This is a genomic window from uncultured Brachyspira sp., assembly GCF_944388875.1.
In the GTDB taxonomy this organism is placed as follows: Bacteria; Spirochaetota; Brachyspiria; order Brachyspirales; family Brachyspiraceae; genus Brachyspira.
In genome coordinates, this window is record NZ_CALXKQ010000022.1 from 1 (window position 1) to 45,228 (window position 45,228).

Here is a 45,228-nt window from a genome sequence, read left to right on the forward strand (position 1 = left end):
ATTAATAATGAAGAGGATTTGACAGAAGAAGATAAAGCTATGTATGAAGGCTATTTGGATAAAGTAGATAGCCATTCAGAAGAAGATTTGTCCGAAGAAGAAAAAGCAATGTATCATAGCTACTTGAATGGAGAAGAAACTTCAAATGAAGAATTATCAGAACCGGCTGCAGAGGACAATGAAGAGGAATTAGATAAAACAGAAGAATCATCTTCAGAAGAAAATGATGAATTACAATCAGGTAAAGAAGAAGAAAGTAAAGAAGAGCCTTCCGAATTAAAAGAAGAAGTTACAGATATTGAAGAGCCGTCAGAAGAGATAATTAATAATGAAGAGGATTTAACAGAAGAAGATAAAGCTATGTATGAAGGCTATTTAGATAAAGTAGATAGCCATTCGGAAGAAGATTTATCCGAAGAAGAAAAAGCAATGTATCATAGCTACTTGAATGGAGAAGAAACTTCAAATGAGGAAGTATCAAAACCAGTTGAAGATGACAATGAAGAGGAAGAAAGCGTTTCTGATTATGATAATGAAGTGAGTGAGCAGGAATTAGAAGACCTTGTATATATTAATAATGTTCATATTGATGAAATAAAAGACAGTGATTTAAGTGCATTAGAAAATATAATGAGCGGTAATAATGGAAACGAAGATGATGGAATAGAACTTATGCATATATCTAATAATGATAAAGTAATTGAAAATAATAACGATGAAAATAATAACACTAAAACTAAATCCCTAGAATCTTTTGATTCAATGGATGAACTTTTAAATAAGGAGACTAATATGTCTGAAGAAAGAGAACTAGATACTACTATTGAGAAAGAAGGTTTAGACAATAATACAGAAGTTGATGAAGAGTTCACTTTGGGAGATGATAATGAACCTATATTAATTGAGAAAGAGGAACATGAGGCTTCTAATGATGATGAAGAAGATTTTGATGGGGAAATTACTCAATCGGATTTGGATTATGCTATAAAGTTATTTGAGTCAGAAGAAGAAAGTGGTAGTGTAAATGAATATAGCTCAAAACCTGATGTTTTATTATCAGAAAATGAAATAAATAAATTTAAGAAATTGTTTGGATATTTCAAAAATATAGTAGAGAAAATGTCGCCTGAAGATTTAAATGATTTCTCTAAAACAGAGTTTTATGATATGTATTCATCTTTATTTAGAAAATTTGGAGAATAAAATAAAAAAGGGGCTTAAAAAAGCCCCTTTTTTTTATTATTTAATTAGTTTTTATCTTTTAATAATACTAAATCTTCTCCCTCTAATTCTTTAATTCTTACAGATACATATTGATCCTGAGGAACATTTAGTGCAAGCCCCACATAATTAGCAGATACAGGCAGTTCTCTGCCGAATCTATCAACTAATACTAATAAAGACACCTTTTTAGGTCTTCCATATTCAAATAAGGCATTCAAAGCAGCCCTTATAGTCCTTCCAGTATAAAGTACATCATCAACAAGTAATACAGTTTTTCCTGTTATATCAAAAGGTATATCAGTTTCTTTAATTTCAGGGAATTCAGAAAGTGAAGATAAATCGTCCCTATAAAGATTTATATCTATTGCCCCTATAGGGATGTCTATATTAATTTTTTCCTGTAAAAGTTTTTTTAATCTTATAGCTAAAAAATCTCCTCTTCTTCTTATACCTACAATTGTAAGTTTTTCAACATCCTCTTTTTCTATGATTTCAGCAGCCAATCTAGGAAGTACTTTTTGATATTCTTCAGCCTTTAATAAAACTCTCATTTTGATTTCTCCTTGTAAATGAAATACATTATGAATTATAACGATTAAAAGTAAAAAAATCAACATAATTATTTTTTTACTTTTGTATAAAAAATATGTTAAGTGTTTTTTCAGTTTACCGATATTATATATAAGGACAGTAAAAAAAGTTAAAGTTAACATAAGAGTTGATAATTTTATTTTACTGTTATATAATTAAAAATAAACATATTAATTTTAATTTAAGAGAGGAAATTATATGGCAGACGAAGAAAACTTAGACTTGGAAGAAGGCGAAGAAGAGGGGGAACAAACTGAAGCTGCGCCAAAGAAAAAATTTGGTTTAAGCCCTATGATTGTCAAAATACTTATGGGAGTTGCTGCCATTTTAGTTGTGGCTTTAATATCTGGGCTTATAGCATTTTTTGTTTCAAAGAGTGTAGGAAGAGCTGCAGGAGTTCAAGGCGGGGTAGTTGATGATATGGTAAAACAGCCACCTCCAACATATTTTGCAGTTACTCCAGAGTTCAATGTAAATACAGCTGATATGGATGTAGCAAGATATGTAAGAGTAAGTATTATATTGACTTATACTACTAATGTTAAACAGCTTGCGGTGGAACTTCCTGAGAGAGTTTACATGATAAGAGATAGAATCACTACAATACTTAGTTCTTATACTTATGATCAGTTGAGAACTAATGAGGGCAGAGAACAGTTGAAAGCTGATATTAAACGTGAAATTAATAGTATGCTTAGAAATGGTCAAATAGATGGTATATTATTTGATAACTTCTTATTAAGCTAATGTTAAAATTGGAAAAAAATTATAAGAGAAGGATACTCGTATGACAGAAGTATTGTCACAAAGCGAAATAGATGCGTTACTAAGTGCTATATCATCTGGTGAAAGTTTAGATAATATTGATACTAAACGTGTAGAAGTAGAACATAGAAAGATAAAGATATATGACTTTAAACGTCCTGATAAGTTTTCAAAAGACCAAATAAGAACACTGCAAATGATGCATGAAAACTTCGCACGTGTAACTACGACTTCATTATCAGCACAATTAAGAACTTTAGTAGGTATTCACGTAGCAAGCGTAGATCAGCTTACTTATGAAGAGTTTATAAGAAGTGTCAGCAATCCTTCTACTTTGGCTATTGTTAGTATGGACCCTTTGAAAGGAAGTTCTATATTAGAGATTGACCCGTCTATCACTTTTACTATAATTGATAGATTATTCGGAGGACCTGGTGAGAGTCCTAAGAATTTAAATAGGGAGCTTACGGATATTGAGTTATCAGTTATGGAAGGTATTATAGTAAGAATACTTGGTAACTTGAGAGAGGCTTGGTCGCAGGTAATAGACTTAAGACCGCGTTTGGGTTCTATAGAAACTAATCCGCAATTTGCTCAGATGGTTAGCCCTAATGATATGGTTGTGCTTATTACTTTGGAAACTAAGGTAGCCGATGTTGAAGGTATGATGAATTTTTGTATACCTTATATTACTATTGAGCCTATACTGTCTAAATTCTCAGCTCAATATTGGTATGCATCTATTAGAAGAGGAAGCAGTAGTGAGAATTTGAAAATTATTAAAGAAAAATTACAAAATATATTCGTTGAAACTTCAGCGGAACTTGGATCTATGCAATTGCCGCTATCAGACATTCTCAATCTTCAGAAAGGCGATGTTGTTAAGTTTACTGATACTAAGATTACAGATCCTGTCATATTTAAGATAGGAAATAGAAAGAAATTTTTATGTCGTCCTGGTATATCAGGTAGCAGAATGGCTGTACAGCTTACAGGTGTTATGGATGGTGAGGCTGATATAACCGAAGATGATTTATTAAAAGAGGAGGATTAAGGTTATGATGAGTGATGGTGCATTATCTCAAGATGAAATAGAAGCTTTGCTAAAAGGTGCTGATGATGCTTTTGGTGGCGGCACAGATGCTGCAGCTGGAAACAGCGGTGGAAATAATGTAGATAAACAACTTTTTAATGAAGCTGCTAAATTGATAGCTGAAAATCAAGCTTTTTCACTTTCTTCTATTTCTACAAAAACTGCGTCTATTACTAATATTACGACTACAGTTGGAGATGTGAATAACTTGCATCAAATGCTATCAGGTAAGATGATAGAGGCTAAAGTTGGATATACAGGCTCTATTAATGGAAATGTTTATTACTTCATGGGAGAGAATGAGGCTTTAGCAGTTGCTTCTCTTATGATGGGACAAAAAGAGGCTGCTTTAAATGATATGGTAGCCCAAGTATTGAAAGAAGCTTTTTCTCAAATGGTTGGAGTTTCTGACAGTGCTTTGTCTTCAAGATTTGGAGGAAGTTTTACTAATTCGCCTATTGAAACTTCTATATTAGAAGATGCTTTTGGTATTAATATACCAGGACCTTTGGCTATAGTAAGCGGTAATTTATCTATTGAAGGAGAGATTGACAATGCTCCTTATGTATTTGCTCTAGAATTGCCGTTATTACAAAGTCTTTTAAGTTCAGCTTCTAATAATGCTGCTTCATCTTCAGCTCCTGCTTCTTCTGGCGGAAATGCTGGAGGAGGTGCTGCAAACAGTAATCCTATGGCTGGACTTGTTGATAATCAGGCATTTGATTCAGGTCCTCAATTGGGTGTACAGCATGCTGAGTTTAATTCTTTGATGCCTGCTTCTGATGTTCAGGGTACTGGCAATATAGGTCTTCTCATGGATGTAACCATGAATATGACTGTAGAACTTGGTAGAGCTACTATGACTATTAGAGATATATTAGGACTTGGAGAAGGTTCTATTATAGAGCTTCAAAAGTTGGCTGGTGAGCCTGTGGATTTGCTTGTTAATGGTAAGTTAATAGCTAAGGGTGAGGTTGTAGTAATAGATGAAAACTTCGGTGTACGTGTTACTGATATTATTAACCCTATGGACAGACTTACTAATAAACCTAGATAAGTTAAAGTAATTACCAATATAAAATTAAGCGGAGAGTTATATTCTCCGCTTTTTTATTTTTAAAATATTGAAATTATCCAATAAAAATATATAATTGCATATATAAAAGCATTAAAAGTTTTGTACCTTTGCAAAATGTATGTTTTTACTAAATAATGAGAAGTGAAATAATGAGTGATAAAAAACAAGAAAATGAACCTAAAGTAAATACTTCATCTTCAGGCAACATTAGTTTGCTTATGGATGTTTCAATTAATGTTACGGTAGAGCTTGGGAGAGCACGTCTAAGTATACGCGAAATATTAGAGCTTGGGGAAGGATCTATAATAGAACTTCAAAAGTCTGCAGGGGAACCTGTGGATTTGCTTGTTAATGGAAAATTAATAGCAAGGGGTGAAGTTGTGGTAATAGATGAATGTTTTGGAGTACGTATTACTGATATTGTCAATTCTAATATATTAGAAAATGTTTCTCAATCTGATACATCAGATGCTAATAAAGATAAATAATTTATAGCTTTTAAATATAATTATTTAGGGTAATTAAGCAGCAAATATTTTATATATTCTAATTAATTTAATTAAATACATTTACGATAATATAATTATGAATAATAAAAACCGTTTTATAATTTTTTCAGTAGTTATTATAGTTTTGATAATCGTATCATTTTCATCACTCATAGTTACAGCCAATACTAGAGTTTCGGAAAATATAACTAGAGATAGTGAATTAAATCAGAATAATACGCAAAATAATAAAATTAATACTTCTGGTTTAGAAAATAGAAAAATAAGAATACTTATAGATCCAGGGCATAATGCTGCCACTAAAGGAGCATTAGGTTTATTGGGATATGAATATTATATGACATTAAGAGTTGCCAGAGAATTAGGTAAAATACTTTCTGAAGATGATAGATTTGAGTATTTTTTAAGCAGAGATGGTGCTTATTACAGCAGACCGATTAAAGAGTATATGACTAATAATTATGAAAAACTTTTAGGCATATATAATACTAAGGTAGAAGATCAGTACCGAACAGGCAAGTTAACTAGATATCAGACATTGGAATTATATGCTATAAGACATTATGCTATAGATAATAATTTTGATTTGGTTCTTAGTCTTCATTTTGATTATATGCCTTATATAAGTAAAAGAAGAAAAACTTCAGGCTTTCATATTATAGTTAGTCCTTATAATAGAGAATTTGCTGCTTCTATGCAGATTGCTCATAAAGTATCTAAGAGAATGCAGGAAGAATATGGTGTTTCTCCAGTCATAGGACATGATCCTGTACTTCCTGATTCGGTATGGAAATTTTATGATAAGGATGAATTGATAAAAGATGCTATATCATTAAGAGGATTAATTGTGATAGGCGATGCTTTTGAACATTCTTATAACAAAGAAGAAATGAAAAAGGATGTACCTTCTATTATGATAGAATCTGCCTTTATACATGAAGCTAAATTTGCAAGCACAAAGGCAATAAAAGAATTAGCTAATCAAATATACAAGGCTTTAGTCGATATCTATACTGCGTCTTGATAAATATTTTATATCTGTTAAAATAGTTCATAAATATATAGGTAAGAATTATTTTATGTCTGAAATTTATAAAATAAAAAAGAAGAAAAATAAGAATAAAAAATATATTAATAAGGGTGAATCTTCATTTTCTTTGTTTTTAAAAAAAATAGGTAAATTTTTAACGCATAAGATTTACTTTATGTTTATACCTCATTCCAAAAAGAAAACAAGAACCCTTTCAATTCCTATATATTCTTTAATTATTATACTTCTTATAGTTTCAGCAGCTTTGCTTTCCACTTTTTCATTTTTAACAAAGAATACAGTGATGGCAAGCAAAACAGAGATATTAAGCGGAAGTTATCAGGATAAATTAAGAGAAATAAATTCATTCGAGGACATATTCAATTCTGTAGTAACAAATGATTATTATAGAGAAGATATGTCTAATATGGCAAAAAAACTGAATATAGAAAATGCCAATATTGATTTTAGAACTAATTATGCTGATAATATTCTTCTTTTAAATTCAAGGTCTGAGGAATTAGAAAAGATAAAAGGATATTTGGATGAACTTAGGGCTAATATAACTTCTAAAAATAATTCATTAGAGCCTATACCGTCCATACTGCCTATAGATTCAAGATATGCAGTTATATCAAGACCATATCAGGCAGGTTCTGTTATATCAAAAGGTGTAGGATTCGAAACCATTGCAGGCACATTAATAAGAGCAACAGCATCTGGAACAGTTAATGATATATCTTATGATAAAAATACTGGATTTACTATTACAATTTATCATAGATTTGGTATTATAACTAGGTATAAAGGACTTGCTACATCTTTGGTTTCTGAGAGGATGGATGTAAAAAAGGGTGAGATTTTAGGTAATGCTAAAACTGGTGAATTTGAATATGAATTAAGGTTAGCAACAGAATATGTTAATCCTTTAATATTTACTACTTTAGATTATGAAGATAACTGAAAATAAAAAACTTCAAAATGGAATAAAATATGCAGCACTTGGAGCTGAATTTGGAAGTATGGTATTGGGTTTAGCTTTTGTAGGACATTATGCAGATAAACATTTTAACAGCAGACCTTTATTTACTATAATAGGCATATTTGTTGGTTTTGTTTCTGGTATTTACAGGCTATATAAAATATCCAAGAGTTTTGATAAGATCAATAAGGAATAAGGATTGAATAAAAGGAATTATGTATGGAAGCTATAATAATTAGTTTATTGGATACTGATTTATATAAATTTACTATGCAGCAATGTGCTTTGAGGCAATTTTCCAATGTTTGGGTTCGTTATGTATTTAAAAGCAGAAATATATTAGAATGGACTGAGGAAATGCATAATGAGCTTATAATTCAAATAAAACATTTCTGCAATTTAACTTTCAAAAAAGAAGAACTTGATTATTTATCTTCATTGAGATTTATAAAAAGAGATTTTATAGAATTTTTGAAGCTGTACAGACCTTTAGAAGAGCATGTAAAGGCATTATTTGATAATGATAAATTAACGGTAGAAATAGAAGGTCCTTGGTATCAGACTATTCTTTGGGAGATACCTATGCTTGCTATGATTAGTGAGATTTATTATAAATATACTGTTTGTAAAGATGACGGAGGGACAGCTGCTTATAAACAGGCGGAGATAAATTTAAATACTAAATTAAAAGATACTCTAATTCCAATACATAATAATGATAATGGTTTTAAATTCTCTGAATTTGGAACAAGAAGAAGATTTTCTTTTAAATGGCAGGATAAGGTTATTGACATTCTAAAAAGAAGTCTGCCTTCTTCATGTTTGGTAGGTACCAGCAATGTATATTTTGCTTATAAATATAATTTGCTTGCTGTAGGAACTAATGCACATGAATATTATCAGGTTGGGCAGGCACTTGATAAGGTAAGGCTTGCTGAGAGTCAGAAATTTATGCTTCAGTCTTGGGTAAATGAATACAGAGGAGATTTAGGCATAGCATTATCTGATACATTAGGTACTGATAAATTCTTAAAAGATTTTGATTTATATTTTGCTAAACTTTATGACGGCATAAGACATGATTCAGGAGATCCTATTGCTTGGGGATATAAGGTTATAGAGCATTATAAGAAATTAAGAATAAGCCCTAAAACTAAAACACTTCTTTTCAGCGATAGTTTAAACTTTGAAAAAGCATACAGAATATATAAAGAGTTCAAAGATGAAACTAATGTTACATTCGGTATAGGTACTTTTATTATGAATGATTTTGAGCCTATTGCTAAACCTCTTAATATCGTTATGAAACTTCAAAGTGTGAATGGAAAGCCTGTTGCTAAATTATCAGATGATGATGGTAAAACTATATGCGAAGATGAAGAGTTTTTGCATTATCTAAGAATAGTAGCTAATGAATAGTAAAATTGTAAAATAGTATTTGCATTAGAAACGAATATATAATACAATATAGGATAAAATAAATAATGATTAAAAGGAATGAATATATGTTTAAAGGCACTACAATTTGTGCTGTAAGCAGAAATGGAGTTACAGCTATAGCAGGGGATGGTCAGGTTACATTGGGTGAAACTGTGATGAAGCCTAATGCGGTTAAACTTAGAAAATTGTATGGTGGTAAAGTTGTATCTGGTTTTGCTGGGTCTACTGCTGATGCTTTTACATTATTTGAAAAATTTGAAAAGAGACTTCAGGAGTTTTCAGGTGATTTAACCAGAGCTGCAGTTGAACTTGCACGCGAATGGAGAACTGATAAGATGCTTAGGAATTTGCAGGCACTTATTATAGTGGCAAGCAAAGATAAAATGCTTTTACTTTCTGGAAACGGCGATGTTATAGAAAGTGAGAATAATATATTAGCTATAGGAAGCGGCGGACAGTACGCTAAAGCTGCTGCTATGGCTTTAACTGAGAATACAGACTTATCGGCTCAAGATATAGCAAGAAAATCACTTGAAATAGCTTCTAAAATATGTATATATACTAACAGTAATATTTCTTTGGAGGTACTTGAATAAATATGTCATTTGATGCGAAATTAGAGAGCGAACTTACACCTAGAAAAATAGTAGAAGCTCTGGATCAATATATAATAGGTCAGACAGAGGCTAAGCGTTCAGTTGCTATAGCTTTAAGAAATAGATATAGAAGGCGTCATTTACCTGAAGATTTAAAAGATGAGGTTGCACCAAAAAATATAATACTTATAGGACCTACTGGCGTGGGAAAAACTGAAATAGCTAGAAGGCTTGCTAAATTGGTTAATGCTCCTTTTATTAAGGTTGAGGCTACTAAATATACAGAAGTAGGTTATGTGGGCAGAGATGTTGAGAGTATGGTTAGAGATTTAGTTAATGTTGCTATATTTGATTTGAAAACTGCCATGATGAAAGAAGTTGAAAAAGAGGCTACTGATATAGCTTTGGATAAATTGGCAAAACTGCTTCTTCCATCTGTAAAAAAAGAGGATGCTGAAAATCTATCAGAAGAAGAAATAGAAAAAAAGAAAAATGCTAAGGAACAGATAAAGAAACGCATAGCTAATGGTGATTTTGATGAAAGTTATGTTGAAATAAAGATAACTGGCGGTCAAAATAGAATGTTTGGAATAATACCTGGTATGGGATTTGAAGAAAGCGATATGATTCAGTCTATGGTTGGAAGTATCATGCCGCCTAACAAAAAACATAAGCGTCTTAGAGTAAAAGAAGCTAAAAAATATCTTATAAATGAGGCTTCTGAGTCTTTAATAGATATGGAAAAAATTACAGCAGATGCTTTGAGCTTAACTGAGAATATGGGTATAATATTTTTGGATGAAATAGATAAAATAGCAAGCGGAAATAAAACAGATAGTGCTGATGTTGCACGTCATGGTGTACAGAGGGATTTGCTTCCTATAGTTGAAGGAACTACAGTTAATACTAGATATGGTCCTATAAAAACCGATCATATATTGTTTATTGCTGCTGGTGCTTTTCATATTAATAAACCTTCTGATTTGATACCTGAACTTCAGGGAAGATTTCCTATAAGAGTAGAATTAAAGGCTTTATCTAAAGATGATTTCAAGGATATACTTGTTAATCCTAAAAATGCTATAACTAAGCAGTATCAGGAGCTTTTAAAAACGGAAGGTGTAACTATAGAGTTTGAAGAGGCTGCTTTGGAAGCTATAGCTGATATGGCTTATAATATTAATACTAATGTTGAAAATATAGGAGCTAGAAGGCTTTATACTATAATGGAGAAGGTTTTTGAGGAAATTTCTTTTAGTGCAGATGAACATAAGGGTGAATTTATTAAAATAAATGCCGATAATATAAAAGATGCGATGAAAGATATCGAAGATAATAGAGATATAAGTAGGTATATATTATAATAGTGTTCTTTTGTATATATAGATTTTTTATAAATTTTTTATAAAATTTAAATTATAAATAAAAAAATTAAGGGGACTGACATGGATAATAACAATAATAATAATGATCAACAAGAAACAGCCGTTTTTATTAAGTGGGTGCCTTTATATGAAACTAGACATAAGCTTATAGACAGCCAGCATAAGGAGTTGGTGAATATTGTTAATGAGCTTTACACTGCAACAGTAGATAATAGTGCTAATACTAATGAAGCATTTATTAAAGCTATTAAAAAGTGTATAGACTATACTCAATATCACTTTAAAACAGAAGAAAAAATAATGGATCTTATTAATTATTCTGATGCTGAGAATCATAAGGCTATGCATAAAAGTTTTTATTTGGAAATAGTTGACCAAATTAGGAAATATGAAGAAGGGCAGCCTTTTGTTGCAAATAAATTTATTAAGTTTTTGAAAGATTGGCTATTGGAACATATAGGATTCCAAGATAAAAAATTTGTAAATGAAATTAAAGAAGCTTTAAAGAAAAAAGAAGGTCATTAATTCATTTTTTTATTTTATTTTATAAACATCTGAAGTTTATAATTTTTATTTAAAAGTGTAGTGTATAAAATATTGTAGGAAATTTAGTTGTGTCTAAAAAGAATTCGTATACTGTAGGTGTAATTATATTAAGTATTGTTAGTGCAGTACTTTTGTCTTTGGCTTTTCCGCCGCTCAATTTGTTTCCTATATCTTTTATAGCACTTGTTCCCTTAAATATTATAATTTATAAGTCTGATAAACTGAGATATTATGTAATATCTGCCTCTATTTTTGTATTGGCATTTTTTGGATATCTATTATTATGGGTTACTTCATTTATGCTGAAGGAAACTGAGGCTATAGTTTCTTTTTTAACTTTATTTACTATACTTTTTTTAATTACATTTCTATTTTACTTTCCAGCAATGCTGATAAGCGGTTTTATTTCTAAGAGAATGCCTCAATTTAGATTTTTGGCTGTAGCTGTTGTTTTTACATTTATGGAGTATATGAGGAATGTAGGGTATTTAGGTTTTCCATGGGGAATTATAGGATATTCTCAATGGAACTTTTCTCTATTTATACAGTCTGCTGATATATTCGGTGTATTAGGCATCAGTTTTTTTATATATTTCAGCAATGCAGTTATAGCACATTATTTATTAATATATGCTGAAAAGCCAAATTATAAAAGACCATATATACCTGCTTTAGTTTTAATGGGTTCATTTTTACTTATTATCATATACGGAGCTATCAAAATAAATGTAGAAGAATCTAAAAGAACTTTGCAGCCTAAAACAAAAATGGCTCTAATACAAAAATCATTTGACCCTAATATATATTGGAATAGTATATATACAGGAGAACCTTATAGGAAAGGCTCTAAAGGTATACAAGGTTTTGCAGAGAAATTTTTATTAAAACCAGAAAAATTTAAAAGTGAAGAAAAACCAGACGGTGTAACTCAAAACGGAACTATATCAGTTAAAAGAATAGCTGAGCTTGCAAGAGATGCTTCTCTATCAAAACCTTCATTAATAGTATATCCTGAATCTGTTACTTTAGATTCTTATGGCTTTTATTTATCTGAATATAAAGAAAGTTTTGATTATGGTTTTGCATCAAATTCCATGTATCCAGGAGTTTTTAATACTTATATACTATATGATATGATTAGATATACGCAGACTTATCATTTTCTTGGAACAACTATCATAAAAGAAAATACTAATGAAGATGCATATAATCCGTACAGATATTATAACGGCATAGAGTTTATAAATGACAGAGGAAATGTTATAGGAGAATACTCAAAGATAAAACTTGTACCGGGCGGAGAATCATATCCTTTTCAAGATAATGAATTTTTACTTAATACTTTCCCATTTAAAAATATTATTAATTTTATGTATTCTCAATTTGATAAAGCAGGTGCTAACAGATGGGATAGGGGAAGAAGTTTAACCGTATTTAATCATCCTAACGGATATACTTTTTCAGGTGTTATATGTTTTGAGAGTGCTTTTGGAAATTTTGTTAGAAAATTTGTTTATAATGGGGCTCAGACTTTAGCTGTAATTACGGAAGATGCTTGGTCTTACAGTGATGAATCTCTGCTTCAGCATTTTTATATGTCGGTATTTAGAGCTATTGAAAATAGAAGGGATATTGTACATAACGGTAATTCAGGTGTTACTGGACATATATCAAGTACTGGTAAAATAATTTCAACACTTCCTTTTTGGAAGCCTGATTATATGATAGCGAATGTTGCTTTAAATAATGATATAACAATATATACTAGATTCGGAGAATGGTTTGTATGTCTTTGTTTTATATGTATATGTGTTTTGGTATTCTTTTCTGCTGCTAAGACTTTATCTGAATTGAAAGAGATTATTAAAAAAAGACTGTTTAATAAAGAAAGTAAAGAGGAAACAGTTCCGCCTTCAGGTAAAAAAGTCGATGATTATATTAATAATGATACTTTTGATGATATTCCTAGTTTAGATGATATAGAAGATGCCGTATCAAAAAATGAAACTGTTGAAGAAAGTATTGATTATAATCAGAAAAAGGATATTGAACAGCCTAAGAAAGAAACTATTAAAAGACCTAATGATGCTAAAAAAATAGATGTATTTTCAGAAAGCAGTATGAATATTGATTATGGCAAAGAATTTTCCGATATAATTGAGGATTCTAATAAGGATTATAATATATTTGATGATAATAAGTTTACATCTGATATTTACTCTGCTTTAAGTACTATTATAGAGGAGAATGAAGAAAATATTAGTAAAGAAAATAAAAAAAATAATAGTACTAAAAAATAACGGTAAGGATATTTATGTTAGGCTCTATTAAGGTACTTATAGCTGAAGATTCTAAAACATCCGCAGATATGCTTAATAATATTCTATCAAGTCATTATAAAATAGATGTTGTCGGTATAGTGAATAATGGTATAGATGCCTATAGAACTATAATTTCAGCTAAGCCTGATTTTATAGTTATGGAAATAGATTTGCCTTTAATGGGCGGAATAGAATTATTAAAATTAATTAAGAAAGAAAATATAGAAATAAATATTTTAGTAATGACTTCTTTTTCCAAAAATAAAGATTTATCATCTAGGGCTTTAGATTTAGGGGCATTAGATGTAATTTATAAGCCGAAAGTTATATCAGCCGATTTTTTTGTTGAAGCTGTTCTAAATAGAATAGTTGAAATATCGCTAAGTAAAATTAAAAATTTAGAGATGGATTTTGAATTAAATTATAATAATTTAGAATCAAATAATAATATAGAAACACCAAATAATTCAAAAGAAATAATATATGCTTCTAAAGATTCATATCTTGCTAAATTTGATGATAATGTAAGGATATTTCCTTCAGATCAAAAAGAGATAGCTAAGGCAATAAGCAAAGTAGCAAAATTAGGTTTTGAACATCCTAGATTAGTTGCGATAGGAATATCTACAGGAGGTCCTAGAGCTCTTAGGATTATGCTTCCTAGTATTCCTAAAAATTTTCCGCTTCCTATACTTATATCACAGCATATACCTAAAGATTTTTCTTCATCTCTTATATCCAGTTTGCAGGATATATCAGAAATAAAAATAAAGGAGGCTGTTTCTGATGAAGAGATAATGCCTTCTGTAGTTTATATTTCACCAGGTGATAAAAATATGGGGGTATATTCTGATTCATCTGGCAGGGTAAAAATAAAACTGTATACTGATTATGAAAATAAATTTATTTATACTCCGTCTGTAGATTATTTGTTTGAAACAATTAATGATGTATTAGTTAATAAGGCTATAGCTATAGTTATGACTGGTATGGGAAATGACGGAACGGAAGGTATGAAATTATTATACAATAATAAAAATTTAACTATTGCCCAAAATAAAGAAACATGCACTGTTTACGGTATGCCTAGAAGCGTTATAGAAAATCATGCAGTTCATTTGGTTTTATCGCTTTATGATATGGCAGAATTTTTAGTACAATATGTGAGGTCTGTGGAATAAATGAAAAAAATATTTATTTTAATTATTATTTTATTTGCTATTTCTTGTAAAAAAGAATATAGTGCTGATGGGGAATATAGTGCTTATGAATATGAGGCTTATATTTCTAAGTTAATTGCTAATAGAGATACTTTGGAGTTTACTTCTAATTTTGTTCTTAGCTTGGATGAAAATATTGTTAATACATTAAATGAAATGAATTTAATATATGAGCTTACTCCTGCAAATATTATAGAGTCCATAAGAAATAGGGGAGCTTTATATCAAAGAATTTTTTCTGATAATGATGATTCCCTTTGTAATTATCTTCCTAAAGACGGCGGATATTATGATGTTAATGTAACTTACAGAAAATATAAGGATATTATAATATCTCAGATTGAATATCCTTCTTTTAATAAAATATCCGAAAATTCTATGGAGTTAGTTGCTGTTTATTTAAATGATAAGTGGAATCTTATTACTATTAATTTTTTAAATATTTAATTAAAAAATAAGGAATCTTAATGAAAAGACTATTTATTATATTTATTATTGCATCGCTTTTTTTTGTATCATGTTTAGAGGATGCTGATACTTTAAGAAAAAAATCATTATTCGGATTTTATGATGATATGAAGCTTCAATTAATTGATGACAATATTAATTGGATAGAAAAAAATTCTAATATTGATAATATAGAAAATATAAAAGATATATTAATAACTAATAAAGATTCTATAAAAAATTTAATATCCTCTTCAAATGCTGAATATTCGGTTACTATAAATTATACAATAGGAAATAATACAAGCCCTTATACTGGGTACTATATAATTAGAAATACAGAGTTTTCTCCTACTTATTATTATATAAGATTGGTTAATGAATCATCAAGCAAATGGAGAATAGAGTCTATAGATAAACTTCCTTTGAATTGATATTACTAAAATTTATATATTGCATTAATTTTTTTAAAGTGTAATATTTAAAAAAAATAAAATATTTACTTTAAGGAAAAATTATGCCCATAATAAAATCTCCATGCAAAATTAATCTTTCTCTTGATATCACTTCAAAAAGAGAAGACGGATACCATTTGATAGAATCTCTTTTTCACACTGTTAATTTGTATGATATAATAGATATAGAAAAGTCAAATGAATACAGCATAAGCACAAGCGGAGAGTTTGCATTAAAAGATAATGAAGAAGAAAATATTATAACAAAGATATTTAATCATTTTAAAAATAATATGGGGCTTAATGATAATTATTCTATTCATATAGAAAAAAATATTCCAACAGGAGCAGGACTTGGTGGAGGCTCTTCTGATGCTGCAAGTATTATTAAATTTTTTTTAAGCGAATTAAATATTGAAGCAAATGATAGTTTAATAGAAGCTTTTTCTAAATTTGGTGCTGATATTCCTTTTTTTATAAGAGGAGGATGTGCTTGGGTTTCAGGTATAGGCGAGAAAATCAAGAATTATGATTTTACTTTGCCTTATAATATTATACTGCTTTATCCTAATATTCATGTTTCTACGAAATTGGCGTATTCAAAATTTAATAAAGATGATTTTAATAAGTCTGATATTTTTGCTTTAAAAAATATGCTTGATAATAGAGATTATAATTTTGAGAATATAGTTTCTCATACATATAATATATTTGAAAAAAATGTTTTTAATATAGAAAAAAAAATAGAAGAGATAAAAAAAGAAATGGAGAATATAATAAAAAGAAAAGTATCTATGAGCGGATCTGGTTCTTCTCTTTTTGCTTTATATAAAAATGATGATGAAAAAATAGAAGATGATTTTAATAAATTAGAGGCTATTTTTAAGAAAAATATTTATAAATTAAATTTAATTTAGTGTTTCTATTTAATCTTTTTTATGATATAATCTAAAAAATATTTAAAGAAATAAAAAATTTTATGATAAAAAGAATAATAATAGCTTTAATATTTATATACGCATCCGTTTCCTATGGACTTACTTCTGCAAAGCATTCTTTATCTGTTTTAAATACCTCTAGTACAAGATCAAGAGGAATGATGGGAGCATCTTTTTTAATAGGTAATGACTCATCATCTATATTTTTGAACTCTTCTTCCTTGATGGGTGTTTTAAGGGACAGCATAAATTTAAATTATACCTTAACACCTGATTTGCAAAATGAATATATATTCAATGCTTCTTATGCTCATATAGGCTCTTCTTATGCTGTAGGGATTGGTTTTGCTGGGGAAGTAAATAAAATATATTCTTATGATAATTTAGGTGCTAGAAAAAATGACATATATAACGGTTTGTATTTGATAAATGTCGGTGCTGCTTATGCTATTACTGATAATTCATTTATTGGAGGGAATATTAAGGCTGTTGTTAATAATAGTGAAAAAGATAATAATTTTGGAATGTTTTTAGATTTATCATATATGCAGTCTCTTTTTACTCCTAATTTTAAACTTGGAGTAGGTATTAGAAATTTTGGATTTTATGATAATGTATTTGGCAAAATAGATACAGATGTTGTAGCTTCTTTGGCATATACTAAAAGTGATTCTAGTTTTAATGTATCAGTTCAGTATGCTATATCTGTGCCTTCGGTGAGCCATGAAATATCTGTTGGTCTTGAAGCTATGATAGTAGATTTTAATAAATTAGGATTATTTGACAGTAAATCTGCATGGTATGATGATTTGCCTGAAAGTATACTTGATGCTCCTAGTGCTATTCAAAAGAGATTATCAACTAAACTTCCTAGCGGTATTTTGGCGAGGGTTGGAGTAGGAAATAAAGGGGCTTCTTTGGGTTTATCTATTTATGTGAATTTATTCAGACTTGATTATGCTATTGTTTTTGATAATTTTAGCAAGGATAATATTTCGCATGATATAGGTTTGAGTTTTATGTTTTAAAGATTAATTATTATGGCTATTTGTAAACAAAAAATATCTAATACAGAAAATTGCGACAGGGAAGAGTATAAAGATGGTTTATGTATTATACATCATAATAGCAATGATAAGCCAGACGGACTTTTTAGGCGTATCATAAGAGATGATTTTTACAGAGGATTTTATAATTTTTCCTATATGATTAGCTATGATGGTTTTGATTTTGATGGTTTGAAAGTTGAGAGGGATATAAATTTAATATTTAGAAACTCTTTGTTTTTTGGTCCTTTTCAAATAAAAAACTTCGATTTAAAAGCATCATTAGATTTTACAGATTCCAATTTTGATTCAGGCATATTTATAACTATGTCTAATGTCCATAAAGAAATTATTTTAAAAAATTCAAAGATAAATATAGATTTTAATTTTTCATTATCCGATTTTTTTTCTATAGATATAGATAATATAACAGCAGACTGCAATTATAGTATGTCTAATTCTAATGTGCATGATAAGCTCAAATTTAATCATATTCATTTTAAGAATAATTTTAGTATGCTTAATTCCAGTTTTTACTCAGATGCAAGTTTTGAAAATATTATTATAGAAGGGGATGCGGATTTTAGAAATATAATGTTTTATAAATCATTAAAATTTGAGAATGTTCAGATAAAGGGTAAAACTATACCTTTTGAAATAGCAGATAATAAAAATATAGAATTAAAAAATGTTGTTATCAATGGCGTATTAATAGAAGATAATCAGAAAGAAAAAAAGGAAGAAGAAAAGAAAAAATCCAATTTAGAAAAAATAAAAGAGGCTAAAGATAAAATGTATAAAGAAACCATTTTAAAAAATAAGAAATAATGTATTTTATAATAAATCTCTTTTATCTTTCAATTCATCTTTTTCTCTTATATCCTTTAATATATCTTTAATTTTGGAATCTTTATTATTAGGATAAATTAAAAGTACTCCATTTGAATGAACTATAGTAAGATCATCAACTCCATCTATAGCAATAAATGTATTCTTCTCATCATTAATTATGATATTATTATTTGCCTCTTTAGCGTATACATTTCCTACAATTACATTATTATTATCATCTTTATCATGTATTCTTCCAAGTGCAGAAAAAGCTCCCAAATCATCCCAAAAGAAATTAGATTTTATGCATATAATATTATACAGTTTTTCCATTACGGATGAGTCGAAAGATATTTTTTCTATTTCTTTAAACAATTTTGTAATCTCATCTTCATTCTTATTGTTTTTTAATGCTTCAAAAGTTTTAAGTACTTTTTTGTATGTATCTGGCATAAATATTTTGATGCTGTTTATTATATTATCAACGTCCCAAATAAACATACCGCTGTTCCATAGATAATTTCCGTCTTCTAAAAATTGGCATGCCTTTTCTAAATTTGGTTTTTCTAGGAATTTTTCAACATTGTATTTATCATCTTTTATATTATTTTTTAATTTTATATATCCGTATCCAGTTTCTGCTCTATTAGGAGTAATTCCTACTATTACGATGTTTTTTGTATTTTTTGTTATTTCTATAGCATCCTCTATATTTTTGATAAACATTTCCTCATCTTTTATGATAGGATCTGCAGGAAGTATTACAATTATAGAATCTCCTCCTATTTTTTCTTTTATAGTTAAAACTCCCAAGGCAATTGCTGCTGTAGTATCTCTGCCTATAGGCTCATATATTATATTTTCTTTTTTGAAGTTTGGTATATATTTGGAAAAAGATTCCTTGTATCTTTTTCCAGTAATTATAAATATATGTTCTTCACCTGTAATTTTTAAAGCTCTGTCTATCGTTTGTTCTATTAATGACTTATTTTCTATAATGTTTAAAAACTGTTTAGGCTTATTTTCTCTGCTTAAAGGCCATAATCTTTCACCTATACCTCCAGCCATTATTAGTACAGCTATATTCATTTTATTATTTCCTTTAATACTATTATATAATTATAATATATATTATATTTCAAAAATTGATAAAAAACAATAAATATATTATTTTATAGATGATATTTTTTATTTTTATAATACTTATTTCTTATAAAAAAACAATACTATTTCACTAAAATTATTATTTACATTTCATACATTAATAAAAAAAAATCTTTTTTTTTGTAAAAAATGTAGTTCTTATATAAACTTAAGTAATTTTTGTTGTATTAAGATAAAGTATTATTCAATATTTTTATTTGACAAAATTATAATTATGTATTAATCTTTATATACAATGGGGACAAGTTAATTTTTTTTACCAAAATTTTTATTTTGAGGAGTATTATGAATAATAGTGAGCAACTAATATACGATGACGACGATTTATTGTCGCCAATAGATGCCGCGAAAATAATAGGCGTCTCAAGAACAACAGTAAATTATTGGGTCAGGCATTATGGGTTAAAGGCGGATGTTACTCCGGGCAAGAGATATAAGATACGTTATGCCGATTTAAAAGCCTTTCTAGCCTTTAATAAGAAGGAAAAGAGGATAAAGTTAAAGAGGAAACGTTCTAAGTACAGGCTTGCTATTATTGAACCCATGGAAATAACCAGAAAAAATTACGTTGATTGGCTTAGTAATGATTATGATATCGTATGCATATCTAATTTATTAAGCCCGCTTAAAGAGCTAAAAAAAAATTCTCCAGACATAATACTAATGGATATTAATTTATCAGAAGACAAAGATTATTTTTATCTATTAGATGAAATCAAAAAAGAAATTTCTCTAAGAACCGCACTTATCATTATTATAACCAAAAAATACAATGAAGACGATGTTGTTAATGGGCTTGAAAAAGGAGCATGTGATTATGTTAAAAAGCCTGTTGGACAAAATGAGCTAAAAGCTAGAATAAAAAATGCTATTAGATTTTATGTTGATATATAAACTTACAGCATGCTTACAGGGTCTATATCTATTTCTATGTAATTACCTTTTTGAGCTATGAAGTTATCACTTAACTTGCTAAAAAATCCTTTTAATAGAGTATGAGAAGGAGTTTTTATGAGTATGTTCCATCTATAGTATTTATTTAATTTACTTATAGTACATGGTACAGCACCTAATATTAGAATTTTATCAGAGTGTTCATAAACGGACACTCTTAATATATCAGCTATAATATTGGCGTCATTTTCAACATACTTTTCATTTGTTCCCCTTATTACTAATCTCACAAGTCTTGAAAAAGGTGGATAATTAAGAGGAGATTTTCTCTTTTCTATCTCATTATTATAGAAAGAAATATAATCATGGTTTTTAGCACATTCTATACTATAATGATTTGGGGAATATGTTTGTATATATACTATTCCCTTTTTTTCTCCTCTTCCGCTTCTTCCTGCAACTTGGGTAATAAGATTAAAAGTTCTTTCAGCACTTCTAAAATCTGGTATATGAAGCGACATATCGGCAAATAATACTCCGACTAATGTAACATTGGGAAAATCAAGTCCTTTTGCTATCATTTGAGTTCCTATAAGTATATCTATTTCACCATCAGAAAATCTTTTAAATATCTTTTCGTAGTTTTTTGTTCCTCCTACTGTATCTTGATCCATTCTTTCTATTACAGCATTTGGAAAGAGTATATTTAAATTTTCTTCTACTTTTTCAGTTCCGCTTCCTATACGCTCAAAATGTCCTATTTTGCATTCATCGCATAATTCTTCTAAAAATTGAGTATATCCGCAGTAATGACACATAACAACATTTTTCTTTTTATGATATGTTAAAGAAACAGAACAATTAGGGCATTCTAATACCTTTCCGCAATGAGAACAGCTTACTATAGGAGCATATCCTTTACGATTTAGAAAAAGTATAATCTGTTCTTTTTTTTCAAGCTTTTTATTTATTTCTTCTACTAATTTTTGAGTCATCATAGGAAAAACATCTGATTTTTTCTCATGCTTTAAATCTAATATTTTAACTTCAGGCATATTTACAGATGCTGCCCTTTTATTTAAAGTTAAAAGTTCTATTTTACCAGTATTTGCATGATAGAAACTCTCTATTGAAGGGGTAGCACTTCCTAAAAGTAAAGTAGCATTTTCATGTTTTTTTCTGTAGAAAGCAACCTGCCTAGCATGGTATCTTGGAGTTTCTCCAGCTTTATAGCTAGTTTCATGTTCTTCATCTATAACTATTATTCCTAAATTAGGAGTAGGTGAGAATATAGCACTTCTTGCTCCTATTACTATTTTTATCTCGTCCTTTTTTATCATCTGCCAATATCTGTATTTAGCATTAGGTGAAAGTTTGCTGTGAAGTACAGCTATCTTTCCTTCAAATCTTTCGGCAAATCTTTTTATAGTTTGCGGAGTGAGAGATATTTCTGGAAGTATTACTATTGCTTGTTTTCCAATATCCACAACTTTTTTAATAGCCTGCAGATAAACTTCTGTCTTACCGCTTCCTGTTACCCCATGCAAAAGAAATGCCTTTTTATTATCTGATTCTATATTTTCTATTATTTTTTTTAATACATTTTCCTGTTCATCATTGAGTTTTAAATATGGTTTTTGTTTTGCTGGAATTGGCGGAGCTTTCTTTTCTTTTTTAGCAGGAGTTCCTACTGGAAGGGCTGCAAATAATGCTTCTCCGAAAGATGAATGATAATAGCTGCTCATCCATTTAGCTAATTGAAATTCTTTATTAGAACATATAGGTTCAAGGTCTATTCTAGCTTTAATAGGATGTATTTGATAATTACCATCTGCAAAATCAGTTTCTTCTATAACTATACCCTTGTTATTTTTTCCGCGTATCGGGGCAATAACTCTACATCCTACCAAGCTGTCATTAATCTCGTCTGGTTTTTTATATGTAAGTATTCTATCTATAGGTAGGTTAAAAACAACTTTAACATACATTACATTTTTTCACGACGTTTTTTATCTTCATATTTAGCCATGCAACTTACACATCTTAAAGTCTGAGGTATGGCGGTTAATCTCTCTTCACTAATCTCTTCTTTACAATCTATACATTTACCATATGTGCCGTCTTCTATTCTTTTAAGAGCATTATTAAGCATTTCTAATTTATCCTTTTCTTTTTGAGAAAAATTAACTAAATTCTGCTTTTCATAAGCCTGAAATGCCATATCTGCCATATCTCCATGAGAATCCTCTTTTAGAGATTCATAAGTTTCATTACCGCTTAATAATTCATCTAAAGTCTTTTTCTTTTCTTCTAATAATAAATCTTTAAATTTTTTTAATTTCTTAGCAGTCATATAATAAACCTTTTAATAAATTCATAAATATCCAAGATAAAAACTTAACGTTTGGAGAATTGGAAGCGTTTTCTAGCACCAGATCTTCCGTATTTCTTACGTTCAACAACACGTGAATCTCTAGTAAGAAAACCATTTCTCTTTAATGTAGTTCTAAAATCCTGACTTTCTCCTACTAATGCTTTAGCTATGCCATGTCTAACAGCATCTGCCTGAGCAGAAACTCCGCCTCCATGTACATTAGCAAATACATCATATTTACCGAAATTTCCTGTTACTTTTAAAGCATCTTCTACTACTTTAAGAAGTGCTGCTCTATTGCAGAAATATTCAGCATAATTTTTTCCATTTATTATAATCTTGCCGCTGCCTAAAGTGATGCGTACTCTAGCATTAGCTGTTTTTCTTTTACCAGTAAAAATAGTTAATTGTTTAGCTGCCATTTTTATCTCCTAATTATATATTTACTACAGTAGGTTTATTAGCTTCATGCGGATGCTCGCTTCCAGCATACACTTTTAATTTTTTAAGATGAAGTCTGCCTAATGGATTATGAGAAAGCATACCTTTTACAGCTATTTTTACCATTCTTTCAGGGTTTCTCTCTAATAATTCTCCATAACTAACAGCTTTTATACCGCCTGGATAACCTGTATGTCTATAGTGAATCTTTCCTTTCTTTTTATTTCCTGTTAATACTATGTCTTTAGCATTTATAACTATAACATAATCTCCATTATCCAAATTATATGCATAGTCAACTTTATGTTTGCCTTTAAGCATATAAGCTGCTCTGCTTGCTACTCTTCCTAATGACTTACCTTTGGCATCTATTATAAGCCAATTTTGTTTAATATCTTTTTGTGATAGAACGTAAGTACTATTTTTTGTTTTTAATGTCTTTTTATCCATCATACACACCTTGATTTAACTTTTAAAAAATTTGGTAGTTTTATAAAATCCTAAAATGTAACGGTGCGTTATTATAACATAAAAACATTGTAAAGTCAAATTTTATAGTTTTAATTATCATAATAAATATATTTTTTATCCCTGCAATTTTTACAATTTTATATATTCATTTTTTTATATTTTTTATTATCTCAATTATATCATTGAAACCAATTATATTTATTATTTTAATAATTCTATTTAAATCATTTTTATCTATTTGTTTCAATAAATCAAAGTATTTCTTTTCTTTTATAAGATTATTTACATAAGCTATTTTAGAAATGTCTTTAATTTTCAATATTTTTATAATTTCTATTAATCTGTCTTTTCCAATTATATTTATGATATTTAGTATTGTTTTTATATTATTTTTTTCTGACATAGTTATATATAATATTATTAATTTTAGCATATTATAACATAATATATATTTTTTTTCAATACTATTTAAAATATTTTTACAATCTACTACTTTAAAGGCATATTATCCAAAAGTCTTGTAGAGCCGCAGTAGCATGATATTAATATAATAGAGTTTTTTGTAGCTGTTTCAACACTGATTAAACTATCCTTATCTACTATATCAATATATTCTAATTTAAGCATTTTATGAGGACGAAGATTATTCTTTATTATATCCATTAAATATGATGATTTTCTGCTGGCTTTTTTGAATTCTTCTCTCGCTTCTTTCAATAGTTCGTATATTATAACAGCTTCTTCCTTTTCTCTTTCGCTTAATAAAGCATTTGTACTGCTTAAAGCAAGCATATTATCATCTCTTACTATTGGGATGGTTTTTAATGCTATATTATAATTTAAGTCCTTTATCATTTTACCTATTATAAATACTTTCTGATAATCATGTTCTGTAAAATATACATGTGTTGGAGAGATTATATTAAAAAGTTTAGCGGTTATTGTAACAACTCCCTTGTAATATAGCGGTCTTGTAATGCCATAAGACTTGCTGTAAATATTATCCATATTTATATAAGTACCATAATCATCAGGTATCATATCTTCAACAGAAGGCATAAATAATATATCTGCTCCTAATTCAATTAGCATTTTCTTGTCTTCATCTATATTCTGAGGATATTTTTCTATATCTTCTACTTTAGTAAATTGAAGAGGATTAAGAAATATACTTACTATAACTACACTGCATTCTTTTTTTGCTTTTTTTATTAATTTGGCATGTCCTTCATGCAAAGCCCCCATTGTAGGTATTAAAGCAATGGAAGTATTTTTATTATTATTAACAAATTTAGCTATACTTTTAGCAGTTTTTAATATATTAAGAGCCATATATTAATCCATTTTCTTATCCATTTTGTCCTGATTTGTAGCAGGCTCGTAGAAATATAAAGCTAATATTGTTTGTATTGGAAACATTATAACAGCTTCTGCAAACATGCTTATTCTTCTCACAAAAAATATTATGTCTTTCTTTAATATGAATACATTTAATATATAAAGAATTTTTGTAGCTGCAAATACTAAAAATATCAATATAATTATAAAGTATGGAACAGTATTTGGTGCAGGAAGCAAAGCTATATATTTAGGTGTTTCATTATTGTTTGCATTTACTATAAATAGATAAATTCCAAATAAATATATAAATGCAAAAATAGCATCTAATACTACAGTAACTATAGAGGCATTTTTATATGAAATTTCAGGATATAGCAAAGTACCGCATGAACGGCATTGTTTAGCATATTTATCATTTACAGTTTTGCAGGATTTACATTTAATAGTTTTAGCCATAGTTTTTTAAAAGCTCCTTAAATTTTATCAACTTCAATATTACAAATAATCATATTTATAAATACTAAAATTGTCAACTGATATTATCAATAAAATAATTTAGTATTTATATTTTATTTCGTTAATATAATTAGGGGATATTTATGTATAAAAAATGGGAAATATTTGAAATAGAATGTTATAATTATCTAAATAGAAATTATAAAAATATAGAATTTAAGTATCATGGTAGGTCAAATTCTACTGTTTCAGATATAGAAGTAATCGATAGAAAATTTTTTATTGAAGTAAAATTAAAAGAATCTCAATGCGGACAGTTTGTAGTTTTTGAAAATGAAAATGGTTTTGAGTACTCATCCAAAAATAAAACTTTTACAAATCAGTATTCAGATTATATAATAGAGTATATGAATAGAAATTTTGATGCATTTCATAATGTTGGAACTATAGGTGTTAATATTGCTATAGATAAAAAAATATTTGCATCTTGGATAATAGATTATTATAAAACTAAAAATACAAAATATTTTATTACTAAAGGAGATAATTATATTATTATTCCATTAGAAAAAATAGATGAATATTTTGATATAAAAGCATCCTATAGGGTAAAGAAAAGCGGTTCTTCAGATCCTTCAAATACAAATATAGGAGAAATAATATATTTTTTAGAAAATTACAATATTGAATTTCAATTGGAGATTAATGATAAAAAACTTTATATTATTACTGTAAATGATATTGAAAGTAAAATAAAGATTAATAATTATACATATCAGTTTAACAAAATATCTGAATATAAATATAATGTTAGAAGATTATCTAATACAAGTAATGCTAATGTTATATTTTCTATCAAACTTATAAAAAATCATCAGGAAGAAAAAGATTTGAGTTTATTTTTAGAAGATATTGGCATATGATATTTTTTCTGCTATTTCTATGGCGATATACTGAAGTACATCTATAACAACAGAATTACCAAATTGTTTATATGCTTGATTTTTATTATCTATTATTTTAAATGAATCAGGATATCCCATTATTCTTGCACATTCTCTTGGCATAAGTTTTCTGTATTTACCATTAATTAGATATCCTCCTGTCTTTGAAAATACGCCTCCTCCATCAGCAGATAATGTAATAGCTACTCCCTTCGTGCTGTATATTCTTTCTCCTTGTCCGCCTTTATTTACTATTCCTAAGCGAATAGATTTATTACTGTATTTATTATCTTTTAAATAATTCATAATAATATCATTTCTATTAATATAGATATCATTGGGTACCTGATTTTCTTCTAATAAAAAATCTTCTAAATGATTTATTAACTCTATAGGTTTAGGAAAATTAAATTTTTTTATGTTTAAATCTTTTCTAAAACATACTATATACACTCTTTCCCGTTTTTGAGGTATGCCATAATCTGAAGCATTAAGAATTTTATAGTAAAAATCATAATCAAGTTCATTCATAATTTTTTTTATTGTATTTAATGTTTTTCCATTATCATGATTTACTATATTTTTTACATTTTCCATAAATACTACTTTTGTCTTTTGATATTTTAAAATTCTAGCTATATCAAAAAATAAATTTCCTCTATTATCATTAAATCCTTTTTGTTTTCCGCTAATCGAAAATGCCTGACAAGGAAAACCAGCACATAATATATCATGATTTGGTATTGATTTTTCATCGACTTTAGTAATGTCATCATCAGGTAATTCTCCAAAATTATTATAGTATGCTTCTTTTGCAAATTTATCTATTTCATTAGAATAAACGCACTTTGCTCCTAATGATTCTAAAGCTATTCTAAATCCTCCTATTCCAGCAAATAAGTCTATGAATGTTTTATTTTCTAAAAGTTTATTTTCTATATTTATCATATCTGATCATTATAATTTATTTGTATAAAAGTTCAATTATTTAATAATTAAATAAAAAGAAGTTAATAGAAAATTCTATTAACTTCTTTTTTATCAAATATATGTTTAAATACGGACTATAATTTATTCTCTAGTAACAGTTATAGTAGTACCGCCGTCTTCAAAGTCTGAAGGACTGTCTTTAGGAAGTTTAATTAATCTCAAGTCAAACATAGTTAGGAACATACATGGAAGTAATACCAATGTTAATAATGTGGCAAAAAGCAAACCATAAGCCAAAGCCATACATATAGGAATAATTATATCCGCTCTTCCTCCTATACCATAAGCAGTAGGCAAAAGTCCCACAACAGTAGTAACCGTAGTTAAAAATACAGGACGTAAACGCTGCTTACATCCGTCCACTATAGCTTGGGTTACACCTTTTTTAGGATCACCTTTAACTCCCCTTTCTATTATGTTGTTGATTACATCTACCAATATAATACCATTATTTACTACTACACCAGCCAAACCGATTATTCCTACAACACCCATAAATGATAAAGGCATTCTATGTAAAGCAAATCCTAAAAATACTCCTATCATACCAAAAGGAATAATAGTAAGTATCATTATAGGCTGTATAAATCTATTTAACTGTAATAAAAGCACTACATATACGAATATTAATGCCATAGCAAAACTGAATATCAATTGTCCCAAAGCCTCCATAGTTTCCTCAGCCTCACCGCCGAAGTATAATCTCAAGCCTTTATATTTAGTACCGAAGTCTTTGAAATGTTCAGATACTGTAAGCATTACATTTCTGGAAGTATTTTGTCCTGGTACTAAATCGGCAGTTACGCTTATGCTTCTTTGTCCGTTATAATGCCTTAAAGCGGAAAGCCCGTTTGTTAATTCCAAGTCGGCTATATTATGCAAATATATAAGCCTTCTGGAAGAGTTTGGAATAAGAAGATTAGTTAAATATTGAGAATCATAAGTATATTTTTCATCAAATTGTACTCTAAAGTCCAGTCTGTTTTCAAGCTCCTGTATGTAAGTAGCCTCCGTTCCATAGTATGCAGTTCTAGCCTCATAACCTACAGTTTCAACGTCTATACCAAGTTCCGCTATCTTATCATAATCAAGCATTATTCTAAGCTCATCCTTACCAGGTTTATCATCGTCATCTATATTGATAACTCCGGGTACAGTTGCTAAAAACGTTTTTATTTCTTCAACCGCCTGCCTTGCTAAATCAGTATCGTTGCCTATAACCTTAATGTCAACTGGATCACCTGGGTCAACAGTACCTTTAGTGTTCATAGTAAATACAGGAACAGTATCTCTTATATCAGTTTTATCCATCTCCTGATTTATCAAATTTACAAGTTCGTCAGCTGTTCTATCTCTTTCAGCTGCAGGCACTAAATAAACCATTATACCAGCCAAATTACCTTTCTCTTCAGATACCATTTCCTGATCTACCTGAGAACCTACAAGAGTATACAATGCTATCAGCTCTTCTGGTTTAACAACGCTTGCAACAACGTCTTCTATTCTAGCTATCTGCTCGGTAGTATATTCTTTTGTACTTCCTATTTCAGTTTCTATATTGATAACTATAGTGTCTGCACTGGTATCGTATATAAGAACGAAGTTTTTAAAACTGTTCTGAGCCAAGAAGAAAGAACCTATGAGCATAAGTATAAAAAACAATATTACAATATATCTTACTTTCAAACATTTTTCCAAGAAAAATCCATAAGGCACTTTCATCTTGTCGAATAATTTATCCTTATCGAAGTCAAGAGGATTTTTCCACTTGCTTTTCTTCTTAGGCTTATAATTTTTATATTTATCCTCTTTATCCTGCAATTGATTTGGAAGAATAAGTATAGCCTGAAACAAACTCACAATTAACGTAAATATTACTATTTTAGGAAATAAGTTAATGATTTTTCCCATCATTCCGCTTATAGTAAGAAGAGGAAAGAAAGCAGCAACTGTGGTTAAAGTAGAAGCCACCATCGGCATTACTACATCGCTTACGGCAAGTCTCGTAGCTTCAAGCCCTTTATATCCAGCCTGCTTAAAGTTAAATATATTTTCAGATACAACTATAGAGTTATCTACTATCATGCCAAGTACGGTGATTACTGCTGCAAGAGACATAGTGTTGAAAGTGATGTTTGTTGCTTTCATAAATATGAAACATGCAAACATGGTAAATATCATACCTAAACTTGTAAACATAGCAGATTTGAAATCCAAAAATATTATCAAACAGATAAATATTATTAAAAATCCTTGTATGAGGTTGGAAGACACTATTGCTATAAGAGAGTTAATGGTTCTTGAATTGTCTCCCATAACAGATACCTGAACATTTTCTGGTATAATAGCTGCGTTTTCTTCCAAGTATTTATTAACTTCGGCTATAGTTTTTATAATATCTGCATTCTCATTTTTTACTATATCCAAAGAGTATCCCGGAGCCTTATTTACTCTCATATGTGTGGTTTTTTCCTCAAATCCTTCATTTACTCTGCCTATATCTTTAACAAGCACTCTCTGTCCATTGAAAGTAGATCTTATTACTGTACTTTCAGCTTCCATAGGATTTTGGAATTCTCCATAAGTTACAACTGACTTTTCCCTATTTTCTTCTTCCATATCTCCTCCAGTAGCTCTTACATTTCTAACTGCAAGAGCATTAACTACATCGGATAAAGCTATGTAATTGCTCTGCATCTTTAGAGGATCCACATATATTTGTATTTCAGGATCTGTTCTTCCCTCTACTCTCACTTCTGCAACACCAGGAAGTCTTATGATATCGTCTTCAAGTCTTTGGCTTATGTCAAATAATTCTCTTTCATTTCCTTCCATACCCTCTTTAAAATGCACTCCTAAAGTATATATGGACATTTTATTAGGGTTTAAATCGTAAGTTGTAACCTCTTCAACATCTGTAGACAAATCGGGAACGTTTTGCATCTCTCTAAATATTTCGTCTTTTACAGGCTGCCTATTAGGTAAAGATTGATCTAACTCTACCAATATAATACCTAAGTTTTCAATAATCGTAGTTTCATACTTATCTATACCTGATATTCCCTGCAGCTGTTCTTCTATAGGTATAACTGCATTCTGTTCCACGTCCAAAATCGAAGCTCCCGGATATGTTACTGCTATAAGCATCATATCCAAATCTGTGGAAGGAAAAGCTTCTCTATTTAGGTTAAAGTAATAATATCCGCCTACAAATAATACCGCAAGTACGATTACATTTACAAGCATAGTTTTTTTGGCAAAAAATACTATAATTTTTTCCATATATTGCTAAATCTCCTATTTTTCTATTTTTATACTAAATTAAAAATTTAAAAGATTTTGTTATTTGTAGGTTAATTAATTAAAATTGATTAACCTACAAACATATATATATTCCTCTAAATCCTTATGAAAATTGATAAAAATATTTTTTATTCATAATCAATTGCAAGCAAGGCTCTATAATCAAAAATTGTTGTTATAAGCTGATACTGATAATTCAAAAGCTCCGTTTGAGTTGCTCCCAAATTAAGCCTTGAAGTAAGCAAGTCATCTACCTCCAAACGTCCTTGATTTAGTTTCTGAAGCTGAGTAGCTATTCTTGAATTAATAGCTCTTATCTGAGCCTGTTTGCTTGCTATTAAATTTTTATATGCATTAAATGCAGAAATATATGACTGCAATTGTGTATTGAAATCTTTTTCAAGCTGATCATACTGTGCTATTATTCCGTATAATGAGTTTTCAGCCATTTGATACTGTGCTTTATTTGCCCTGTTTCCTATAGGATAAGAGAATTGAATTCCAGCAAAAAAATCAACATTAGTCATGCTTCCGAAAGACTGAAAATATCCCTGAGTATTAGGACTTATTCCGTTTAAACTTACGCTTCCAACCAAATCCAAATTGGGAAGAGTTCCGTTTTTCATAGCTTCAAGAGTGTATTCAGCTCTGATTTTAGATTGGTACGCAATTTGACCATTTATGCTGTCTGAAAAAGGTATAGATTCCATTTCCATTCCATTGCCTAAATCTAAATATGCATCCCATGTTGTATGATCTGGTTTTATATTAGTAACAGGCATAAAAAAGCTTATTGTAGTTAAAAGTGTTTCTAAATAAACTTGGTTTTGTGCATAATAATCACTATAAAGCATAGTTTGAGTTCTTGCATTTTGATATTCATCATTATCTATAAGCCCATTATTGTATCTATCTCTCATTTGATTTTCAAAACGTCTTGCGGTTATATACATGCTTCTGTAGTATGCAAGCAGTTTTTCATACATTATCCATTGATAATACATTTTCTGATATGAAACAATTACACTTGCATCATCCAATCTTCTTTGAAGTTTTGCTATTGCAAGTGCATACTCAGCATCTTTTATAGGATATTTATCTAATGTACCGAAGAAATTTCTTAAAAGCGGCTGAGTAACTTCTATAGTTAAAGAAGGCTGATAATTATTAAAGTCTACAGCCTGAGAGCTTCCAGGGTAGTATAATTTGCCTCCCATAAATGATGTATGAGTTAAATTTACAGACCATGTAGTTCCGCTGTAAGGTATTAATGAACCAATACCTATGCCTGCCTGTATTCCTGTAGCTTCAACAGAAGGGCTTGCTGTTGTAGAAGTAGATGTGCTTCCGCTTGATAAACTTCCGTATTTGCCTGCAGCTCCAATCTGAGCAGATAAGTTTACATCTCCTGAACTTTTAGCACTTAATAAATTCATCTCAGCATTAGTTTCTGTTACAGCATTTATTTTAAGTTCTGGTATTTGATCTCTTATAGCCTCCATATAGGCAGCATAAGTTAATGTATTAGTCTGAGAATATAAAATATTAACAGTAAAAAACATTAATAAAAATGTCATAGACCTTATATTAATTTTCATTAGCACTCCTTATCACGATAAACTATTTATAAGTGAATCTTCTGATTTTTTAATGTTTTCAAAACTATATTTGCTTCCAAGTAAAAATAATACAGTTTTGCACAAATTATCAATTAAATTATTTAAATTAATTTCTAAATTCCTATTTTTTTCTACATTATCCCTATAATAATATAATTTTCTATCAAAATCATAATATTTAGTTAATATTAGCTCTGTTCCTATACCAGCTATAGTTACTATTATCTGCATATATATATCATTATCATTAACTATTGGTATAAAATATTTTTCTTCTATTTTCTGATCTATGAATAGGAATAATTCAGTAAGCCAAAAATATAAATTAACATCTTTATTTATACTTTTTTTTAATTTTTCAAATCTTTTTTTATCATTAAAAAAAATCGGCTGAAGTTCAAACATTATTTTGCCGAATTCACTCGCTGTAATGAAAAAAAATTTTTTGAAATATTCAAATAATTCAAATATGACTTTTTCAGGTTCATCACCATGCTTTTCTATAATGTTTTTAGGATTTATATTTGTTTTCTTACTATTTAGCAGTGAAATAACAATATCATCTATATTTGAATAATATTTATAAACACCTCCTTGACTTAACTGTGATTCTTTAACAATATCCTTCATTGTAACACTATAGGCAGGCTTCCTTAAAAAAACTCTCATAGCTGCATCTAGTATTATTTTTCTTTTGTTTTCAAAATATTCTTCATTTACTTTAGGCATTGTATTATTTTGATATTCACCTCTCAATTATAGATTAATATGAAAAAATAAAAATGACATACATGTCATTTTTATTTGTGAATTAAATATTATTACAATTATCTTTTATTGTCAATATGATTTAATATGATAAATGCATAAATTTTACTTACAGCAGTAAAAAATACTAAACTTATAATACATTTCGTACTATTAAAAAATATTGTAATTAGCTATTGTAAAAAATATTTTTTATGTTATTTTAAATGCAGCAGAATAAAATTCTAGTTTTACGGAGTTTTTATGGAAATATCTGTCAAGGAACTTGAGAATAATGTTGTTATACTCAAGTTAGATGGAGATATAGATGTATATACATCATCAGATTTGAAAGATGCCATTTCCATGCAGATGGATTTTGGAGCTAAGAAGATAATTGTAGATATGGAGTATGTTTATTATATAGACAGCAGCGGAATAGGTGTTTTTATTTCCGCATTAGGGGCTTTTAAGAAAGTTAATGGTAAGATATGTATTGTAAAGATAACAGATCCTGTTAAAAAGGTATTTGAACTTACAAAAATAACAAGTTTTTTCCCAATATTTACAAGCGAAACTGAAGCTTTAGAAAATTTTTGATTAAAAATAAAAGTAGTTGATTTTTTATTTAATAGTTATAAAATTATTAAAATATAATAAAAGTTTTTGTGATAAGTTGGCAATTTTGATTATGAAAGAGTTATTTTTAATTAGAAAGTGTTTTGTATTAGTATTGATTGTTTTTGTTCTATTTAGTAATAATGTAATTTATGGAGCTGAAAGTATTAATGATTTCATTATGGAAGAGATTACTGATAATACAGCCCATCCATTCTATACTATACCCATAAAATTAGGCAGTTATATTGATTTTGATTTCAAAATTACAAAACATGTTATACTTATAGCGTTAGCAGGCATATTATCTGTTGCCAGTATGAAGTATTTGGCACATAAGTTAAAACGTCCTTTTAATAGACCTACTTATTTGCAAAGTATTTTAGAAACACTGATAGATTATATGAATAAAGATGTTGTAGGGGCAGCTTTAGGAGAAGAAGGAAAGAAATATGTTCCTTTTTGTCTGACTATGTTTTTATTTGTATTATTTTCTAATATACTAGGTCTTATCCCAGCTTTAATAAGTTTGCCTACACAAGATGGGCATCATGCCTATTTAGCAGGCGGTATTGGAGCTAATATTGGATTTACTGGTGCTATAGCTATAATAGTATTTGTGGTTTATATGTTTGCTGGAATCAAAAAGAAGGGTGTAATAAAATTTTGGATAAATTTAGTTCCTAAAGGTCTTCCAATACCATTGATACCTATAATATGGGTTTTAGAGTTTATTACATTTTTTAACAGAGCATTTGCATTGGCTATACGTTTATTTGCAAATATTACAGGCGGTCATATAATGATGATGGTTATACCGTATTTAATAATATTATCAGGAACATTATTTGTTTCGCCTTTTGCTATATTATTTTTAAGTTTTATATATGTACTTGAAATGTTTGTAGCGGTTTTACAGGCTTATATATTCTCATTATTATCAGCGGTTTATATTGGTATTGCTATTAGTGATGAGCATTAATTATAAATTAAAAAATTAAATAAGAAAGGAGAATAAAAATGGAATTTTCTATATTAGGTGCAGCAATAGGAGCAGGACTTGCTGCCATAGGAGTAGGAATAGGAATAGGTTTTATTGGTTCTAGAGCAGTAGAAGGTGTTGCAAGACAACCTGAAGTTTCTGGAAAAATACAGACTGTTATGCTTATAGCGGCAGCATTGATAGAAGGTGTTGGTTTATTTGCTTTAGTTATTTGTATACTTGCATTATTTACAAAATAATGTAATTTGGGGGATTAGATTATATGGCACTTTTAAAAATAGATCCTGGTATTATAATATGGACTTGGATTACATTTTTACTAGTTCTTGCTATACTAGGTGCTTCTACTTGGAAAATAATACTTAAGGGCTTAAATGCACGTGCTGATAAGATTCAAGAAGATTTGGAAGAGGCTGAAAAGACTAGAGAAAATGCTAAGAAATCTTTGGCGGCATACAGAGAGCAGATTGATAATGCAAAAGCGGAAGCTAGTTCTATTATAGAAAATGCTAGAATTGAAGCTAACAGAGTTAGATATAAAATTATAAATAATGCTAGAGAAGAAGCTGAAGCTAATAAAAATAAGATACTTTCTGAAATAGACAGATCCAAAGAAGAGGCTGTCAATAGTGTTAGAAAACAGGCTGTTGATATTGCTATTGTTATGGCTGAAACTATTCTTAAAAGAAATATCAATAAAGAAGATAATCAGGCATTAATCAATGAATTTATCAATAATGCCAATAAAGAAGAAAATGTAAAATAGATAATTTTAGGAAATAATTTGAATTATGAAAGAAAGTGATAGATTAGAGATATTAAGACCGACTGCGGCAGCTGTATTTGATTTGGCTAAACAACTTGGACTTATAAAAGAAATATATAATGAACTTTCTGAATGTTCTAAGTTATTTCAAGATGATGATATAAAGAAATATTTTTTTGATAAATTAATTTCTAAAAATGAGAAATTAAAATTAATAGAAAAGAAACTTAAGCCATTGCTTTCAAAAGAAACTTATGCTTTTGTTTCTATATTGACTGAACATGATAGTATTGAAGTTTTGCCTGATATTATTGATCTGTATAGGGATATAATGGATGATTATTATAATATAGTTAGAGTCCGTATTATTACTGCTTATGATGTTGATGATAAAACTATGGATAGCATTATTGGAACGGTTAAATGTTTTTCTGATAAAAAGATAGTTTATGAAAAGGAAATAGATGAAAGTATTGTTGGAGGTATAATAGTTTACGTTGGTACTACAGTTTATGATTATAGTATAAGGAATCAAATAGACGTATTGCAGAATAAATTTGCTCATGGTGGTTAATAAAACATTATTAGGAGTATAAAATGGATTCTATTGCTGATAACATTTTAAGTGATCTTAAAAAAGATGTACTTAAAGAGATTACCAGAGAAAAAGCCAGCAGGTTTACCAGAATTGTAAAAAGTGAAGCTAGTGCCAAAAATTATGCAAAAGCTATGTTTGATGCTGCTGCTGAGCTTGGAAAGATAGAAGACATTAAAAAGGATTTAAATATTGTTTATTCATCTTTAATAGTTGATAAAGATATATTTGATTTTTTTAAATCAAGTTTTATTGACGGAAATTTGAGAATAAGAATGTTAAGAAAGGTTTATGAAGGCAATATATCTGAAGAAACTTTCAATCTTATTGCTATTTTAATAGAAAGGGATTTAATTGATATATTATTTGCTATAATAGTAGAATATGAAAACCTATGTAATGAATATTATAATATAATAGTGGCAAAAATTACAACTTCATCGGTTATAACTGATATGTCAGATATGGATGTATTAAAAGAACGCATACGGAAAATGGCAGGCGGTAAGGATATTCATTTTACTTTCAATGTGGATGAATCTATAATAGGTGGAGTTATAGTAGAGATAGAAGATATGGTTTATGATTACAGTATAAAGAATTTACTTACAGAATTGTTGCTTTCTATCTCGGATAATAATTAATGATATTTTTTATATTTGAGGAATAGACTTATGAATATAAAAGCTAGTGAAATTGCAGCTGTTCTTAAAGAGGAGATTAAGAATTATAAAGCTGATTTTACTCCTAATGAAGTTGGAGTAGTTGTTGAGGTTGGTGACGGTATAGCTAGAGTTATAGGGCTTCCGCATGTTATGGCTAATGAGATGATTCTCTTTGAATGCGGTTCTATTGGACTTGCTTTTAACTTGGAAGAAGAAACAGTAGGTGCTATAGTTTTAGGGGATTATTTCGGCATTAAAGAAGGAAGTAAGGTTACTAGACTTAAAAGAATATTAGAGGTTCCTGTTGGAGAGGTACTTTTGGGAAGAGTTGTTAATCCTTTAGGAGTACCTATAGACGGACATGGTGAAATTAATACGGATAAAAGAAGAGTTATTGAGTTTCCTGCACCTGGTATAGCTGACAGACAGGCGGTAAAAGTTCCTCTTCAAACTGGTATTAAGGCTATTGATTCCATGACTCCTATAGGAAGAGGGCAGAGACAGCTTATAATTGGAGATAGAAGTACTGGAAAAACTAGTATTGCACTTGATGCTATAATAAATCAAAAAGGCAAAGATGTTATATGCGTATATGTTGCAATAGGACAGAAGGCTTCAACTGTTGCTGGTGTTGTGGAAACTTTAAGACAGAATGGAGCATTAGATTATACTATAGTAGTTGCTGCAACTGCTGCTGATTCTGCTCCTTTACTATACATAGCTCCTTATGCAGGATGTGCTATGGCAGAATACTTTATGTATGAAAAGAAAAAAGACACTTTAATAATATATGATGACTTAACTAAACAGGCTAATGCTTATAGACAGATATCATTGCTTTTAAGAAGACCTCCTGGAAGAGAGGCTTTCCCCGGTGACGTTTTCTATTTGCATTCAAGACTTCTTGAGAGGGCAGCTAAACTTAGTGATGAATTAGGAGGAGGTTCTTTAACAGCACTTCCTATCATAGAAACTCAGGATAATGAGGTTTCAGCTTATATTCCTACTAACGTTATTTCTATAACAGACGGACAGATATATTTGCTTGCCAATTTATTTATGAGTGGCGTTCGTCCTGCTATTGATGTTGGTATATCAGTTTCTCGTGTAGGAGGTAATGCTCAGACTAAGGCTATGAAAAAAGTTGCTGGTACTTTGAGGCTTGATCTTGCTTCTTACAGATATTTGGAGGCTTTCTCACAGCTTGGTATCGGTCTTGATAAGGCTACTTTGGCTCAGTTGGACAGAGGTGCTAAAATGGTTGAATTACTTAAACAGAAGCAATACAGTCCTATGCCTTTTGAAGAGCAGGTTGTTGTTATATTTGCTGCTACTAAAGGATTTTTAGATAATATTGAAGTTGATAGAGTTCATGAGTTTGAGTGGAGACTTCTTCAGTATATGAGAGCCGATAAACAGAATGTACTTGATAAAATTAGAGATTCTAAAGATATAGAAAATCAGGATGAACTTTATGCTGCTATAGAGGAATTTAAGTCTAAATTTTAATAGTGTATGAGTAAAATTTGTTTTTTGATTGCTGCACATAAAAATCATGATCAATTGATGAGGTTAATTAATCATCTTAAAAAGGATTTTGATATTTATGTGCATATTGATAAAAAATCAAAATTAGATATTAAAAGTTTTGATAATGTAAAAGTATACAAAAAATATAAAATATATCATGCTGAGTTTAGCCAGGTGATTGGAACTTTATTTTTACTTAATGAATCAAGTAAAAATAATTATGATAGATATATTTTTATAAGTGCTCAGGATATTCCTCTAAAGACTAATAAAGAAATAATTGATTTTTTTTCTAAAGAAGAAAATAATGATAAGGAATTTATAAATTACAGAGAAGTTATAAAAAATGATACTTTTTATGAAGTATCAAAGGATAGATTATGTTATTATTATCCGCATTTTTGCATAATAAATTATTATCATAAATTATTCCATTATAAAATAAGAAATATATTATTAAAAATATGGCCTAAAAGAAAGATGATTGAAAATTTATATAATGGTTCATCTTGGTGGAATTTAAGTGATAATGCTGTTAAATATATATTAGAATATGTAGAAAAAAATACTAATTATATAAAAAGATTTAATTATACATGGTGTTCTGATGAATATTTTTTTCAATCTATACTATTAAATAGTAAATTTGCTAGTAATTGTAAAGATGAATATTTGAGATATGTAGATTGGTCTTGGAAATATGGTGCTAATCCAGTAACTTTTAAACTTGAAGATTATGATGATATAAAAAGTAAATGTGGAAATTCTTTATTTGCACGTAAGTTTGATGAAAATATTGATAATGATATAATAGATAAATTATATAAAGATTTAGAAAATTCTAATTAATTTGGAGTTTTATTATGGCAGAGAAACTTAACGTATTAAAGGCGAGAATAAAAGCTGTAAACAGTACTCATAAAATAACTAAGACTATGGATATGATAGCACGTTCAAGAACTGCTAAAATATTAACGGTAGAACAAGGCATGCGTCCTTTTACTCAGAAATTAAACAGGATAGTAGAAGACCTTTCTCATTCAGATATGGATCATCTTCATCCTTTGCTTTCTCCAAAGAAGAAGATAAAAAATATAATATTATTCGTTGTAACTTCAAGCAGAGGATTATGCGGTTCATATAATACAAAAATTTTTGATGAAGCTATGGAGAGAATAAGGCATCATCACAGACATGGAAGAGAGGTTCAGCTTCATGTTCTAGGTAAAAAAGGCGAAGTATATTTTGAAAAGCAGGGTATACCAATAGCAAGAAAATATCCGCGTATAGATGAGGAATTTACTTTTGATGACTGTGCTGCTGTAGTTCAGCGTTTCATGCATGAGTATGCAGTTGATAGAGCATCGAGAGTTGAAGTTATATATACTAGGTATTATACTAGAGTTGTACATATACCTAAAATAAAAAGTTTAATACCTATGATACCTGATGAGGAAGATATTGAAGGTCATAAGATAAAAAAACAGTTAGATTATGTAATAGAGCCTAATAGGGAAGATGTATTAAAAGAAATTGTACCTATGGCTATTAAGACTTATTTTTATTTTATGCTTACAAGTTCTTTTTTATCTGAAAATGCTGAGAGGTCTATTGCTATGAGAAATGCTACTGACAATGCCGAGAGATTATTAACAGACCTTAAAAATAAAGCCAACAGAGCAAGACAGGAACATATTACTAATGAGCTTCTTGATATTATAGGCGGTTCTGAGGCTATATAATTTATTTTGTATGTATAAAAAATTAAATACCATTCATATATTTTATGAGTGGTATTTTTTTTATTTTTAATTCTTTAATCATTATGCTATAATATCTCAGATTATATTAATTACTATACGGCGGTGTTTATGAAAAGAATAAAAATGTTAAAAACTATATTTTTAATTTCTTTATTATCAATTATTTTTTATTATATCATGCAGGAAAAAAGAAGAGGTTAGTATAAGTAATAATTCTGTGCATGTGAGTTCTCCAGAAAATATATATCATGCAGTATATACAAATGTTGTAAAGATTCAGGGTAAATTTGTTAATATGAACTCTTCCCTCTCCTATGCTGATAGAGAAGAAGGAGAATACAGCGAGGAGTATGATATATTTGAGGCTATAGAAAATCATAGCTTAAAAAGAGTAATGGAATTAATAGGAGAAGGTGAAGATATAAATCAAACTTATAGCGGTGAGAGAAAATATAGCGATTTTTTCAATGATTATTATTATCTTGACGGAGCTACTCCTTTAATGTTTGCTATATTTTATATAGATTTGGGTATAATGAAATATTTGCTTGATAAAGGTGCTGATCCTTATACTAAAGATGATTACCCTTACAATTGGAATGCCTTTTTATGGGCTTGCGTTGTTGGAAATGTTGATGTAATAAAAATGATTGTAAAGTTTTATCCTGATTTAATTAATTCTACACATGTCTATGATGAAAACGGACTTCATATGGCTGCTTTGAATAATAATACAGAGGTATTTGAATATTTGGTTAATGATTTGGGTATGGATATAAACAGTACAGATGAGGACGGTGCTGGAGTTTTGTATTATGCTGAAAAAGATGAGGCTATAGAAAAGTTAAAAGAACTTGGTGCCAAATAATATAAATTGTGTAATACATTAATATATGCTGAAAATTTTTAACTTTGTCAACTGATGCTCTTTATATAGAATTATCAACTTTTTTGACGCACAAAAAAGTTGCTGCCACAGGCACGCTTCGCGAAAACGCAAATACTACAACCTTATATTATTACAATACGTATTAAATGTATAGTAATACCTGAAATTTAGGTTAAAAATGCAGTCTTTTTGGTTCTCGCCAGAGGCGGGCTTCGCCTTGGTCACAAAAAGAACTGGGGGTGTGGGGGCAAAGCCACCACAAACAATAAAATTAAAAATCTAAATTTTGACAAACTTAAAAATTTTTAGTATATAAAAAAATCGAGCATCTAGCAATGTCTAGAGCTTTAAAGCAAGATTTTTTAATTTTTTAATGAAGCAATTTTTTATTAATAATAAATAATATAATAGATTAAAAAATCGAGCGTCTAGCAAATTCGCCGAAGGCGGACAGTGTCCTTGCTAGACTCAATTAGCGAACAATTTTTTGTTAATAATAATAGAAAATAATTTGTTTTTATTGTATAATACTTTACAAATTATTAATTTACTATATGGCGGTATTTATGAAAAAGATATTATTAATTTCTTTGCTATTAATTATTTTTATTATTTCATGTAAAAAGAAAGAAGAAGCAAGTGTAGGTATAGGAGGAAATACTTCATATGTGAGTTCTCCAGAAAATATATATCATGCAGTATATACAAATGTTGTAAAGATACAGGGTAAATTTGTTAATATGAACTTTGCTTTCTCTTACGGCAACAGAGAGGAAGGAGAATACAGCGAAGATTATGATATATTTGAAGCTATAGAAAATCATAGTTTAAAAAGAGTACAGGAATTAATTGAAGAAGGCGAGGATATTGACCAAACTTATTATGGCGATGGTAGTTTATACAGCGAATTTATGGATGACAGTTATTCCGCAGGCGGTGCTACACCTTTAATATTTGCTATATTCTATAGGGATTTGGGTATTATGAAATATTTGCTTGATAATGGTGCTGATGCTTATATTACAGATGATGACGGATGGAATTCTTTTTTATGGGCATGCGGTACTGGAAATGTTGATGTAATAAGAATGCTTGTTCAGGCAGATCCTGATTTAGTTAATTCTAAAAATCCTTATGATGCGAATGGGCTTCACATGGCTGCTTTAAATGATAATGTTGAAGTATTTGAATATTTGGTAAATGACTTAGGTATAGATATAAACAGCACTGATGAGGATGGAGATGGAGTTTTATATTATGCTAATGAAGATGAAGCAATAGAAAAGTTAAAAGAATTAGGTGCTGAATAATATTAGATAAACTTATATTTAGATATAATAGAATACCATTCATATATTATTTTATGAATGGTATTTTTTTATTTTAAATTTTTTATATTATTGACTAAGGAATGATTAGACTTGTTTCAAAAGTACTTGACAAGATTATGTATAAAATTTTTATGATTTATAATTATAAAAGTAATGTTTTACATATTGTATAACTTATTATTTCAGTATGTATCGCCGTAGGCACGACTGTGTGCTTCGCAGCAAAGCCCCAACTATAATAAAAAATATTGAATTAAAACTATAAGGTATTAACAAATTAAAAACAAGTCTATTTTTATTAAGAAGCTTTTATATTTAAAACAGGCCTTAATCTGTCTATTATATTTGCAGTTGGTTCTATTAAAGTTTCTATTTCTTTAGAATCTTTATATGCCTGTGGTGCTTCATCTAAAGTATTTTTTGATATACTGCTTGAGTAAATGCCTTTCATAGATTCTATAAAATCTTTCATATCTATTTGCTTTCTTGCCTGCATTCTTGATAAAACTCTTCCAGCTCCATGAGGGGCAGAGAAATTCCAATCCTCATTGCTTTTTCCTTCGCATATTAGTATACCGTCACGCATGTTAAAAGGTATTATCATTTTTTCACCTTTATAACTTCTTATAGCACCTTTTCTTATTATAAAATCCTCAAAGTCTATAAAGTTATGTATAGATGAAAAAGTATTTTCTGTTTTTACATTAAGAGCATTAGTGATAATATTAAGCATTGCTTCTCTATTTGTTTTGGCATAATACTGAGCTATTACCATATCAATGCAGTAATCAAACATAGCCTTGCCGTATATATAATCTCCGCTTCTTACTATTTCATTATACTCATTATATTCTTTTGTTGTTTTATCAATAGCATCATTTACACTATTTAAAAAATCTTTAGCTTCTTCTATTCTTTTTTTATTTTTTCTTACATGATATTCGCATACCATTGTGCCGAAATTTCTTGAGCCTGAATGTATAGTGATAAAGTAATCATTATTTATTGAACTTCCTATTTCTATAAAATGATTTCCTCCTCCTAATGTTCCTATGGAGTTGTTAAATTTTTCTAAATCCATTTCTATTCTTTGGCATAATTTTTCTATATAATTATTATCTATCTCAAATATGGTAAAGTTTGTATTATATCTTTTATTATAAGCAATTATAAAGTTTCTTATAAGTTCATTTAATTCTTTGAAATTAAAAAATGAATAATTACTTTTTTTATGAGTTTTAAAACCCATAGGAATATTTTGTTTTATAGTTTTGTCAATTTTTTCAAGCTCAATATTTTTTATATTATCATTTAATTTTGAAGTGAGCATTCCGCAGCCTATATCAACACCTATATGAAAAGGATTAACTCTTTCAGTTAAAGGCATTGTAAAACCTATTACTATACCCTTTCCAATATGAGTGTCTGGCATTATTCTTACTTTCACATTTTCGCTTGCTTTTTCATTTAAAATATTATAAATCAAAGAATAAGATTCTTCATCAATATTATCAGTAAATATTTTGCAGTCTTTGTTATATTTTCCTTTTAACTCTATCATGAAAGTATACCCCTTTCTTTAACTATTAATAATATTATAAATTATGATAATGTCAAAAATTGTCATTTATGCATATACTAAAAATTTTTAAGTTTGTAAAATTTTGTTTTTATTTTAATAAACGTACTTGATAAAAATATTAATATACAGTATTATATATAAATACAATGTTTTAATATATTATTTTTATATAATATAAAGAGATAAATTATATGATTAAATACAGAGAGATTAACTGCAAATCGGCTTTAAATAAAGTAGATAATGAATACGGATTTTGTTATGATTTAAATATTTACAGAGGGTGTCTTCATAAATGTTATTACTGTTTTGCTGTGTATTCACATAAATATATTAATTCAAAAGATTTTTTCGGAGAGATATTTGTAAAAAAGAATATTGCAGAAGTATTAGAAAAAGAATTATCATCAAGGAATTGGAAGAGAGATATTATTAATCTAGGAAGCGTAACTGATAATTATCAGGAAGCAGAAAAAGATTATAAACTTATGAGAGATGTTTTAAAACTCCTAATAAGATATAAGACACCAATGTGCATATCCACGAAAAGCGATTTGATATTGAGGGATTTTGATTTAATAGATGAGCTTTCAAGAATAGTGCCTGTAAGAATAGCAACAACTATAACAGCATTAGATGAAAAATTGTCATCATTGATAGAGCCTAATGTTATAAGTCCAGAGAGAAGATTTAACATATTAAAAGAGTTTAAAAAGACAAAAGCTGTAACAGCAGTTCATACCATGCCAGTTATGCCTTTTATTACAGAAAATCAAGTAGAAAATATTTTTAAAAAGGTTAAAGAGTATAATATAGATTACTGTGCCTGCGATGTTCTTAAATTGCGAGGTGAATGCAGAAAAATATATCTTAATTTTGTTAGGCGTACGTTTCCAGAGCATTATAAAAAATATTTGTATATATATGGTTCTGACGGACTTTTAAAAGATGGGTATAGAGAAAAACTGTATGCCAAAATAGAAGTATTAGAAGAAAAGTATAATATCACATACAAAACTAAAGAAGAACTCAACACGGAAGACAGTGCTTATAACAGGTATAATGGTAAAGTTTTAGAAGAAGAGCCTAGTTTGTTTTAAAATTTATTGTATTTTTTATATGTTATTGTTATAATATAATCGTATTATTTTATAGGAATTCTTATGATAAGACAGACAGACAGACAGACAGACAGACAGACAGACAGACAGACAGACAGACAGACAGACAGACAGACAGACAGAC

At 28.8% G+C, this 45,228-nt stretch carries 46 protein-coding genes and 1 pseudogene; 33 read left to right on the forward strand and 14 right to left on the reverse strand.

The genetic code is table 11. The annotated features are described in order from the left end of the window. Positions 1-1,203, forward strand: a 1,203-nt coding sequence (locus Q0J69_RS11140; RefSeq protein WP_297207498.1) for a hypothetical protein, incomplete at its 5' end; no start/stop codon positions are given. Positions 1,204-1,247: 44 nt separating this feature from the next. Here Q0J69_RS11140 and pyrR read toward each other — a convergent pair. Next, positions 1,248-1,775 (reverse strand): bifunctional pyr operon transcriptional regulator/uracil phosphoribosyltransferase PyrR, encoded by a 528-nt coding sequence (gene pyrR, locus Q0J69_RS11145; RefSeq protein ID WP_366030645.1) that lies wholly within the window; start codon positions 1,773-1,775, stop codon positions 1,248-1,250. 238 nt (positions 1,776-2,013) lie between these two features. Here pyrR and Q0J69_RS11150 point away from each other — a divergent pair, with 238 nt between their 5' ends. The 18 genes from Q0J69_RS11150 (at position 2,014) to Q0J69_RS11235 (ending at position 18,494) form a co-directional block, all read left to right on the forward strand. Then, positions 2,014-2,562: a flagellar basal body-associated FliL family protein gene (locus tag Q0J69_RS11150; protein ID WP_297207502.1), complete on the forward strand. Its 549-nt coding sequence runs from the start codon at positions 2,014-2,016 to the stop codon at positions 2,560-2,562. 40 nt (positions 2,563-2,602) lie between these two features. Beyond that, entirely contained in the window at positions 2,603-3,634 is a 1,032-nt protein-coding gene (gene fliM, locus Q0J69_RS11155) for a flagellar motor switch protein FliM (protein WP_028330680.1), read from the forward strand. A 4-nt stretch (positions 3,635-3,638) separates the two neighbouring features. Then, the gene (gene fliN / locus Q0J69_RS11160) at positions 3,639-4,730 is read left to right on the forward strand and encodes a flagellar motor switch protein FliN (RefSeq protein WP_297207507.1); all 1,092 of its coding nucleotides are present in this window, start codon (positions 3,639-3,641) and stop codon (positions 4,728-4,730) included. 170 nt (positions 4,731-4,900) lie between these two features. Then, positions 4,901-5,239, forward strand: a complete 339-nt coding sequence (gene fliN, locus Q0J69_RS11165) for a flagellar motor switch protein FliN (RefSeq protein ID WP_297207510.1) — start codon at positions 4,901-4,903, stop codon at positions 5,237-5,239. A 97-nt stretch (positions 5,240-5,336) separates the two neighbouring features. Further along, entirely contained in the window at positions 5,337-6,284 is a 948-nt protein-coding gene (locus Q0J69_RS11170; protein WP_297207512.1) for an N-acetylmuramoyl-L-alanine amidase, read from the forward strand. Positions 6,285-6,348: 64 nt separating this feature from the next. Then, a complete protein-coding gene (locus tag Q0J69_RS11175) occupies positions 6,349-7,254 on the forward strand; it encodes a M23 family metallopeptidase (RefSeq protein ID WP_297207611.1) in 906 nt (301 codons plus the stop codon). Further along, positions 7,241-7,468, forward strand: coding sequence for an AtpZ/AtpI family protein (locus Q0J69_RS11180; protein ID WP_297207514.1), 228 nt, complete (start codon positions 7,241-7,243; stop codon positions 7,466-7,468). Before Q0J69_RS11175 ends, Q0J69_RS11180 begins: the two co-directional genes overlap by 14 nt. 23 nt (positions 7,469-7,491) lie before the next feature. Further along, positions 7,492-8,691, forward strand: coding sequence for a nicotinate phosphoribosyltransferase (pncB, locus tag Q0J69_RS11185; RefSeq protein WP_297207518.1), 1,200 nt, complete (start codon positions 7,492-7,494; stop codon positions 8,689-8,691). Between the two features lie 86 nt (positions 8,692-8,777). Next, positions 8,778-9,308: an ATP-dependent protease subunit HslV gene (gene hslV / locus Q0J69_RS11190; RefSeq protein WP_297207615.1), complete on the forward strand. Its 531-nt coding sequence runs from the start codon at positions 8,778-8,780 to the stop codon at positions 9,306-9,308. Between the two features lie 2 nt (positions 9,309-9,310). Beyond that, positions 9,311-10,672, forward strand: coding sequence for an ATP-dependent protease ATPase subunit HslU (hslU, locus tag Q0J69_RS11195; RefSeq protein ID WP_297207520.1), 1,362 nt, complete (start codon positions 9,311-9,313; stop codon positions 10,670-10,672). 81 nt (positions 10,673-10,753) lie between these two features. Further along, the gene (locus Q0J69_RS11200; protein ID WP_297207522.1) at positions 10,754-11,218 is read left to right on the forward strand and encodes a bacteriohemerythrin; all 465 of its coding nucleotides are present in this window, start codon (positions 10,754-10,756) and stop codon (positions 11,216-11,218) included. Positions 11,219-11,307: 89 nt separating this feature from the next. Further along, positions 11,308-13,539: an apolipoprotein N-acyltransferase gene (lnt, locus tag Q0J69_RS11205; RefSeq protein WP_297207524.1), complete on the forward strand. Its 2,232-nt coding sequence runs from the start codon at positions 11,308-11,310 to the stop codon at positions 13,537-13,539. 14 nt (positions 13,540-13,553) lie between these two features. Continuing rightward, the gene (locus tag Q0J69_RS11210) at positions 13,554-14,741 is read left to right on the forward strand and encodes a chemotaxis protein CheB (RefSeq protein WP_297207527.1); all 1,188 of its coding nucleotides are present in this window, start codon (positions 13,554-13,556) and stop codon (positions 14,739-14,741) included. Further along, the gene (locus Q0J69_RS11215; RefSeq protein ID WP_297207529.1) at positions 14,742-15,227 is read left to right on the forward strand and encodes a hypothetical protein; all 486 of its coding nucleotides are present in this window, start codon (positions 14,742-14,744) and stop codon (positions 15,225-15,227) included. 20 nt (positions 15,228-15,247) lie between these two features. After that, the gene (locus Q0J69_RS11220) at positions 15,248-15,661 is read left to right on the forward strand and encodes a hypothetical protein (protein ID WP_297207531.1); all 414 of its coding nucleotides are present in this window, start codon (positions 15,248-15,250) and stop codon (positions 15,659-15,661) included. Between the two features lie 83 nt (positions 15,662-15,744). Then, entirely contained in the window at positions 15,745-16,599 is an 855-nt protein-coding gene (ispE, locus tag Q0J69_RS11225; RefSeq protein WP_297207533.1) for a 4-(cytidine 5'-diphospho)-2-C-methyl-D-erythritol kinase, read from the forward strand. A gap of 62 nt (positions 16,600-16,661) precedes the next feature. After that, a complete protein-coding gene (locus Q0J69_RS11230; RefSeq protein WP_297207535.1) occupies positions 16,662-17,648 on the forward strand; it encodes a hypothetical protein in 987 nt (328 codons plus the stop codon). A 12-nt stretch (positions 17,649-17,660) separates the two neighbouring features. Beyond that, positions 17,661-18,494 carry a hypothetical protein gene (locus Q0J69_RS11235; RefSeq protein WP_297207537.1) on the forward strand — a complete coding sequence of 278 codons (834 nt, stop codon included), beginning with the start codon at positions 17,661-17,663 and terminating at the stop codon, positions 18,492-18,494. Between the two features lie 6 nt (positions 18,495-18,500). Here Q0J69_RS11235 and Q0J69_RS11240 read toward each other — a convergent pair whose 3' ends face one another. Next, positions 18,501-19,586, reverse strand: coding sequence for a sugar phosphate nucleotidyltransferase (locus Q0J69_RS11240; RefSeq protein ID WP_297207539.1), 1,086 nt, complete (start codon positions 19,584-19,586; stop codon positions 18,501-18,503). A 360-nt stretch (positions 19,587-19,946) separates the two neighbouring features. Here Q0J69_RS11240 and Q0J69_RS11245 point away from each other — a divergent pair, with 360 nt between their 5' ends. Beyond that, the gene (locus Q0J69_RS11245; RefSeq protein ID WP_297207542.1) at positions 19,947-20,555 is read left to right on the forward strand and encodes a response regulator; all 609 of its coding nucleotides are present in this window, start codon (positions 19,947-19,949) and stop codon (positions 20,553-20,555) included. A gap of 2 nt (positions 20,556-20,557) precedes the next feature. Here Q0J69_RS11245 and priA read toward each other — a convergent pair whose 3' ends face one another. The 7 genes from priA to Q0J69_RS11280 all read right to left on the reverse strand — a co-directional run bounded on the left by priA (position 20,558) and on the right by Q0J69_RS11280 (position 25,638). Next, entirely contained in the window at positions 20,558-22,543 is a 1,986-nt protein-coding gene (gene priA / locus Q0J69_RS11250) for a primosomal protein N' (protein WP_297207545.1), read from the reverse strand. Further along, positions 22,543-22,908, reverse strand: coding sequence for a TraR/DksA family transcriptional regulator (locus Q0J69_RS11255; RefSeq protein ID WP_297207547.1), 366 nt, complete (start codon positions 22,906-22,908; stop codon positions 22,543-22,545). Before Q0J69_RS11255 ends, priA begins: the two co-directional genes overlap by 1 nt. Positions 22,909-22,952: 44 nt before the next feature. Beyond that, positions 22,953-23,351 carry a 30S ribosomal protein S9 gene (gene rpsI, locus Q0J69_RS11260; protein ID WP_028330702.1) on the reverse strand — a complete coding sequence of 133 codons (399 nt, stop codon included), beginning with the start codon at positions 23,349-23,351 and terminating at the stop codon, positions 22,953-22,955. Positions 23,352-23,364: 13 nt separating this feature from the next. After that, entirely contained in the window at positions 23,365-23,820 is a 456-nt protein-coding gene (rplM, locus tag Q0J69_RS11265; protein ID WP_366030656.1) for a 50S ribosomal protein L13, read from the reverse strand. 166 nt (positions 23,821-23,986) lie between these two features. Then, on the reverse strand, positions 23,987-24,244 hold the full coding sequence (locus Q0J69_RS11270; protein ID WP_297207553.1) for a hypothetical protein: 258 nt from the start codon (positions 24,242-24,244) through the stop codon (positions 23,987-23,989). 86 nt (positions 24,245-24,330) lie between these two features. Next, positions 24,331-25,173: a pantoate--beta-alanine ligase gene (panC, locus tag Q0J69_RS11275; protein ID WP_297207556.1), complete on the reverse strand. Its 843-nt coding sequence runs from the start codon at positions 25,171-25,173 to the stop codon at positions 24,331-24,333. A gap of 3 nt (positions 25,174-25,176) precedes the next feature. Further along, positions 25,177-25,638, reverse strand: coding sequence for a hypothetical protein (locus Q0J69_RS11280; RefSeq protein WP_297207559.1), 462 nt, complete (start codon positions 25,636-25,638; stop codon positions 25,177-25,179). A gap of 143 nt (positions 25,639-25,781) precedes the next feature. Between Q0J69_RS11280 and Q0J69_RS11285 the strand changes: the two genes are divergently transcribed. After that, positions 25,782-26,561 (forward strand): hypothetical protein, encoded by a 780-nt coding sequence (locus Q0J69_RS11285; RefSeq protein WP_297207561.1) that lies wholly within the window; start codon positions 25,782-25,784, stop codon positions 26,559-26,561. On the opposite strand, the gene Q0J69_RS11290 is transcribed toward Q0J69_RS11285, so the two are convergent. The 4 genes from Q0J69_RS11290 to Q0J69_RS11305 form a co-directional block, all read right to left on the reverse strand. Beyond that, complete coding sequence (locus Q0J69_RS11290; RefSeq protein WP_297207564.1) at positions 26,541-27,530, reverse strand: DNA cytosine methyltransferase; 990 nt, start codon at positions 27,528-27,530, stop codon at positions 26,541-26,543. The two genes, Q0J69_RS11285 and Q0J69_RS11290, sit on opposite strands and share 21 nt — an antisense overlap. A gap of 123 nt (positions 27,531-27,653) precedes the next feature. After that, a complete protein-coding gene (locus Q0J69_RS11295; RefSeq protein WP_297207566.1) occupies positions 27,654-30,854 on the reverse strand; it encodes an efflux RND transporter permease subunit in 3,201 nt (1,066 codons plus the stop codon). A 149-nt stretch (positions 30,855-31,003) separates the two neighbouring features. Then, positions 31,004-32,473 carry a TolC family protein gene (locus tag Q0J69_RS11300; protein ID WP_297207570.1) on the reverse strand — a complete coding sequence of 490 codons (1,470 nt, stop codon included), beginning with the start codon at positions 32,471-32,473 and terminating at the stop codon, positions 31,004-31,006. A 12-nt stretch (positions 32,474-32,485) separates the two neighbouring features. Continuing rightward, entirely contained in the window at positions 32,486-33,223 is a 738-nt protein-coding gene (locus Q0J69_RS11305) for a helix-turn-helix domain-containing protein (RefSeq protein ID WP_297207575.1), read from the reverse strand. Positions 33,224-33,505: 282 nt separating this feature from the next. Between Q0J69_RS11305 and Q0J69_RS11310 the strand changes: the two genes are divergently transcribed. The 11 genes and pseudogenes from Q0J69_RS11310 to Q0J69_RS11360 all read left to right on the forward strand — a co-directional run bounded on the left by Q0J69_RS11310 (position 33,506) and on the right by Q0J69_RS11360 (position 42,380). Continuing rightward, entirely contained in the window at positions 33,506-33,841 is a 336-nt protein-coding gene (locus Q0J69_RS11310) for an STAS domain-containing protein (protein ID WP_297207577.1), read from the forward strand. Positions 33,842-33,929: 88 nt separating this feature from the next. Then, a complete protein-coding gene (atpB, locus tag Q0J69_RS11315; RefSeq protein WP_366030657.1) occupies positions 33,930-34,841 on the forward strand; it encodes a F0F1 ATP synthase subunit A in 912 nt (303 codons plus the stop codon). Positions 34,842-34,879: 38 nt separating this feature from the next. Beyond that, complete coding sequence (atpE, locus tag Q0J69_RS11320) at positions 34,880-35,101, forward strand: ATP synthase F0 subunit C (RefSeq protein WP_297207583.1); 222 nt, start codon at positions 34,880-34,882, stop codon at positions 35,099-35,101. 23 nt (positions 35,102-35,124) lie between these two features. Continuing rightward, on the forward strand, positions 35,125-35,628 hold the full coding sequence (gene atpF / locus Q0J69_RS11325; RefSeq protein WP_297207587.1) for a F0F1 ATP synthase subunit B: 504 nt from the start codon (positions 35,125-35,127) through the stop codon (positions 35,626-35,628). 25 nt (positions 35,629-35,653) lie between these two features. Next, a complete protein-coding gene (atpH, locus tag Q0J69_RS11330; RefSeq protein WP_297207590.1) occupies positions 35,654-36,202 on the forward strand; it encodes an ATP synthase F1 subunit delta in 549 nt (182 codons plus the stop codon). Positions 36,203-36,225: 23 nt separating this feature from the next. After that, positions 36,226-36,867 (forward strand): ATP synthase F1 subunit delta, encoded by a 642-nt coding sequence (gene atpH / locus Q0J69_RS11335; protein ID WP_297207593.1) that lies wholly within the window; start codon positions 36,226-36,228, stop codon positions 36,865-36,867. A 30-nt stretch (positions 36,868-36,897) separates the two neighbouring features. Then, positions 36,898-38,397, forward strand: a complete 1,500-nt coding sequence (atpA, locus tag Q0J69_RS11340; RefSeq protein WP_297207596.1) for a F0F1 ATP synthase subunit alpha — start codon at positions 36,898-36,900, stop codon at positions 38,395-38,397. Between the two features lie 6 nt (positions 38,398-38,403). Continuing rightward, positions 38,404-39,267, forward strand: coding sequence for a beta-1,6-N-acetylglucosaminyltransferase (locus Q0J69_RS11345; protein ID WP_297207598.1), 864 nt, complete (start codon positions 38,404-38,406; stop codon positions 39,265-39,267). 14 nt (positions 39,268-39,281) lie between these two features. After that, a complete protein-coding gene (gene atpG, locus Q0J69_RS11350) occupies positions 39,282-40,160 on the forward strand; it encodes an ATP synthase F1 subunit gamma (RefSeq protein WP_297207600.1) in 879 nt (292 codons plus the stop codon). A 129-nt stretch (positions 40,161-40,289) separates the two neighbouring features. Next, positions 40,290-41,049: pseudogene (locus Q0J69_RS11355) on the forward strand (ankyrin repeat domain-containing protein). 587 nt (positions 41,050-41,636) lie between these two features. Beyond that, positions 41,637-42,380, forward strand: a complete 744-nt coding sequence (locus Q0J69_RS11360) for an ankyrin repeat domain-containing protein (RefSeq protein WP_297207602.1) — start codon at positions 41,637-41,639, stop codon at positions 42,378-42,380. Between the two features lie 319 nt (positions 42,381-42,699). Here Q0J69_RS11360 and Q0J69_RS11365 read toward each other — a convergent pair whose 3' ends face one another. Then, positions 42,700-43,962: an RtcB family protein gene (locus Q0J69_RS11365; protein ID WP_297207605.1), complete on the reverse strand. Its 1,263-nt coding sequence runs from the start codon at positions 43,960-43,962 to the stop codon at positions 42,700-42,702. 212 nt (positions 43,963-44,174) lie between these two features. Here Q0J69_RS11365 and Q0J69_RS11370 point away from each other — a divergent pair, with 212 nt between their 5' ends. Continuing rightward, positions 44,175-45,083, forward strand: coding sequence for a radical SAM protein (locus Q0J69_RS11370; RefSeq protein WP_297207608.1), 909 nt, complete (start codon positions 44,175-44,177; stop codon positions 45,081-45,083). The last annotated feature ends 145 nt before the right edge of the window (positions 45,084-45,228 follow it).

Bases quoted from the DNA above. Each gene is read 5' to 3' on its own strand.
- pyrR (WP_366030645.1), bottom strand. From the start codon at position 1,775: ATGAGAGTTTTATTAAAGGCTGAAGAATATCAAAAAGTACTTCCTAGA.
- Q0J69_RS11150 (WP_297207502.1), top strand. From the start codon at position 2,014: ATGGCAGACGAAGAAAACTTAGACTTGGAAGAAGGCGAAGAAGAGGGG.
- fliM (WP_028330680.1), top strand. From the start codon at position 2,603: ATGACAGAAGTATTGTCACAAAGCGAAATAGATGCGTTACTAAGTGCT.
- fliN (WP_297207507.1), top strand. From the start codon at position 3,639: ATGATGAGTGATGGTGCATTATCTCAAGATGAAATAGAAGCTTTGCTA.
- fliN (WP_297207510.1), top strand. From the start codon at position 4,901: ATGAGTGATAAAAAACAAGAAAATGAACCTAAAGTAAATACTTCATCT.
- Q0J69_RS11170 (WP_297207512.1), top strand. From the start codon at position 5,337: ATGAATAATAAAAACCGTTTTATAATTTTTTCAGTAGTTATTATAGTT.
- Q0J69_RS11180 (WP_297207514.1), top strand. From the start codon at position 7,241: ATGAAGATAACTGAAAATAAAAAACTTCAAAATGGAATAAAATATGCA.
- pncB (WP_297207518.1), top strand. From the start codon at position 7,492: ATGGAAGCTATAATAATTAGTTTATTGGATACTGATTTATATAAATTT.
- hslV (WP_297207615.1), top strand. From the start codon at position 8,778: ATGTTTAAAGGCACTACAATTTGTGCTGTAAGCAGAAATGGAGTTACA.
- hslU (WP_297207520.1), top strand. From the start codon at position 9,311: ATGTCATTTGATGCGAAATTAGAGAGCGAACTTACACCTAGAAAAATA.
- Q0J69_RS11200 (WP_297207522.1), top strand. From the start codon at position 10,754: ATGGATAATAACAATAATAATAATGATCAACAAGAAACAGCCGTTTTT.
- Q0J69_RS11210 (WP_297207527.1), top strand. From the start codon at position 13,554: ATGTTAGGCTCTATTAAGGTACTTATAGCTGAAGATTCTAAAACATCC.
- Q0J69_RS11215 (WP_297207529.1), top strand. From the start codon at position 14,742: ATGAAAAAAATATTTATTTTAATTATTATTTTATTTGCTATTTCTTGT.
- Q0J69_RS11220 (WP_297207531.1), top strand. From the start codon at position 15,248: ATGAAAAGACTATTTATTATATTTATTATTGCATCGCTTTTTTTTGTA.
- ispE (WP_297207533.1), top strand. From the start codon at position 15,745: ATGCCCATAATAAAATCTCCATGCAAAATTAATCTTTCTCTTGATATC.
- Q0J69_RS11230 (WP_297207535.1), top strand. From the start codon at position 16,662: ATGATAAAAAGAATAATAATAGCTTTAATATTTATATACGCATCCGTT.
- Q0J69_RS11235 (WP_297207537.1), top strand. From the start codon at position 17,661: ATGGCTATTTGTAAACAAAAAATATCTAATACAGAAAATTGCGACAGG.
- Q0J69_RS11240 (WP_297207539.1), bottom strand. From the start codon at position 19,586: ATGAATATAGCTGTACTAATAATGGCTGGAGGTATAGGTGAAAGATTA.
- Q0J69_RS11245 (WP_297207542.1), top strand. From the start codon at position 19,947: ATGAATAATAGTGAGCAACTAATATACGATGACGACGATTTATTGTCG.
- priA (WP_297207545.1), bottom strand. From the start codon at position 22,543: ATGTATGTTAAAGTTGTTTTTAACCTACCTATAGATAGAATACTTACA.
- Q0J69_RS11255 (WP_297207547.1), bottom strand. From the start codon at position 22,908: ATGACTGCTAAGAAATTAAAAAAATTTAAAGATTTATTATTAGAAGAA.
- rpsI (WP_028330702.1), bottom strand. From the start codon at position 23,351: ATGGCAGCTAAACAATTAACTATTTTTACTGGTAAAAGAAAAACAGCT.
- rplM (WP_366030656.1), bottom strand. From the start codon at position 23,820: ATGGATAAAAAGACATTAAAAACAAAAAATAGTACTTACGTTCTATCA.
- Q0J69_RS11270 (WP_297207553.1), bottom strand. From the start codon at position 24,244: ATGTCAGAAAAAAATAATATAAAAACAATACTAAATATCATAAATATA.
- panC (WP_297207556.1), bottom strand. From the start codon at position 25,173: ATGGCTCTTAATATATTAAAAACTGCTAAAAGTATAGCTAAATTTGTT.
- Q0J69_RS11280 (WP_297207559.1), bottom strand. From the start codon at position 25,638: ATGGCTAAAACTATTAAATGTAAATCCTGCAAAACTGTAAATGATAAA.
- Q0J69_RS11285 (WP_297207561.1), top strand. From the start codon at position 25,782: ATGTATAAAAAATGGGAAATATTTGAAATAGAATGTTATAATTATCTA.
- Q0J69_RS11290 (WP_297207564.1), bottom strand. From the start codon at position 27,530: ATGATAAATATAGAAAATAAACTTTTAGAAAATAAAACATTCATAGAC.
- Q0J69_RS11295 (WP_297207566.1), bottom strand. From the start codon at position 30,854: ATGGAAAAAATTATAGTATTTTTTGCCAAAAAAACTATGCTTGTAAAT.
- Q0J69_RS11300 (WP_297207570.1), bottom strand. From the start codon at position 32,473: ATGAAAATTAATATAAGGTCTATGACATTTTTATTAATGTTTTTTACT.
- Q0J69_RS11305 (WP_297207575.1), bottom strand. From the start codon at position 33,223: ATGCCTAAAGTAAATGAAGAATATTTTGAAAACAAAAGAAAAATAATA.
- Q0J69_RS11310 (WP_297207577.1), top strand. From the start codon at position 33,506: ATGGAAATATCTGTCAAGGAACTTGAGAATAATGTTGTTATACTCAAG.
- atpE (WP_297207583.1), top strand. From the start codon at position 34,880: ATGGAATTTTCTATATTAGGTGCAGCAATAGGAGCAGGACTTGCTGCC.
- atpF (WP_297207587.1), top strand. From the start codon at position 35,125: ATGGCACTTTTAAAAATAGATCCTGGTATTATAATATGGACTTGGATT.
- atpH (WP_297207590.1), top strand. From the start codon at position 35,654: ATGAAAGAAAGTGATAGATTAGAGATATTAAGACCGACTGCGGCAGCT.
- atpH (WP_297207593.1), top strand. From the start codon at position 36,226: ATGGATTCTATTGCTGATAACATTTTAAGTGATCTTAAAAAAGATGTA.
- atpA (WP_297207596.1), top strand. From the start codon at position 36,898: ATGAATATAAAAGCTAGTGAAATTGCAGCTGTTCTTAAAGAGGAGATT.
- Q0J69_RS11345 (WP_297207598.1), top strand. From the start codon at position 38,404: ATGAGTAAAATTTGTTTTTTGATTGCTGCACATAAAAATCATGATCAA.
- atpG (WP_297207600.1), top strand. From the start codon at position 39,282: ATGGCAGAGAAACTTAACGTATTAAAGGCGAGAATAAAAGCTGTAAAC.
- Q0J69_RS11360 (WP_297207602.1), top strand. From the start codon at position 41,637: ATGAAAAAGATATTATTAATTTCTTTGCTATTAATTATTTTTATTATT.
- Q0J69_RS11365 (WP_297207605.1), bottom strand. From the start codon at position 43,962: ATGATAGAGTTAAAAGGAAAATATAACAAAGACTGCAAAATATTTACT.
- Q0J69_RS11370 (WP_297207608.1), top strand. From the start codon at position 44,175: ATGATTAAATACAGAGAGATTAACTGCAAATCGGCTTTAAATAAAGTA.